Below are 57,003 nucleotides of genomic sequence, written 5' to 3'. Positions count from 1 at the left end.
ACGCCGGTCCCGGAGGTTCGACACGCGGGACTTGGAGGTTCGACACGCGCGGGGGTTAGGAGGGGTTGGTGGCGTGGGTCAGGGTTTCCCAGGCGACGAACAGGCGGTCGGTGGCGGCGGGGCGTTGGCGTTCGGTCAGGGTTTGGGTGTTCGTCATGGCGATGCCCAGGCGGGTGTTGAGGGCGTTGAAGGCCACTTCGGTCGTCGGGCCCAGGGCCTGTGTGCGGGTGCCGCCGCACAGCCAGGTCGGCATCGGTTCGAGCTGGTACCGGGAGTGCAGGCCGTAGGCGTGACGCAGGCGTTCACGGACCTCCGGCCACAGGTCCTGGCCCTGGTGGTGGGTGGTCTCGGCGATGTGCGCGGCGGCGGCCAGGCCGAAGCCGGTGTGCGCGAAGTCGCGGCACGTCTCCTGCGACAGCCCGTTCACGAACGTGGTCTGCCCGTGCCAGTACGAGACGATCTCGTCACGCGTGTCGATGCCACTGCCCGGCGGCGTGCGCGGCAGCGCTCCGTCGGTGGTCAGGTAGACGTACGCGGGCATCCGGGTCCGGAAGATCGACACGGCCTTGTCGTACACCGCCCGGTCCTCCAGGAACACCGAGATCCCGAGCGTCGCCTCCATCATGGACAGTTCCCAGTTGCCGTTCGTCGACGCACGCCCGTTGACGATCTCCGGCAGGTAGACCTCGCGCAGCATGGTCGCGAACCGGCCCGAGTTCGGCCAGTTCCCGTGCACGTGCTTGATGATCTCCGCCGCACGCGGCCACGACGAGCCCGCCCACGCGGTCTGCAACGGCGCGTTGCTGTTGGTGTGGTCACGGATCGTCGCCGACCACGCGTCCATGATCTCGATCGCCTTCGCCGCGTAACGGCCGTCCCGCGTCACGTACCACGCCAACGCCGTCGTGTACGCGGCCAACGCGTCCTCACGCTCGTCCGTGCACCCGTAGTTGGGGTTGGAGTACGACCCGCACTCCACCACCGCCCGCGGTTTCGGCACGCGTGACAGCGAGGCGAACGGGTGCGCCACCATCTGGTCGAACGCACCCCGCCACGGCTGCGCGCCCGCGTTCACCTTGGCCCGGACGAAGTCCAGTTGTCCCTTGCTCACCAACACCCCGGGGTGGGTGAACGTGGCGGGCGCCGCCGGGGACTGCGCGGGCGCCACCACCAAGCCGACCGCCACCAACGCGGCGGTGAAGAGCGATTTGCCGACCATGACCCCGAGCTTGTGTGGTCTGGACCACATTCGTCAACACCGTTCACGGTGGTGAAACGACCGCGTCGTCCGGTTCCGGCCGGGAGCGCGACCGGCCGTATCGCGAACGGCCGGAAAGCGAACGGCCGGAAAGCGGCAGCAACAACGCCGGCACGAGCACCACGACCGCCACCGCGACCACGCCGCCGAACACCCAAGCCCCGTACACGGCGAACGAGAACACCTCGCTGCCCAGCCCCGCCACCGACGTCACGGTCGCCCGCGCGTCACCGGTGATCCGCGACTGCAACCGCGCCTCCGCGCTCACCCACACCAGCCTGTACACCCCGTAGTACACCGCCAGACCCGCCAGCCCGAACGGGTGCGCGACCACGCCCAGCACCCCCAACAACACCGCCGCACCACCCAGCAGGACGCCCGACGGCAGCCGCGTCCCACCCAACGCCGCACCCGCCGCACCGGCCAACGGGATCGCCAACGTCGCCAGCGGCGCCAACGCCACCGGCACGCCCCAGCCCGCCGCGACCAGCGGGAAGTACTCCTCGAACGCGTCCAGTGCCGCCAACACCGCCACCACCAGCACGGCGAGCCGCACGTCCACCGCGCGCACGGTCTCCGCCAGCCCGGACCGCAACACGGCCAGGTAGCCCGACGGTTCCGGTCGCGGCGTCTCCGGCAGCCGGGTCGCCACCAGCGCCGCGCCGAGGCACGTCGCCACGCTCACCCACCCGACGAGCGCGAACCCGCCCGCCGAGAACAGCACCACGGCCAGCAGCGCGGCCGGGATCTGCGCCAGCAGCCCGACCGCCGTGACGCGGCCGAGCACCCGCCCGAAGTGCGCCGAAGCACCGACCGCCGCCAACCCGTCGTGCAGCAGCGCTTCCAGCGCGCCGGACGACATCGCCCCGCCCACGCCCCACAGCACGAAACCGACGGCGAATCCGGTGAACCCGGGCAGCGCGGTCCACAACGCGTACCCGGCCGCCTGGCACACGCCGGCGCCGACGACCGACCACTTCCGCGAGAACCGGTCCGCGAACGCGCCGAACGGGACCTCCGCCACGACCGCGACCGTCGACCAGATCGCGAACAGCGCGGAGACCTCGGCGTCCGACAACCCGGTGGACACGAACAGCAGCGCGTACAGCGGGTAGATCGGCACGGTGTCGGCCAGCACCGCCCAACCCACCGTCAGGCGGGCCAGCGGCCGAGCCGGGGGCGGTACGGGGCGTCAACCGAAGCGCATGGTTGGACGTTAACCCGCTCCCGGCTCGGCCGTCGCGCCGTTTTCTACCCGGCCACCGGCGACGATTCCGGAGCCGGCTCACCGGACTTCCGCCGCCGCGACCGCACGGCCGGCACGGCGTCGACCGCCAGGAACACCAGCAGGCTCAGCCCGAGCAGCGGGATGAACCAGCCGACGGCGGCGGCCACCACCAGCACGGCCACGAGCTGCGCCCGCGGCACCTTCCGCCACTGCCCGCGCGGCACCGGCCGGCCGAAGCCGGCGGTCGGCCGGCGCAGCCACCAGATCCGGTAGCCGAGGACCACCAACGCCACCAGGCCGAGCCCGACGGCCAGCAGCAGGAGCTGGTTGGGCCAGCCGAACAGCACGCCCATGTGCAGGTCGATGCCCCACCGGGTCAGCTTCGCCGCCACCGGGTAGTCGGCGAACCTCACCTGGTCCACCACCTGCCCGCCGGAGATCGCGACCGCGTCCACCTGCGTCGGCCAGGCGCGGTTGATCTCGGTGACGTTCCAGGCCATGCCCGCCATCGGCGGCACGGTGATCTCGATGAGCCCGGCGTCGATGCCCGCCGAACGGGCGTGGGTCAGCACCGAGTCGACCTCACCCGGCATCACCGGGATGGGGTTGGACATGTCGTGCCCGGCGTGGTCGCCGCCGCCTTCCAGCGCCGGCGTGGTCCAGTCGAGCGCCTGGCGGACGGCGGCGACGTTCTCACCGGCGTAGGCCGACCACGTCAACCCGGTCGCGGACAGGAACAGCGCGCCCACCAGCACGGAGAGGCCGACGGTCGCGTGCTTGCGCGTGGTCGGCTTCGTGCGCTGGGTCCGACGGCGGCTGAACCACAGGAACAAGCCGCCCAGCGCCACGACCCACAGCCAGGACGCGGCCAGCTCGCTGTAGAGCCGACCGGGCTCGCCGAGCAGCAGGTTGCGGTGGATCTGGTCGATGGTGGTGCGCAACGGCAGCACGCCGCTGGTGCCGTAGGTCATCAGCTCGCCGACCACGGCGCCGTCGGCGGGGTTCACGAACACGGTCGGCCGCGCGTCCCCGTCGGAGGCGAACAGCACGCGGGTCGTCGCGCCGGGCTCGGGCGCGGGGCGGATGGCGACCAGCTCGTCGTCCGGCCGCGTGGCCACGGCCGCCTTCACCTGCTGCGACAACGGCACGGACGACGACGACTCGGGCACGCGGAGCTGGTCGGAGTAGAGCCACGACTCCAGCTGCGGTGTCGCGGCGTACAGCACACCGGTGAGGGCGGCGATCAGCACGAACGGGCCGACGAGCACGCCCGCGTAGAAGTGGAAGCGCAGCACGAGGCCGCGCCAGGACTCGGTCATGGCGGGAACTCCTGGGTATCGGGGAATGCCACCGGTCCCGCGAGGCGGGACGGTGGTGGGGAGGTGCGGATACCTAGGAGCGGGGCGGGCCGCGACGGGGCACCGTGCGGCGGCGCAGCACCTCGGACAGGGGCTGCTGCGGGTGCGCGGCGATCGGGATGCGCAGCGGCGCGAACGCGGGCGGCGCGCCCAGCCTGCGCGGCAGCACGGCCGCGATGGCGGCGGCCAGCCGGAACACGGCCTGCTCGAAGCCCGCCAGTGCCGCGACGACGATCCCGGTGGCGACGAGGTGGGCCAGCAGCATCGACGGCGACGGGAGCACCTCGCGCGGGTGCCGCGAGAGCACGGCCAGGAACACGTGCGCCGCCACCTGCACCACGCCGACCAGGCCGAGGAGTTCGGTGAACCCGAGTTGCCGGTCGGTCAGCGGCACGCACGTCCACGCGATGGCCAGGGCGAACACCAGCACGTGCGGCAGGGACGGCAGGTGGCCGCCGCTCGCGTGGGCGAGCACGGCCAGCAGCCCGGTGGACAGCCCGACCGCGCCGCAGCGCACCACGCGCGCGGCGCCTCGGGTCGGGGCCGGTGCCACGCTTCCGCAGCGTAGTGGCCTCGTCCAGGGCGGAAGAAGAACTGATGTCCGGCACGACGACGGGCTCGCCGGACTCCGTTGTCCGGACGACCCCTATTCGTCGTCATCCGCACCGGTCGTGTGGAATGTTCCCCATTCGGGTGGAATATCGCCGGTCAGTTGTAGGGCATTCCGCCGAACGGGCTGGTGGAGAGATCCGCGGCGGTCGTGAAGACGGCGACCAGCAGGGCGGCGATGAGCACTCGGGCGATTCGCATGCGTTCTCCAGTCGACGGGGACGGGGAATTCCGGCGATTACCGTGGCAGCAGTCGGAGGGACGCGGAGCGGAATCGGTGTGAACAAACGGCTAACCAGTTGACAATCAGGTTAATAGCCACGCAATGTAACATCTTGTTAACCTGTCGTTAGCGCCGTATTCTCACGGTGTGCGTGCCGTCACCCTGCGTCTCGCCGGCCGCGAGCGCGAACTCGGCCGCCTCTCGGCGCTGGTGGACGACCTGGCCCAGGGGCGGGGCACCGCGCTGCTCGTCGAGGGCGAGGCGGGCATCGGCAAGACGGCGCTGGTCCGCGCGGCGTGCGAGGTCGCGGCGGCCCGCGGCTTCCGGGTGTGCCGGGGCGCGGGCGACGAGCTCGGCCGCGCGCTGCCGCTGTTACCCCTGCTGGACGCGCTCGCCGTGGCCCGGTCGGAGAGCGCCGCGGTCACCGCCGAACGCCTGCTGGCACGCGTGGACGACCTGTGCGCGATCGGCCCCGTGGTGCTGGTGCTGGACGACTTGCAGTGGGCGGACGAGGCGAGCATCGCGGTGTGGCGGCGGCTGGCGGGCCTCGTGCCGCAACTGCCGCTGCTGCTGATCGGCGTGCTGCGGCCGTTGCCGCGCCGCGACGACGTGGCCGCGCTGCGCAAGGGCGTGACCCGGCTGCCGCTGCCGCGCCTCGCGCCGGCCGACGTGGTGGAGGTGACCGGCCGACTGGTCGGCGGCACGCCCGACGAGGCGTTGGCGCGGCTGGCCGAGGACGCCGGCGGCAACCCGCTCTACCTGGTCGAACTGGTCGAGGCGCTGGTGCGCGGGTCCGCGATCCAGGTCGACGCCACGGGCACGGCCCGGCTGGTGGACGCAGGCGTGCCGCCGTCGCTGTCGGCCGCCATCGCGGACCGGATCGGGTTCCTCGGCGCGGACGTGCGGCGGGTGCTCGTGGCCGCCGCGCTGCTCGGCGTCGACTTCCCGGTCGCCGACCTGGCCGCCGTGCTCGGCGTGCGCGTGGTGGAGTTGCTGCCCGCGTTGCAGGAGGCGACCGTGGCGGGCGTGCTGGTGGACGGCACGGCCGGCCTGTCGTTCCGGCACCCGCTGGTGCGCACCGCGCTGTACGACGAGGTGCCCGAGGCGGCCCGGGGCGCGTGGCACACCGAGGCGGCCCGGGCGTTGGCCGACACCGGCGCGGGCGTGGACCGGGTGACCCGGCAGCTGCTCGCCGCCGACGACCGGCTGCCCGACTGGGTGGCGGACTGGCTGGTCCGGCACGGCTCGATGCTCGTCGCGCACGCGCCCGAGGCCGCCGTGGACCTGTTCAGCCGGGTCGTGGTCGCGCCGAACACCGGCGGCCGGCGCGGCGTGCTGCTGGCGCACCTGGCCGAGGCGCGGTTCCGGTTGGGCGACCACCACGGCGCGGAAGCCGTCGCGCTGGCCGGGCTGGAGCACGGGACGCTCGTCGACCTGCACTGGACGTTGGCGCAGTGCCGCAGCATGACCGGGCGTTCGGCGGAGACGTTGCTGGAGGTGGAGCGCGCGCTCGCGGCGCCGGACGTCACGCCGTCGGACCGGACGCGGCTGCTCGTGCTGGCCGCCCGCGCGCACTGGGACATCGGCCGGCTGGACGACGCCGAACGGCTCGCGCAGGCCGCGCTGGTCGGCGGCGACCGGTGGGCCACGAGTTGGGCGCTGCACGTGCGCACGATCGTCGCGATGGCACGCGGCCGGATGACCGAGGCGCTGCCGCTGTTCGACCGGGCGCTGGCGGTGGCCATGGGCGAGCCTGCGACGTCGGACCTGCGGCTGCTGCTGCAGATCAACCAGGCCGTGACGTTGGGCGAGCTGGACCGGGGCGCGGAGGCGATCGCGTCCGCGCAGGTGGTCCGGCACGCGGCCGACCAGGTCGGCAACCTCGTGCGGCTCGGGCAGGCGCAGAGCGCGCTGGGCCAGCTGTTGCTGGACGCGGGCCGGTGGGACGAGGCGCTGGTCGACGTGGACCTGCTGGCCGACGACCTGAAGCACCCGATGGTGTCGCGGTGCGACCACGGCGTGGCGGCGTTGATCCACCTGCACCGCGGTGACGCGGCGGGGGCGCGGCGGCACCTCGACGCGGCGGGCACCGGACTGGAAGGGCACGTGATCGGGCCGTTGGCGCTGGCCGTGAGCCTGTCGCTGGAGCAGGCGGGCCGGGTGGGCGAGGCGTGGTCGGTGCTGACCGGGTGGCACGGCGCGGAGGACCTGCTGCCGGACTTCGTGCGGCTGGCCGTCGAGTTGGGCGAGGACGCCTCCGCCGCGGTCGCGCACGCCGAGTCGCTGGCCGCCGAGCCGCCGACCGCGGAACCGGCCGTGCCGCACCGCCGGGCGTCCGCCGCCTACTGCCGGGCGCTGGTGTCCGCCGACCCGGTCGGGCTGCTGCACGCGGCCGAGGAGTACCGGGTGGCGGGCCGGCCGCTGTTCCGGGCCAAGGCGCTGTCGGCGGCGGCGGAGCTGTTCGCGGCGGCGGGCGACCGGACGTCGGCGCGGGCGGCGTTGAGCCACGCCGTGGACGTGCACGCGGAGCTGGGCGCGGAGTGGGACTCGACCCGGCTGCTGGCCCGGTTGCGCGAGCACGGCATCCGGCGCGGCCCGCACGCCAAGCACCGGCGGGCCACGCACGGGTGGGAGAGCCTCACGCCGATGGAGCTGAAGGTCACCGAGCTGGTCGTGTCCGGCTTGTCGAACCGGCAGATCGGGGAACGGCTGTTCCTCTCCGGCCGCACGGTGGCCACGCACGTGTCACACGTGCTCGCGAAGCTCGGGGTGCGGTCGCGCACCGACATCGCCCGCGAGGGCATCCGGCACCTGGGTGCGTCGGGCTAGTCGGTAGCGCAACGGCAGCAGGTACCACCAGAAGCTGAACCAGGCGACGATGCCCGCGGTGATCCACACGGCCGGCCACCGGCCGAGGACCACGTCGAGGATCAGCAGCAGCGCGGCGGCGAGCGCGAGCTTGAGCAGCACCAGCCCCGCCAGCAGGAGGTGGCTCGACGTGCGCACGAGCTGCGTCTTGAGCCGGCGGCGGAACACCAGGCGGTGGAACGGCGCGGGCGCGATCAGCAGCGCGGTCGAGGTCGCGCCGAGCACGAGGCTCAGCACGTAGACGTCGAGCTGGAAGGTGTTGAGGCTGCCGAACCTCGGCGTGAACGCCAACGTGAGCAGGAACGCCAGCAGCAGCTGGACACCGGTCTGCGCGACCCGCATCTCCTGGAGGATCTCCCCGTAGTTCCGGTCGATCCGCTGGAAGTGGGTCTCGTCTCCTGAGGGCACCTGCGCACCATCGCCTCCTCCCAGCCGGTTCGGGCCGAACGGTACCGGCGGGACCTGCGTGCGCCCGAGCCGTTTCCCCGTCGCGTCGGCGGTGCGGTCAGCCGTCACCTCGCGACCGGGCCCGCTCCTCCAGCAGTTCCGGCCGTCGGTCCGCGTCGAGCTCTCCGCCCGCCGCCGAGGCGTTCAGCACCGGGTTGTAGGACCCCAGCAGCGGGTCGATGCCGCTGACCGCCTCGCCGGTCGGCCGCCAGTACTTGTGGTAGTCGTCGACGATGGTGGACGTCGGTTGGCCACTGACGTACTCGGCCGCGTCGACGCCGAGGTGGGCGAGCAGGACCGGGGTGCCGAGCGGGGAAGCCAGTCCCACCACGTCGAGCAGGAACGTCTCCGGCGGCACGTTCGCCCCGCCCAGGTAGGCGAGCGTGTGGCCCATCAGGGCGCCCCAGCCCAGCGCGGTCGACACGGCTTCGAGCCCCGCTTTCGGGATGGCGCCCGCCGGACCTGCCAGCAGCGCCGCGTCGCTCGCGACGCTGAGGCCGGTGCTCGCGTCGCCGCTGACGTCGGCCAGCGCGCTGATCGTGTTCGCGTTGTCCTGGACGAGGTGCAGGGCGTGCTCGCCGAGGCCTCGTGCCGCGGCCAACTGCTCGATGATCTGCCGGTGGTCGATCGGCCCCGGCGCCTTGATCCGCTCGGCGGAGGCGGTGATCTCCGCGGCGATGGCGGATGCCAGGTCGGCGACGATCTGCTCCTGGATGCGGCGTCCGATGACCGGGGGCAGCGCGGCGGCCATGCCGAAGTTGACGAGGTTGAGGTGGACGGCGTCGCGGATGTAGTTCTTGACCCCCTCGACCTCCAGCGCGAACCGCCCGGCCCGCCCGGCGAGCTCGTTCATGTCCTGCTCGACCGCGCCGAGCGCGGCGAACACCTCGCCCAGCTTGCCCAGCAACGCCTGACCCGCCGGGTCCGGCCAAGCGCCGGCGAGCCCGCTCACGTTGGTGGACCTGAGCGCGTGGACGGCCGCGGCGGCGTCCCGCCAGCCGAAGAACAGGTCGACCGCCGCGGTCTCGTCGGTCTCCGGCCAGCCGGTGATCGCCTTGACCGCCGGCCACAGGCCCAGGGCGCTGGTCGGTTCCCCGATGGGCATGCAGAGTCCTCCCGATCAGCGCGGGAAACCCGCGGCGGCGCGCTGGTCGGCGGCCACGTAGTCGGCCACACCGTCCTGACCCGCCTTGACGACCGCGGGCACGGCGGCCAACGCGCGGTCGGCGCCCTGCTTCACGGGCTCCGGCACGTAGACCGAGCGGAACGCGTCGGCCAGCGGACCGGCGCCGATGCCCGCCTCGCCCGCGTCGATCGTGGCGCGGTGGCCGCGCCAGGCGTCGGTGGCGAGCTTGCCCTCGACGTCGATCCCGTTCAGCTCGAAGAGGGCGGCCTCGGGCGAGAGCTCGACGCCGCTCATCGGGCGCCCCGTTCGGCGGCGCGGTCGAGGGAGGTCAGGAAGGGGTCGAAGTCGAGGTCGGCCGTCTTCGGGGTGGCGTCGGCCGGCAGGAACCGGCGCACCAGCGTGAAGACCTCGGCTTGGGCGCGTGCCACCGCGCGGTGGATGGTGGCGGTGATGGTCGTCGCCAGGGCGGCGGAGTCGGCGGTCCGGTAGATCCGCGGGTCCAGGCCCAGCTCGATCACCTCGCCGCGACCGCCGACGACGGCGGTGACGAGGCCGTCGTCGGACTCGGCGGTCGCCCGGACCTCGGCCAGCTCGCGCTGGATCGTCTTCACCTCGTCGGCGAGGCGTTCGTGGTCGACCGGGTTCATTCGGCCCTCGTTCCCGTGCGGCTGCTGGGGCGTTCGAACGGAGTGTGGGTCAGGTCCCGGGCCCGTCGGGGCGCGCTGACAGGTTCCGGCCACCCGTGCGACCGGCGATGGTTGCCGCCGTGGTCGTCCGCCGCCTCCTCGGTAGCATCGAAGCCGTGACGGAGTGGGCCCGGGCCGCGATCGCGTCGCTGGAGGCCTCCCGTGCGGACGAGGAGCCGACGCCGTTGCGGCGCTTCCCCTTGCCTGGGGACGGTTCGGTCGAGCTGTTCGTCAAGGACGAGTCGCTGCGCCCCACCGGCAGCCTGAAGCACGGGTTCGCGCGTGCCCTGCTGCTGGACGCCCTGCGGCGCGGCCTGGTCGCCGAGGGCACTCCGCTGGTCGAGGCCACCAGCGGCAACCTGGCCGTGGCCACGGCGTACTTCGCGCGGATGCTCGGCCTGCCGTTCACCACCGTGGTGCCGAGGCGGACCGGCAGGGCCAAGCTCGACCGCATCGAGGCGCACGGTGGGCGTTGGCTGCCGTTCGACCCGCCGTTGGCGGTCTACGAACGGGCCGCGCGGTTGGCCGAGGAGACCGGCGGCCACCACCTCGACCACCTGGCCGCCCTGGGCGGCGCGGTGGACCGCGACGACGGGTGGAACCTGGCCGCCGAGGTGCTGCGCGACCTGGACCGGCTCGGCCGCCCCGCGCCCGCGTGGGTCGTGACGGGCGTGGGCACGGGTGCGACGTCGCGCGCGATCGGCCGCCACCTGCGCCGGCACGGCCACCCGACCAGGCTGGCCGTGGTGGACCCGGAGAACTCCGCGTACTTCCCCGGCTGGACCACCGACTGCGCCGACTACGCGACCGGCCTGCCGTCGAGGATCGAGGGGATCGGGCGGCCGCGGGTCGAGCCGCCGTTCGACGGCGAGGTGGTGGACCTGGTGATCCCGGTGCGGGACGCGGTCAGCGTGGCCGCGACCCGCCACCTCCGCGCGGTGGCCGGGTTGGTCGCGGGTCCGTCGGCGGGCGCGTGCCTGGTCGGCGCGTTCCACCTGGTGGCGGGGATGCGGGCGCGCGGTGGGAGCGGCGCGGTGGTGATGGTGCTGGGTGATTCCGGCCTGCCGTACGCCGACACGTACTACGACGACGGCTGGGTGGCCGCCCGGGGCTGGGACCTGACCGGGCCGACGGCCGCGCTGACCCGGTTCACCGAGGACGGCACGTGGCCGTGACCGGTCAGGGCGTGGTCCGGCGGTAGTGCCGCCGCACGCGCGCCAACCGGGCCTCGGCCCGTTCCTGCTGGTCCATGCCGGCCTGCACGCGCTCCCGCAGCCGGTCCGCGACGACCTCGCCCAGCGGCGCGTCGGGGTGCTTGCGGAACCACGCGGGCCGACGGTCGCGCGCGACCTGCTCGGCGTGGTCGGCCGACGCCTCGTCGGCCCGCCCGAGCACCGCGCGCAGCGCCTGGTCGGCGTGGTGCCGGTCGGCGCGGTGGGCGAGCCGCTTGCTGAGGGGGATGTTCCTGCGGGAGCTCTTGTCGTTCTCGCCGTAGGTGTTGCGGCGGTCCTTGGCGTAGCTCAGCCGCTTCTTCTCCTGCGGGCTCTTCCGCACCACCGCCACCTCTCCGTCGATCACGTCCGCCGGACGGTACCGGGGTGGCACGCCGGTGGCCGAGCGGTTTTTCCGGCCGCACGGTCATCCGACGGGGCGCTTCGAGGGCGGCGCCGCGAGAGGTTGACATCGGCGGTGGGGCGCGGATACTTAAGTAGGTGCTTAACCAAGTGTTCCACGCGCTCGCCGATCCGAGCCGGCGGTCCATGGTCGAGCGGTTGACCCTGGGCTCCGCGTCGGTCAGCGAGCTGGCGAAGCCGTTGGAGATGTCCCTCCCTGCGGTGGTCCAGCACCTGCAAGTGCTGGAGGCCAGCGGCCTGGTGCGGACCGAGAAGGTCGGGCGGGTGCGGACCTGCCACGTCGTGCCGTCCGCGTTGCGCCAGGCCGAGCAGTGGATCACCGAGCGCCGCACGACCTGGGAGAGCCGGCTCGACCGGCTCGACGACTACCTGAAGGAGCAGTCATGACCGTGGAGCACGCGACGTTCACGCTGGAGCGCGACTACGACGCGCCGCCCGCCGCGGTCTTCGCCGCCTGGGCGACCCCCGAGGCGAAGTCGCGGTGGTTCGTCGGCCCGGACGAGTGGGTGGCCAAGCCGCTGGAGCAGGACTTCCGCGTCGGCGGCGAGGAGCGCGTCAGCGGCGGGCAGCCGGGCGGCAAGGTCTTCCACTACGCGGCCCGCTACCAGGACATCGTGCCCGACGAGCGGATCGTCACGACCTACGAGATGCACATGGAGGACACGCGCATCTCGGTGTCCGTCGCCACGGTGGAGTTCACCCCCTCGGGCGGCGGCACGCGGCTCGTCTACACCGAGTCGGGCGCGTTCCTCGACGGCCACGACAGGGTCGAGTACCGCGAGCGCGGCACCACCGAGCTGCTGGACAACCTCGGCAGGGCGCTAGCAGGCGGCGGCGCGGTCGAGTAGCAGCCTGCGCTCCCGTTCGTTGCGGGTCATCCCGGCCGCCCGCTCGAACTCCTCCCGCGCCTCGGCGTGCCTGCCCAGCTTGGCCAGCAGGTCGCCGCGCACGCTCGGCAGCAGGTGGTAGCCCTTCAGCGCGGGCTCGTCGACCAGCTCGTCCACCAGTTCCAGCCCGACCGCCGGGCCGAACGCCATCCCGATCGCCACCGCGTGGTTCAGCTCCACGATCGGTGACGGCGCGACCAGCGACAACCGCTCGTAGAGGCCGGCGATGCGGGTCCAGTCGGTGTCCTCCGGCACGCGGGCACGCGCGTGGCACGCGGCGATCGCCGCCTGCAACGCGTACGGCCCGCCCGCGCCGCCCAGCGACTCGGCCTTCGCCAGCGCGTCCAGCCCGCGGCGGATCAGCAGCTGGTCCCAGCGGGCCCGGTTCTGCTCCAGCAGCAGCACGGGCTCGCCGTCGGGACCGACGCGGGCCTTGGCCCGGGACGCCTGGACCTCCAGCAACGCCACCAGGCCGTGCACCTCGGGCTCGCGCGGCATCAGGCCGGCCAGCACCCGGCCCAGCCGCAACGCGTCCGCGCACAGCGCCGGGCGCATCCAGTCGTCGCCCGCGGTGGCCGAGTAGCCCTCGTTGAAGATCAGGTAGATCACGCCGAGCACGGACGCGAGCCGGGCGTCCCGCTCGTCCTCCGCCGGCACCTCGAACGGGACGCCGGCCTTGGCCAGCGCCTTCTTCGCCCGCACGATCCGCTGCGCCACGGTGGCCTCGGGCACCAGGAACGCGCGGGCGATCTCGTCGGTGGTCAGGCCGCCGAGCATGCGCAGGGTCAACGCCACCTGCGCCTCGGTGGACAGCACCGGGTGGCACGCGGTGAACACCAGCCGCAGCAGGTCGTCGTCGATCCCACCGACTCCGGCGGCGGCGTCCGGGACGTGGTCGGCCCCGGTGTCCCGCCCGATCTGCTCGAGCTTGCGCCGGTAGTTCTGGTTGCGCCGGATCAGGTCGACGGCCCGGTTCTTCGCCGCGGTCATCAGCCACGCGCCGGGGTTGCGCGGCACGCCGTGCTCCGGCCACTGCTCCAGGGCGCTGACCAGCGCGTCCTGCGCCAGTTCCTCGGCGAGGCCGACATCGCGCACCATCCGCGCCAACCCCGCGATCAGGCGGGCGGACTCGATCCGCCACACCGCCTCGACCGCTCGACGCGCATCGGTAGCCGTCACGACCTGGAATCAGATCAGCTACCGATGCGCGTCGGCAAGCGGCGTGCCCGGTCAGCCCCGGTCAGCCCCGGGCGGCGCGGGCCTCCTGCTCGGCGCGCAGCTCGCGCTCGCGGTCCTTCAGCTCCTGCGAGGCGTTGACGAAGTCGTCCTCGGTGAAGACCTGCCGGATCTCGATCTGGGACTCGTCGCCGGTGGGGTTCGGCACCCGCTTGACCCATTCGACCGCCTCTTCCAGCGACTTGAGCTCCAGCAGCCAGAAACCGGCGATCAGCTCCTTGGTCTCGGCGAACGGGCCGTCGACCACGGTGCGCTTGTCACCGGAGAAGTAGACCCGCGCGCCCTTGGAGCTGGGGTGCAGCCCCTCGCCCGCCAGCAGCACGCCCGCCTTGACGAGCTCCTCGTTGAACGCGCCCATCGCGTTCAGCTCCGCCTCGGTGGGCTGGGCGCCGGCCTCGGTGTTCTCGTTCGCCTTCACGATCACCATGAAACGCATTTCGATCTCCCTGTCGGTTCGCCTGGCCGGTCCATCCTGGCCTCTGCAGACGCGACGAACGAGCGGGGGCGTGGATCGACATCGGGGACCAAGTTTTTTCCAAGATTTTTTCGCGGGCCGCTGACCAGTGGTTTTCACGTGATGGGCGAGCCTCCGGTCACGCCGACGACCTCGCCGGTGATGTAGCTCGACTCGGCGGAGGCCAGGAAGACGTACAGCGGGGCGAGCTCGGCGGGCTGGCCAGCGCGGCCCATGGGCGACTGCTCGCCGAAGCTCTCCACCTTCTCCGGCGGCATGGTGGCCGGGATGAGCGGCGTCCACACCGGACCGGGCGCGACCGAGTTCGCCCGGATCTTCCGGTCCACCAGGTTCTGCGCCAGGCCCTTGGTGAAGTTCACGATCGCCGCCTTGCTGGTGGCGTAGTCGAGGAGCTGGAAGGAGGGCTGGAACCCCTGGATGGACGACGTGGTGATGATCGAGGAACCCTCGGGCATGTGCGGCACGGCCGCCCGGCACAGCCAGAACATCGCGTACACGTTCGTCTTCATGACGCGGTCGAACTGCTCGGTGGTGATGTCGAGCAGGCCGCCGTCCTGCGCCATCTGGTAGGCGGCGTTGCTGACCAGGACGTCGATCCGGCCGAACTCCTCGACCGCGCGCGCCACGACGGCCGCGCAGTGCGACTCCTCCGTCAGGTCGCCGGGCACGGTGACCGCCTTGCGCCCGGCCTCCTCGATGAGCCGCGCGGTGTCGCGGGCGTCCTTCTCCTCGGAGGGCAGGTAGGAGATGAGCACGTCGGCGCCCTCGCGCGCGAACGCCAGTGCGACGGCGCGGCCGATGCCGGAGTCGCCGCCGGTGATGACGGCCTTCTTGTCGGTGAGCCGTCCCGTGCCGCGGTAGGTCGCCTCGCCGTGGTCCGGGGTGGGGTGGACGTCGTCGGTCAACCCCGGGTACTTGATCGGGTTCTCGGCCATGCCCCCAGGGTGCCCAGGCGGGTGCGCTCTGAACACGCCTGAGGGCGCGCCTCCGGGTGGAGGCGCGCCCTCGTGGTGCGTGCGGGGGTCAGCGGCGCAGGGCGCGCTGGACCGTGAAGGCGCCCGGGCCGAGGACGGCCAGCAGCAGGAACACCCAGCTGTAGACGGCGGCCAGCTCGCCCATGTTGTGCATCGGCAGCAGGGCCTCCGGCTGGTGGACGGTGAAGTAGGCGTAGGCCATGACGCCGGACAGCACGAACGCCGCCGGGCGCGCGGCCAGGCCGACCAGCACCAGGACGGCGCCGACCAGTTCGATCACGCTGCCGTACCAGCCCGGCCACGAGCCGAACGGGACGGCGGTGCCCTGGCCGTCGACGCCACCGAGGAACCCGAGGCCCTGCAGGCCGTGCAGGCCGAACAGGAACGACACGACGACGCGGAAGGCGGCGAGCACCAGGTCGTTGCGCCTGGTGGTGGCGGTGGTGGTCTGGGCGGCGGCGCGGCGGGTGTCGGTCGTCGTGGTCATGTCGGGCTCCCCATCTCGTGGTCTTACTCACGCGACGAACGGGGACCCCTCCGGATCGACACGTCCGCCGAACTTTTTTCCGGGAAGTCGAGACGGAGGGTGAAACGGCTGGTCGGGGCCGGTAGGCGTTGGCCGCGGCGGAAGAAGCGGACCCGGCGCGGGTCGGCCGCCTCGGCGCGCACGGCCGCCAGGTCGGCCTCGCCGGGCAGCCGGGCGACCGACGGGCCGGGCCGGTGGTCGAGCGGCGGTGGCGGTGGGTGGTCGTCGTCGGGCAGGGCAGGGCGGTCGACGCGGCACGCGATCAGGCCCGGCGTGTCGGGGACGTCCAGCGGGAACACCGGCGCGGGCCAGACGTAGTCGAGGTCGTCCGGGACGTCGGGGAACAGCGGGCGGTAGTGGTCGGGGTCCTTGCGCAGGAGCGCGGACCGGTGGCTGCGGTGCAGGTCGTCGTCGCCGAGCCAGGGCGGGAGCAGCCCCTCGGCCAGGCACCACGACCACGTCGGCTCCCGGCCGCCGGTGTAGTCGAGGAACGCGGCCCGCAGGCCGTCGCGGTGGCCGCGCCGTCGCCACTCGTCGCACACGGCCACGCCGTAGGCGACCAGCGCGGGGGTGAAGCCGCGCCACATCAGCACCGCGGGGTGCCGCTTCCAGCCGTACTCGGGCCAGACCAGGGCGCGCAGGATCTGGGCGGTCTCCACGCGCTGCTTGCCGAGCCGCCGCGAGTCGAGCACGGCGGCGCTGCGGGCGAAGGTCGCGCACGGCAGGAACGTCTGCACACCGGCCGGCTACCCCGCGTGCGGCCGGTCAAGCGCGCCGGTCGCCAGGACTGGCAAAAGACCGGTGGGCTGTTAGCCTGCGGCGGTGGAGTTCAAGCGCGCCCGGCGGCCGGAGCAGGTGGAGCAGCGGCGGCGCGCGATCCTCGACACGGCGTGCGCGATGCTGCGGGAGCGGTCCGTCGCCGACATCAGCCTGCGCGAGCTGAGCGACCGGGTCGGGCTCGCGAAGTCGAACGTGCTGCGGTACTTCGACAGCCGGGAGGCGATCTTCCTCGAGGTGCTCGACCAGGAGTGGGGCGCCTGGCTGGACGAGGTCGAGGCGGCGGTGGCGCCCGCCGTCGACGCGGAGGAGGTGGCGACGGCGATCGCGACGACGTTGCTGCGCCGCCGGTTGTTGTGCGAGCTGGTCAGCGGCATGGGCGGGGTGCTGGAGCGCAACATCCCGGTGGACTTCGCGCGCGTGTTCAAGCGGCGGGCGCACGCGCACACGACCCGGTTGGCGGAGATCGTGCGGGCGAGGGTGCCGGTGCTGGACGAGGCGGCGGCGCGGCACTTCGCCCGCGCGGTGCTGGTCATGACGGCCGGCCTGTGGCCGCACGCCAACCCGACGGACGCGGTGGCGCAGGTGATGCGGGAGCTGGGCGGGCCGCCGGCGGGCGAGCTGGTGCGGGAGGGCCTGACGGAGGGCCTGGTGAACCAACTGGTCGGCCTGGTGGCCCGGTCCTGACCCGCGGAGGCCTTAAGGTTCGACGTCGTGAAGGCACTGGTGGTTCGCGGTGGTTGGGACGGGCACTCGCCGGTGGAGGCGACCGACTCGTTCCTGCCGTTCCTGCGCTCGTCGGGGTTCGCGGTGGACGTGTCGGACTCGCTGGAGGTCTACGACGACCGCCTCGGCGGGTACGACCTGATCGTCCAGTGCTGGAGCGACGGCGTGCTGACCGACGACCAGTTCACGTGCCTCGAAGCGGCGGTGCGGGGTGGGACGGGGCTGGCCGGGTGGCACGGCGGCCTGGTCGACGCGTTCCGCCACTCGCGCGGCTACCTGAGGTTGGTCGGCGGCCAGTTCGTCGCGCACCCGGGTGATTTCGTGGACCACCGGGTGGAGATCACCTCGACCCACCCGATCGTGGCCGGGCTGGAGGGGTTCGACCTGCGGACCGAGCAGTACTGGGTGCTGACCGACGGCCTCAACGACGTGCACGCGACCACGACCTTCGCCGCCGCCGAGCCCTGGCACGCGCCGCTCACCGTGCCCGCCGTGTGGACCCGCCGCTGGGGCGCCGGCCGCGTCTTCGCCTGCACGATCGGCCACCACCCCGCCGACCTGGACCTGCCCCCGGTCCGCACCCTGGTCGAACGGGGCCTCCTCTGGGCCACCCGCCCCTGACCGCCGCGAGAGTCCTACGTCCACGCCGCGAGAGTCCTACGTTCAGAAGCGGTGAATTCAACCCTCGCGTGTCGAACCTTCAGGACCCGCGTGTCGAACGCTCAGGTCCCGCGTGTCGAACCTTCAGGACCCGCGAGTTCAACGCCCGGGACCCGCGTGTCACCCGCCCGAGTCGGCCAGCGCGGCGGGCTCCGAGTCGGCCAGGTTCTCCGGCAGCCTGAGCCCCTCGTGCAGCGGCACGAGCTCGGACTGCAGCACGAGCGCCGCACCGCCGATCGCGGACGCCGTGGCGGCCGAACGGGACAGCCTCACGTCGACGCCGTGCGCCGCGCGCGAGAAGAACGTGCGGTCCAGCTCATCGCGCACCACGGGCAGGTAGACCGACCCGGCGATGGCGAAGCTCGGCCCCGTCAGCACCAGGACCTCCAGGTCCATGACGTTCGCCAACGTCCGCGCCGCCACCGCGATGTACCGCGCCGACCGCTCCAGGATCGCCAACGCCGACGGGTCGCCGCGCCGCGCCGCCCGGCTCACCGCCGCGAAGTCCGACGACACCGACCGCGACCGCCCGGTCAGCCCCGCCGCCCCGGCCAGCTCCGCGTCCGCCCGCGCCGCCGCCACCACCGCCGCCGGCCCCGCCAGCACCTCCACGCACCCACGCGCGCCGCACCAGCACTGCGGCCCGTCCGCGTCCACGCAGATGTGGCCGATCTCCCCGGCGTTGCCGCTGCTGCCGCGGTAGGCGATGCCGTTGATGATCAGGCCCGCGCCGATGCCCGTGCCCATGTACAACGCCGCCGAGATCGCCGTCCCGCCGATCGCGCCCGACCAGTGCTCGCCCAGCGCCGCCGCCGTGGCGTCGTTGTCCAGCACCACCGGCAGGCTCGTCTCCCGCTCCAGCTCCCGCGCGAGCGGGAAGTCCTCCCACTTGCGCATCGACGGCGGGGTCAGGCCCATGCCGGTGTCCGAGCTGAGCGGTCCGGGGGAGACGAGGCCCAGGCCGAGCACGCGGTTGTGGTCGACGCCGACGCCGTCGATCAGGCCCTTCACCTCGGCCGCCATCCGCGCCACCACGGTCCGCGGTTCCGCCGCGCCCGCGCCCGCCCTCGAAATGCGCGCCACGACCGAGCCGCCGAGATTGGTCAGCACGTACGTGATGCCCGCGTGGTCCAAGTGGACGCCGACGGCGTAGCGGGAGGAGTGGTTGAGCTGAAGCAGGACCCGTCGCTTGCCGCCGGTCGACTCGGCCCGCCCGGTCTCCACGACCAGGCCCTCGTCGATGAGCTTGCGGACGACCGTCGAGATCGTGGCGCCGGTGAAACCGGTGGCGTTGATCAGGCCGACGCGGCTGATCGTGCCCGCCGCGCGGATCACGTCGAGCACGGCGGACTTGCTGCTCGCGTGGTGCGTCGCCCGCGCCGGTCCGCTCACGTGGTCTCCCGCGTCGTCTTAGTTCGTTCGTTGGCCGAAGAGTAGCAACTTGACCGGTAGATGACGCGGAGGTGTTGACTTCGTTTCTTCGATGACTTAACAATCTGCCTCAACGCGGGACCGCGGCCGGTCTCGGGCCACGAGAGGAATCGACGATGTCCCTGAAGGCAAGGCGCTTCTCACGGGCGCGCATGGCGGCGGCCGGGCTGGCCGCGATCGCCACGCTGGCGACCGCGTGTGGTGGATCGAGCGCGGGCGGTGACGCGAACAAGGACACGCTGATCGTGTACACCGGCCAGTCCGGTGACTGGCAGCTGAACTTCAACCCCTTCTCGCCCACCCAGATCGAGGGCCCCGGCACGATCTTCGAACCGCTGTTCTTCTTCAACAACATCCGCGACGTCGAGCCGCGCCCCCGCCTGGGCAAGAGCTTCGAGTGGAACGCCGACGGCACCCAGCTCGACATCGAGCTGCGCGACGACGCGAAGTGGACCGACGGGCAGAAGTTCACGGCCAAGGACGTCGTCTTCACCCTCGACATGGTCTCCAAGAACCCGACCATGAACAGCACGGGCTACAAGGGCGTGGCGACCGCGGTCGACGACACGCACGTGTCGATCAAGTTCGCCGAGCCGTCCTACATGGAGGGCCCGCAGGTCCTCGGCAAGATCTTCATGGTCCCCGAGCACAAGTGGAAGGACATCGCGACCCCGTCGACCGATGTCATCAAGGAGCCCGTCGGCACCGGCCCGTTCATGCTGGACGAGTTCAAGGCCCAGGCGTTCACGCTCAAGTCGAACCCCGGCTACCACTCCGGTGAGCCCGCCCTGAAGAAGGTCCGCTACCTGGCGCTGTCGGGCAACCAGTCCGGCGAGGCCGCGCTGAAGGCCGGCCAGATCGACTGGCAGACCGGCCCCGTCCCGGACATCGCCGACGTCGAGAAGAACTACCCGGGCTACAAGGCCATCACCATCCCGATGAACCAGGTCGCGCTCTTCACCTGCTCCAACGCCGCCCTGGGCTGCCAGGGCCCGCAGACCGACGTGGCCGTGCGCAAGGCGATCTACTACGCCCTCAACCGCACCCAGATCAACTCGCTCGCGTTCGAGAACACCGCCAGCGAGGTGTCCCCCGGCGCCGCGCTCCTGGAGCGCGACAAGGACCAGATCTCCTCGAAGCTGAAGGAGAAGACCGCGCCGATGCAGCCGGACGAGGCCAAGGCCACGCAGCTGCTGGAGGCCGCCGGCTACACCAAGGGCGGCGACGGCGTCTACGCCAAGGACGGCAAGCCGCTGACCATGACCCTCAAGGTCGTCGCCGGCTGGACCGACTACATCACCGCGGTCGACACGATGTCCCAGCAGCTGCAGAAGGTCGGCATCAAGGTGACCGCGCAGCAGCTGTCCTGGAACGAGTGGTCCGATGCGCGTGGCCGCGGCAACTTCGAGCTGCTGATCGACTCGCTGCACCAGGGCCCGGCGCCCGACCCGTTCTACAACGCGTCCTACTTCTTCAGCACCGCGACCACGGCCAAGGTCGGTGAGACGGCCAACCCGAACTTCTCGCGGTTCTCCGACCCGCAGGTCGACGCCGCGCTCGCCGGGCTCAAGGGCGTCGACCCGGCCGACGACGCCGCCCGCCAGCCCTACCTGGACACCATCCAGACCAGGATCGAGGAGTCGATCCCGTACATCCCGGTCCTGACCGGCGGCACCACCAGCGAGTACAACGCCAAGAAGTTCACCGGCTGGCCGACCAAGGACGACCTCTACGCGTTCCCGGCGGTCTGGGCGCGCCCCGAGGCGTCCGAGATCTACCTGAAGCTCAAGCCGGCCGGCCAGTGAACGACTGATCGAGGCGAATAGGCGGACCGATGAGGTACTACGCCCGAAAGTTCGCGTTCTACCTGGTCGCCCTCTGGGCGGCGCTGACGCTGAACTTCTTCATCCCGAGGCTCATGCCGGGCAACCCGGTGGACATCCTCATGGCGAAGCTCGCTCAACGCGGCGGAACCGTGGACCCGTCGGCCCGCCGGGCGTACGAGCTGCTGCTCGGCACGAACAGCGGCGAGTCGCTCCTCAACCAGTACATCTCGTACCTGGGCAACATGTTCCGCGGTGATCTCGGCATCTCGGTGAGCAGCTTCCCGACACCGGTGTCCGAGATCATCGCGGGCGCCCTGCCCTGGACCTTGATGCTCGTCGGCATCGCGACGTTCCTGTCGTTCGCCCTCGGCATCGTCCTGGGCACGTTCGTCGGCTGGCGGCGCGGCACCTGGCTGGACAGCCTGGTGCCCGCCACCACCGTGCTCGCCGCCGTGCCGTACTTCTGGCTGGCCCTGATCCTGGTCGCGGTGCTGTCCTCGGCGTGGGGCTGGTTCCCGCTCCAGGGCGGCTACGACGTCATCCTCTCGCCGGGCTGGAACGCCGACTTCATCGGCTCGGCGATCTACTACGGCACGCTGCCCGCGTTGACCATCGTGATCTCCTCGGTCGGCGGCTGGCTGCTCGGCATGCGCAACATGATGGTGTCGGCCACCGCCGAGGACTACGTCCTCACCGCCAAGGCCAAGGGCCTGCGCGACTCCCGGATCATGATCAAGTACGCGGCCCGCAACGCGGTGCTGCCGTCGGTCGCCGGTTTCGCGATCTCCCTAGGTTTCGTGGTGGCCGGCTCGATCATCACCGAGCAGGTGTTCTCCTACCCGGGCATCGGGTCGAAGCTCCTGCAAGCGGTGCAGAACAACGACTACGCCCTCATGCAGGGCATCTTCCTGGTCATCACGGTCGCCGTGCTCGGCGCGAACCTCGTGGTCGACCTGCTCTACGCCGTCATCGACCCGCGCACCCGCGTCAGCGGCTGAGAAGGGGAACGGACACCGTGACGAACCTCAGTGCTGTCACCGTCGAGGCCCCGCGCGGGCGGGCCGGGTGGCGGTCCATGCTGCCGCGCTGGTCGCCCAAGCTCGGCGTCGGCCTCGTGCTGATCGGCCTGATCACGTTCATCGGCGTGATCGGCCCGCTCCTGGTCGGCGACCCGAGCACGATCCGGGACCTGGGCCTGGCCGCGCCGGGCGGCGAGTTCTGGCTCGGCACCACGCAGACCGGCCAGGACATCGTGGCGCAGCTCGCCCACGCCACCAGGGGCTCGCTCTACATCGGCCTGCTCGTCGGCGTGATGGCGACCGCCCTGTCGGCGCTGTTCGGCATCGTCGGGGCCTACATCGGCGGGTACGTCGACGAGGCCTTCTCCCTGTTCTCCAACGTGATGCTGGTGATCCCCGGCCTGCCGCTGGTGATCGTCATCTCCGCGTTCGTGCCCGCCGACCAGCGCGGCTCGTGGACGATCGCGGTGGTGCTCGCGATCACCGGCTGGGCCGCGTCGGCACGGGTGCTGCGCGCCCAGACGCTGTCGCTGCGCAACCGGGACTACGTGGCCGCGGCCAGGGTCTCGGGCGAGAAGCCGTGGCGCGTCATCACCGTCGAGATCCTGCCCAACCTGCTGCCGCTGCTGGCCTCGCAGTTCGTGTTCTCGGTGATCTACGCGATCCTGAGCGAGGCGGGCCTGTCGTTCCTCGGCCTGGGCGCGTCCAACTCGTCCACGCTCGGCACGATGCTCTACTACGCCCAGAACGGCTTCGCGCTGCAACGCGACGCGTGGTGGTGGTTCGTGCCGCCGGGCCTGATCATCGCCCTGTTCGGCTGCGGCCTCGCGCTGATCAACTTCAGCATCGACGAGATCATCAACCCCAAGCTGCGCGACATCCCCCGCCGCACCAAGGTCGAAGCCTCCCGCACGCCCGAACCCGTCGAACGCACGGACGACGACGTGGTGCTCACCGTCAACGACCTCTCCGTCGTCTACCAGGTGGAGAAGCCGGTGCACGCGGTCAAGGACGTGTCGATCACGCTGCGGCGCGGCGAGATCCTCGGCCTGGCCGGTGAGTCCGGCTGCGGCAAGACCACGCTGGCCTACGCGATCAACCGGCTGCACCGGCCGCCGGCCGAGGTCACCTCCGGCTCGGTCACGTTCCACGACCGCGAGGGCGACGACGTCGACGTGCGGGCGCTCACCCCGGGCGAGCTGCGGGCGTTCCGCTGGTCCAAGCTGTCGATGGTGTTCCAGGGCGCGATGAACGCCCTGAACCCCGTGATCACGGTCCGCGCGCAGCTCGACGACGTGCTCACCACGCACCGCCCGGAGATGACCAAGGAGCAGCGCAGGGCCAAGTGCGAGGAAGTGCTCAAGCTGGTCGGCGTCGACGTGCGGCGGCTGAGCTCGTTCCCGCACGAGCTGTCCGGCGGCATGCGGCAGCGCGTGATGATCGCCATGGCACTGCTGCTCGACCCGCAGGTCATGATCATGGACGAGCCGACCACCGCGCTGGACGTCGTCGTGCAGCGCGGCATCCTGCGCGAGATCCTGCGGCTGCGCGACGAGATCGGCTTCGCCGTCCTGTTCATCACCCACGACCTCCCGCTGCTGCTCGAACTCGCCGACCGCATCGCCGTGATGAAGGACGGCGAGGTCGTCGAGTACGCCACCGCGCAGGACATGTTCGAGCAGCCCGCGCACCCCTACACCCGCCAGCTGCTCGACTCGTTCCCCAGCCTGACCGGCGAACGCGGCTCGTTCGTCCGCTCCGGCGAGCAGATGACGCCGGTCGACCGGTCCGGCGAGCCCACCCCGTCCGGAGGCGTCCGATGACCACGTTGGAAGCGCGCGAGCTGGTCAAGGACTTCCACGTCCGGGTCGGCCTGCGGCGGGTGCGGCTGCGCGCGGTGGACAACGTCTCGTTCACCCTCACGCCCGGCCGCACGGTCGCGCTGGTCGGCGAGTCCGGCTCGGGCAAGTCGACCATCGCCCGGATGATCGCCCGCCTGGAGAAGCCCAGCGACGGCGCCATCACGCTCACCGGGCCGGACGGCGCGAAGGTGCCCGAACGCGCGTACCGTGACAACGTGCAGATGGTGTTCCAGGACCCGTTCGCGTCGCTGAACCCGTTCCACACCATCGAGCACCACCTGGCGCGGCCGTTGAAGCTGCACGGCCGGCCGCACGGCTGGGACGACGTCGTGCAGCTGCTGGAGCGCGTGTCCCTGCCCGGCCGCGACATCGCCGGACGACGGCCGCACGAGCTCTCCGGCGGCCAGCGGCAGCGGGTGGCGATCGCGCGGGCGCTGGCGCCGGGCGCGAAGGTGGTGGTGGCCGACGAACCGGTGTCCATGCTGGACGTCTCCATCCGGCTCGGCGTGCTGAACCTCATGGCGCGGTTGCAGCGCGAGGAGAACCTGGCCGTCCTCTACATCACGCACGACCTCGCCACCGCGCGGCACTTCTCCGACGACATCCTCGTGCTCTACAAGGGGCGCGTCGTCGAACGGGGGCCGGCCGACGACGTGATCCGCAACCCGCAGCACCCGTACACCAAGATCCTGGCCTCCGCCGCGCCGAACCCCGAGGCGCGCGGCCGTGCCGTCGAGATCGACCCGGCGGACGTGGAGCGGGCCGGCGCCGCCGCGGCGTACGACCACAACACCGGGGCGTGGGAGGAAGTCGCCACATGACCCTCACCTGGTCCACCGGTGCGATCAGGCTGCTGCTCGCGCACGGGGACGACCGCCCGGTGAGCCTGCTCTCGCTGCGCCCCGACGGGCCGGTCGAGGGCATCGGGGTGCCGCTGGTCGAGGTCCAGGCCATCGGGCACGGCCGGTTCCCCGGCAGCCACCGCTACGCCGACACCACGATCGGCGCACGCCTGCGCTACCGCTCGCACGCCGCGTCGGTGGACGAGCTGCGGGTCGTGCAGCACGACCCGGAGAGCGGGCTGGTCGTCACGTCGGTGTTCCAGGGCGTGGCCGGCGTGCCCGCGGTCCGCACGTGGACCGAGGTGGCGGTCGAGGGCGAGCCGGTCCACCTCCAGGCCGTGACGTCGCTGTCCACCGGGGCGTTCCTGGTGGACTCCGGCCGTTCGGTGGACGAGGTGGACCTCGTGCACGCCGACTCCGACTGGGTCGCCGAGTCGCGCTGGCACCGCACGCCGCTGCGCGAGGCGGGCCTGGTGGCGATGGACCCGACCGTGCACCACCACGCGTCGCGCAGCCGGTTCGCGCTGACGTCGCGCAGCTCGTGGTCCACGGGCGAGCACCTGCCGACCGGCGTGCTGGTGGCGCGGGACGACAGCTGGGCGCTCGCGTGGCAGATCGAGCACAACGGCGCGTGGCACTTCGAGGTGGGTGAGACCGTCGCCGGCGCGTACCTGGCGCTGCTGGGGCCCAGCGACGGCGAGCACCAGTGGGGTCGCGTGGTGTCCGAGGGCGACGGCTTCACCACCGTGCCCGTGTCGGTGGCGATCGCCGCCGGTGGCGTGGACGAGGCGTTCGGCGCGTTGACGCGGCAGCGGCGGGCGACGTTGCGCAACCGGCGCGCGCCCGAGCTGCCGGTGATCTTCAACGACTACATGAACACCCTCATGGGCGACCCGACCACGGAGAAGCTGCTGCCGCTGGTCGACGCGGCGGCCTCGGTCGGCGCGGACTACTTCTGCGTCGACGCCGGCTGGTACGACGAGGACGGCAAGTGGTGGGACAGCGTCGGCGAGTGGAGGCCGTCGCGGACCAGGTTCCCCCGCGGTTTCGGCGAGGTCGCCGACCACATCCGGGCGCGCGGGATGGTGCCCGGCATCTGGCTGGAGCCCGAGGTCGTGGGCGTGCGCTCGGCGCTGGCCCGGTCGTTGCCGGACGAGGCGTTCTTCCAGCGCCAGGGCGCGCGGGTGGGGGAGCACGGCCGGTTCCACCTGGACTTCCGGCACCCCGCGGCGGTCCGGCACGTGGACGAGGTCGTCGACCGGCTGGTCGGCGAGTTCGGCGTCGGGTACCTCAAGCTGGACTACAACATCATGCCCGGCGCGGGCACCGACGTCGGCGGTTCGGCGCCCGGCGACGGCCTGCTCGGGCACAACCGGGCGCACCTGGCGTGGTTGGACGCGCTGCTGGCCCGGCACCCGGGCCTGCTGGTGGAGAACTGCGCGTCCGGCGCGATGCGGATGGACTACGCGATGATGTCGCGCCTGCACATCCAGTCCACCTCGGACCAGCAGAACCCGTTGCTGTACCCGCCGATCGCCGCCGCCGCGCCCGCGTCGGTGCTGCCGGAGCAGGCCGGGAACTGGGCTTACGCGCAGCCGGGGATGACGCCGGCGGAGGCCGCGTTCACCCTGGCCACCGGGGTGCTGGGTCGCCTGTACCTGGCCGGCCGGGTCGACCTCATGGACGCGTCGCAACGGGAACTGGTCGCCGAGGCGGTCACTGTCCACAAAGGACTGCGGTCGGAGATCGCCACGTCGGTCCCGTTCTGGCCGCTGGGCCTGACCGGCCGCTCCGGACCGTGGGTGGCGCAGGGGCTGCGCGCGGCGGCGAACAGCTACCTGACCGTGTGGCGGCTGCCCGACGCCCCGCCGGCCGTGGACCTGCCCGTGCCGCACCTGCGCGGACAGGACGTCACGGTGTCCCCGGTGTTCCCGGTGACGTCACCGGAGTGGGCCTTCGGGTGGGACGCGGCGCGAGGGGTGCTGCGTGCCACCCACGGCGGCGCCACGCCGTCGGCGGTCGTCGTGCGGCTGGGTGCCTGAGGACGTCAGGGCAGCCTGGGCTCGACCAGTTCGGCGACCCGCATCGCCAACGGGCACGGGTCCTCGGCCGGGCTGCCCGAGTTCAGCACCACGTCGACCCGGGAGGACGCCGTGACGCCGATGAAGATCCCGCAGCTGCCGGTCGCGCCCACGGCCTGCTTGGCCTGGTGGCGGCCGATCACCAGGTCCTGCACCACGTTGCCGTTGGACTGGACCTGGTCCAGCCCGGACGTGGTCCGGATGCCGACGCCGAGCAGGGCTTGGCGCGGCGAGAAGTTGCACACCCGCGCCGAACCGAGCTGCTCCACCACCGGCTCGGCGGTCTGCGCGCCGGTGACCTGCTCGGCCTCGGCCTTGGTGAGCAGGTCGCACGGGTCGGCGCCGGCCAGCGGGCCGCCCCGCGACGGCCCGACCGCGGGCGCGGTGGCCGGTTGCGACGAGCCGCCGGAGGGCGGGCCGGCCGGGCTCTCGGCGGGCCCGCCGCAGGCGACGGCCGAGAGCAGGACCGCGACGGCGGCCAGCGTGGTGCGAGGGTTCACTGGGTCGTTCCCCGGTCGGTCAGGGCGGGAGGGCGCGCCGCCGGCGTTCCGGTCGGTCCTCGCCCCGGTGACGCTCACGACCGGGACCGACGCTTCGGTGCGCCGACCGTAGCGCACGCTCTGGGAGCGCTACCAGACCTGCGTCACCCGAGCCGACGGCCGCCCACCGTGAGGCGGGCGGCCGTCGCGCGGCACGCGCCGCTAGACCGCCGTGGCCCGCACCAGCACCAACCGCTCCGGGTGCTGAACGGGAGCCTGCACGCCCGCCGTGTCCAGCACCCGGCCCGGCAGCGTCACGCCGTCCTGCCACCACGGCAGGCGCACGCCCCAGTTGTCGGCGTTGCCGTCCGGCACGTCACCGGGCGCCAGCGGGCGCACGTGGTACGCGCGGTCGGCCGACAGGCCCGGCAGCCGCACCGGTCCCGGCGGGTAGAGCCGGGACGTGGCCAGCGAGACGATCGCGAACACGGCGTCCGACCCGTCCTCCGCCACCACCCCGTGCACCTCGATCGCGGGGTCGGGGTGGTCGCCGTGCACCGACACGCCGGAGTGCAGCAACGGCCGCAGCTCCTTGTACAGCGCCACCCACGACCGCAGCCGCTCCAGGTCCGACTCCGACGCCGCCGTCAGGTCCCACTCGATGCCGAAGTGGCCGAACAGCGCCGTCCCCGCCCGGAAGTCGATCGGGTGCTGCCGGTGCGTCGTGTGCGACGTCCCCGAGCCCACGTGCGTCCCCATCAGCTCCAACGGGATCAGCGCGTTCGTCCACCGCTGCATCGACTGCCGCTCCAGGGCGTCGATGCAGTCCGACACCCACACCCGGTCCGTCCGCTGGAGGATCTCCAGGTCCACCCGCCCGCCACCGGACGAGCACGACTCGATCTCCACCCCGGGGTGGCGCCGCCGCAGCTCGTCCAGCAGCCGGTAGACGGCCGCCGTCTGGCCGTGCACCCCCGCCCGCCCGGTCGGCCGGTGCCCGGCGTCCACGAGGTCCCGGTTGTGGTCCCACTTCAGGTACGACACGGGGTACTCGGACAGCAACGCGTCCAGCCGCTCCAGGATGTGCGCGAACGCCTCCGGCCGGGCCAGGTCGAGCACCTGCTGGTGCCGTGCCGTGCCGGGCAGCCGGTCGCCCGCCGCCATCATCCAGTCCGGGTGCGCCCGCGCGAGCTCCGAGTCCGGGTTGACCATCTCCGGCTCGACCCAGATGCCGAACTGCATGCCCAACCCGGTCACGTGGTCGGTCAGCGGCCCGAGCCCGTCCGGCCAGACCTCGTCCGACACGTACCAGTCGCCGAGGCCGCGCCGGTCGTCCCGTCGCGACCCGAACCAGCCGTCGTCCAGCACGAACCGCTCGCCCCCGACCGACGCGGCGGCGTCCGCCAACGCCTTCAGCCGGTCCAGGTCGTGGTCGAAGTACACGGCCTCCCACGTGTTCACCACGACCGGCCGGGGCGAGGAGGGGTGCGACGCGCGCGAGCGCAGGTGCCGGTGGAACCGCGCCGACACCTCGTCCAACCCCCGCCCGTACGACGCGTACTGCCACGGCGACGTGTACGACTCGCCGGGCCCCAGCACGACCTCGCCGGACAGCAGCAGCTCACCCGACCCGAGCAGGGACACGGAGTGGTACGTCTTCTCGGCGAACGTCCGGTGGTTGCCCGACCAGGCCGTGTGCACGGCCCAGATCTCGCCCGAGCGGTTGCCGAACCCGGCGGTGCCCGCGGCGAGCAGGTACGCCGAGTCGTAGCCCGTCCGACCGGTCCGGTTCTCGCGCACGTGCAGGCCGTGGTTCCACGGCGTGCGCTGCGGGCTGCGCTCCCGCGTCCAGCGCCCGGTGAAGTCCAGGAGCTCGACCGCCTGCGGCGGCGCGGGCAGGGTCAGGTTCACCGCGTCCACGGCGAAGTCCGACGACCCGGTGTTGGTCAGCACGGCCCGCTGCCGCACCAGCCCGGCCGGCGTCAGCTCGACGTGGAGTTCCAGCCCGAGCCCGGCGACCTCGTCCACCGCGGCGACCACGGGACCGTCCACCGACACCACGCGGAACGCGGTCGAGAAGTCCCGCCCGCCCCGGTTGCCGACGATTCCCGGCGTGCCCAGCCAACCCGCCGACTGCTCGGGCAGCACGGCCACGTCCACCGCGCCGTCGACCGAGAAGCCGATGGGGTGCGGAGTTTGCGCAACGAGTACCGCGTCCAGTTCCGCCGGCGTGAGTTCTCCCAGGTCAGCACCCCAATAGCGGACCCGGGGAAGTGCGCTTCCGGAGAAGTCGAGCACCAGGCTCACACCCGCTGCCCGCAGGTGCGTCACGTCTGCCACTTGTGGTCTTCCTCTCTGGTGGTGAACCTCGTTGACTTACTTTAGTTGCTGGCGTAAGAATCGCCATACCTTGGATGTCACAGGGCAGAAACCCACCGCCGCCGCCGGGAAAGAGGAACGATGATTCGCACGACCTTGCACGACGGGTGGCGCCTGAGCGCGGTGGGCGGGCCGGTCCCGGCGGTCGTCGCCGATCGCCCGGTGCCCGCCGTGGTACCCGGCAGCACGCACCTCGACCTCCTCGCGGCGGGTCTGATCCCCGAGCCCTACCTGGACACCAACGAGGCCGAGCTGGCCTGGATGCACCGCGCCGACTGGCGCTACGCCCTGACCTTCGAGGCCGGGGCGGCGCGGCCCGGCGAGAAGGTCGAGCTCGCGTTCGACGGTCTCGACACCGTCACCACGGTCGAGCTCAACGGCCACGTCCTCGGCCACACGGCGAACATGTTCCGCTCGTACCGCTTCGACGTGCGCGAGCACCTCAAGGACGGCGCGAACGACCTCGTCGTCACCTTCCACTCCGCCCTGGCCTACGCCGAGCGGCAGGAGCAGGAGCTGGGCCGGCGCGACCGCGCCTACCCGCACCCGATGAACGCCCTGCGCAAGATGGCGTGCTCGTTCGGCTGGGACTGGGGTCCCGACCTGCAGACCGCGGGCATCTGGAAGCCGGTGCGGCTGGAGCGCTGGACCGAGGCGCGCCTGGCGCAGGTCCGCCCGCTCGTCACGGTGGACGCGGACGGCACGGGCCGGGTCGAGGTGCACGTCGAGGTCGACCGCGCCGGCGACGGCGACCTGACCGCGGTCGCGACCGTGGCCGGGGTCGAGCAGCGCGTCCGGGTCGAGGGCGACTCCGCCGTGGTGACCGTCGAGGTGCCGGACGTCGACCTGTGGTGGCCCGTGGGCTACGGCGACCACCCCCTCTACGACTTGGCGGTCATCCTCCAGGCCGGCGGCGAGGACGTCGACCGCGCCGACCGCCGCATCGGCTTCCGCACCATCACCGTCGACACGACGCCCGACGAGGTCGGCACGCCGTTCACGTTCGTCGTCAACGGCAAGCCGGTGTTCGCCAAGGGCGCCAACTGGATCCCGGACGACCACTTCCTCACCCGCGTCACCCGCGAGCGGCTGGCGCGGCGGGTCGACCAGGCCGTCGAGGCCAACATGAACATGCTCCGCATCTGGGGCGGCGGCATCTACGAGACCGAGGACTTCTACGACGTCTGCGACGAGCGCGGCGTGCTGGTGTGGCAGGACTTCCTGTTCGCCTGCGCCGCGTACGCCGAGGAATCGCCGCTGTGGGAGGAGGTCGAGGCCGAGGCGCGCGAGAACGTCGCCCGGCTGACCTCGCACGCGTCCCTGGCGCTGTGGAACGGCAACAACGAGAACCTCTGGGGCTTCGCCGACTGGGGCTGGGCAGAGCAGTTGCAGGGCCGCACCTGGGGCCTCGGCTTCTACACCGACCTGCTGCCGAAGATCGTCGCCGAGCTCGACCCGACCCGGCACTACTCGCCGGGCAGCCCGTACAGCCCGGGCGAGCTCCACCCGAACGAGGACACCCACGGCACCCGCCACGAGTGGGAGGTCTGGAACCGGGTCGACTACACCCACTACCGCGACCACACCCCGCGGTTCTGCTCGGAGTTCGGCTTCCAGGGCCCGCCGACCTGGGCGACGCTCACCAAGTGGGTGCACGACGAGCCGATGACGCCGACCTCGCCCGCGTTCCTGCTGCACCAGAAGGCCGAGGACGGCAACGGCAAGCTCGACCGCGGCCTCGCGCCGCACCTGCCCGCGCCGGCGGAGTTCGGGGACTGGCACTGGGCGACCCAGCTCAACCAGGCCCGCGCGGTCGCGTTCGGCGTCGAGCACTTCCGCTCGCACTGGCCCCGCACGGCGGGCGCGCTGGTGTGGCAGCTCAACGACTGCTGGCCGGTCACGTCGTGGGCCGCGATCGACGGCGAGGAGCGGCCCAAGCCGCTGTACTACGCGCTCAAGCACGCCTTCGCGCCACGCCTGCTGACCGTCCAGCCCCGTGACGGCGTGGACGTGCTCATCGCGGTCAACGACACCGACGACGTCTGGGCCGGCGACGTCGAACTGGAGCGCCGGACGTTCACGGGCGAGGTGCTCGCGGCGGCTAAACTCCCGCTCGACGTGCCGGCCAGGTCGGTGGCGCGGCTGGACCTGGCGGCCGAACTCCTCACGCCGGGCGACCCGAAGGGGGAGGTGCTGGTGGTGAGCACGGCCGACGCGCGCACCGCGCACCTGTTCCGCGAGGACCTGGAGCTGGCCTACGACCCCGCGCCGCTGACCGCCGAGGTGCGGCGGGTGGACGGCGGTTACCGGGTGGACGTCACCGCGTCCTCCTTCGCCCGCGACGTCGCCGTGCTGGCCGACCGGGTCGCCGAGGACGCCGTCGTGGACGACGCCCTGGTCACGCTGCCCGCCGGCGGCACGCACTCGTTCCTGGTCCGGACCGCGGCCGAGCTGGTCGACCCGTCCGCGCTGACCGGTCCGCTGGTGCTGCGATCGGCCAACGACCTGTGCGCGGTGCGGACGTGACGACCGGCTCGACCGGCGCCGTCGGCCTCGTCCTGGCCCGCCCCGCGCGGCTGCTGGGCGCGGAGCCGTTCTTCATGGAGTTCATCGCGGGCATCGAGGAACGACTCGCCGAGGGCGACCGGTCCGTGCTGCTGCACATCGTGGGCGCGGAGGACGCCGAGATCGCCGCCTACCGCAGGTGGGCGGCGGGCGGCCTGGTCGACGCGGTCGTGGTCGTCAACCGCACGGTGGACGACCACCGGCCGGCGGTGCTGCGCGAGATGGGCCTGCCCGCGCTGTACGTGGGCGAGCCGGACGAGCTGGCCGTGCCCGCGGTGCGCACCGACGACGCGGGCCCCGTGCGGGAGGCGTTGGCGTACCTGCTCGACCTCGGGCACCGCCGCATCGCCCGGGTCAGCGGCCCCGACACGCTGCTGCACACCAGGGCGCGCACCGCCGCGCTGCTCGAAGGCTGCGCGGAGGCGGGCATCGAGCCCGTCGTGCTGGAGGGCGACTACTCCGAGGAGTCGGGGGCGAAGCTCACCACCGCGCTGATCGACTCCGCCGAGCCGCCCACCGCGATCCTCTACGACAACGACGTGATGGCCGTCGCGGGCCTCAACGTCGCCAAGGAACTCGGTGTCGCCGTGCCCGACCGGCTCAGCCTGGTGGCGTGGGACGACTCGTCGCTGTGCCGGCTCGCGTCACCCGCCCTGACCACGATGAGCGTGGACGTGCACCAGTTCGGCGTCACGGTCGCCGAGTCGGTGCTGGAGCTGATCGAAGGCGTCGAGGTCACCGAGCGCTGGTCGCCCAAGCCCACGCTCATCGCGCGGGAGAGCACCCGATAGAAGGATCCCCATGACCCACCACGCCGCCGAGTCGCGGTACGACACCATGCCCTACCGCCGGTCCGGCCGCAGCGGGCTCAAGCTGCCCGCCGTGTCGCTCGGCCTGTGGCACAACTTCGGGCACGACAAGGACCTCGACGGCCAGCGGGCCATCCTGCGCCGCGCGTTCGACCTCGGCGTGACGCACTTCGACCTGGCCAACAACTACGGGCCGCCGCCCGGCAGCGCCGAGGAGAACTTCGGCCGGCTGTTCGCGACGGACTTCCGGCCGTACCGGGACGAGATCCTGGTGTCCACCAAGGCCGGCTACCACATGTTCGCCGGCCCGTACGGCGAGTGGGGCTCCCGCAAGTACCTGGTCGGCTCGCTGGACCGGTCACTGGCCCGGATGGGCCTCGACCACGTCGACGTCTTCTACCACCACCGGCCCGACCCGGACACCCCCATCGAGGAGACGATGGGCGCGCTGGACCACGTGGTCCGCTCGGGCAAGGCGCTGTACGCCGGCATCTCGAACTACTCGGCGGAGCAGACCGCGGAAGCGGCCCGTGTGCTGCGCGAGCTGGGCACGCCGCTGCTGATCCACCAGCCGTCGTACTCGATGCTCAACCGGTGGGTCGAGGACGGCCTGCTGGACGTGCTGGCCGAGGTCGGCGCGGGCAGCATCGCGTTCTCGCCGCTGGCGCAGGGCGTGCTGACCGACCGCTACCTCGACGGCGTGCCGGCGGGTTCGCGCGCGGCGGGCGCCTCGCCGTTCCTGTCGGCGTCCAACCTGGACGACGCGACGCTGGCGAAGGTCCGCGCGCTCAACGAGATCGCGAAGGGGCGCGGGCAGACGCTGGCGCAGCTGGCGATCGCGTGGGTGCTGCGCAACGTGACGTCCGCGCTGATCGGCGCCTCCAGCGTGAAGCAGCTGGAGGACAACGTGGCCGCGACGGCGAACCTGGCGTTCGAGGCCGACGAGCTGGCCGAGATCGAACGGCACCTCTGACGTCCGGAGCGGTGTGAGGTGAACCGCTTCAGGGCTGCTGTCAACGCCTCTTGACGAAACTTTGCTTAACCGCTTAACTAAGTCCCATGGGGCAAGCACTCGACCCGGTCGCGGTCGCCATCGACATCGGCGGCACCAAGCTCGCCGCGGCGTTGGTCGAGTCCGACGGCACCGTCCTGGCCCGCCGCGGCACGGCGACGCCCGCGGGCGACGCGGAGGCGGTCTGGGGCGGCCTCGCGGGAGTTCTCGACGAACTCCTGGTCGCCGCCGCGGACCGCGCCGTGCTCGGCGCGGGCATCGCCTCGGCCGCGCCGATGGACCTGCGCACCGGCACGATCAGCCCGGTCAACATCCCGGGCTGGCGCGACTTCCCGATCACCGCCCGCGTCGGCGAGCTGCTGCCCGGCCTGCCGGTCCGGCTCGGCGGCGACGCGCTGTGCATGGCGCTGGCCGAGTACCACCACGGCAACGGCCGCGGCAGCGAGTGCCTGCTCGGCATGGTCGTGTCCACCGGCATCGGCGGCGGGTTCGTCTTCGCCGGCAAGCCGCACTTCGGCGCCACCGGCAACGCGGGCCACGTCGGTCACTTCGTGCTCGACCCGGCCGGCCCGCTGTGCGGCTGCGGCGCGAACGGCTGCTCCGAGGCCTTCGCCAGCGGCCCGTCGATGGTGCGCTGGGCGTTGGCGCAGGGCTGGCAGCCGCTCGGCGGCACGGCGGACGGCGTCGCGCTCGCCGCGTCGGCACGGGCGGGCGACCCGACCGCGCAGGCGGCGTTCGGCCGTTCCGGCGAGGCGGTCGCCCGGGTCATCACGGTCGCCTCCGCGTTGTGCGAGGTCGACCGCGTGGTCATCGGCGGTGGTGTCGCGCAGGCCTGGGACCTGCTCGAACCCGCCATCACGCAGCCGCTCGCGGACTACGCGGGGCTGGAGTTCATGCGCCGGGTCGACGTGTGCCCGGCGACGTTGGGCGTCGACTCGGGACTGATCGGGGCCGCGGCGCTGCTCGCGGACGACCGCGTCCCGTCCGTGCCCGTGGGGATCTGAGGGACGCACCGTGCGCAAGTTGGACACCACCGTCCGGGAGTACCACTGGGGTTCGCGGACCGCGCTGGCCGAACTGCGCGGCGAGCCGTCGCCCAGCGCCGTGCCGCAGGCCGAGCTGTGGATCGGCGCGCACCCCGACGACCCGTCCCGGCTGGCCGGCTGCGACGTGCCGTTGGACGCCCACCTCGCGGCCGACCCGGCCGGCCTGCTCGGGCCGGGCAGCCTGGCCGCGTTCGGGCCGCGCCTGCCGTTCCTGCTCAAGGTGCTGGCCGTGGACGCGCCGCTGTCGTTGCAGGTGCACCCGGACCGCGAGCAGGCCGCGGTCGGGTTCGCCGAGCACGGCTACCGCGACGACCGGCCCAAGCCGGAGGTCCTGGTGGCGCTGACCGAGTTCGAGACCCTGTCCGGCTTCCGCCGCCCCGCCGAGACCGTGGCGCTGCTGGACGAGCTCGGCCTGCCGTCGCTGGCCCCGCTGCGGGCCGAGCTCTCGGCCTGCGACACGGGGGGCGCGCTGCGCTGGGCGTTGCGGACCGCGGACGCGGCGCTGGTCGCGGAGGTGGCGTCGGCGGCGGCGCGCGTGCCCGCGCTGGCGCACGTCGCGGCACTGGCCGAGGTCTACCCGACGGACGGGGGCGTGGTGGCGGCGCTACTGCTGAACGCGGTGAAGCTGCGGCCGGGGCAGGGGGTCTACGTGGGAGCGGGCGTGCTGCACGCCCACCTGCGTGGCACCGGCGTCGAGCTGATGGCGAACTCCGACAACGTGCTGCGCGCGGGCCTGACCACCAAGCCCGTCGACGTGCGGGCGGTGCTGTCGCTGGTCGACCACGAGAGCGGACCCGCCGCCGTGCTCGACGGCGAGGGTGACGGTCCACTGCGGACCTACCGGACGCCGGAACCCGAGTTCCGCCTGCACGCCGTGCGTCCCGGTGCCGTGCTGGCCGGCGACGGCCCGCAGCTCCTGTTGTGCACCAAGGGTTCCGTCGTCGTCAGCCGTGGCGGTGACGAGGTCGCGTTGCGCGGCGGTGAGTCGGCGTTCCTGCCGCACAGCACCGACGCGGCCGAGGTCTCCGGTGACGGCGAGGCGTTCTGGGCGACCACGAACCTCTGAGACGGGGAACCACGCCGGATCACGAACTCTGCGACCGCGCACCGGCCTGCGCCCGGTCGAGGGTCGGGTGACCCGCTTCCGGGTGCTTCGTGACGGTCGCACCAACAATCCGGCCCCGTGCCTCACTCGGCCTGGTGAAGTCGCCTCACCGTCGAGGTCGACCCCCTACCGATCGTTCCTACGCCGTGATTCTCTGGCCATGACTTGTCCACTCCAATCGCATTGGGAGAAGGAACAACCATGACCATCACCGTCAATTCCGGGGCGAATAAAATCGGTCGCTCCATCGTCGACGACGAATTCCTGGCGGCCGGCGCGTTCTTCGCGCACGAACTGCCCGCCGCGGGCCTCGCCGTCGATGAGGGCTCCGAGGAGAGCGTCTACAACAGAGCCGATTCGGCGGCCTCCGCGATCGTCCTGCCGGAGGTCGTGCCGCCGGAATTGCAGAAGCAGGTGGCGGAGGCCAAGAGGCGCCTGATCCAGTTGACCAGCCTCGGCTCGACCAAGATGCGCAAGTGGATCACGCAGGCGGACGACCCGGACCTGATCTTCAACGTCGACGCGTGGAAGCAGATCTACACGAAGTACCCGCTGCTCGCGTACGACGAGGTGCTCGACTCGCGCTTCCACCACAGCGGCAAGGGCGTCGAGGTGGCGCAGAGCGTGGCCTCGGCGCTGATCTCGCTGGCGGTGGGCCCCGGCGGGGCGATGATGGCGTTCAGGCAGTTCCTGGAGGGGATGCAGACCAACATCAAAGCGTCGATCGAGAACCAGAGAACGCCGATCGCCCTGTTCATCCAGTCGATCACGATCACGATCCAGGGCGGGACGGTGATTCCGCGGCTGAACGGCTTCTTCATCACCTACAGCGAGGGAAAGCGGATCATCAACACGCCGTGCGCCAGTTACGAGAGCTTCGAGATCGACAGTTCCTACCAGCGCATCGGCGGCCTCCTGGACCTCGACTCGCTGCGCGAACCGGACATCAAGAAGATGTGGGACGACCTCATGGCGCGAGCCGCTCTCGACGACATCGAGAACTCGCAGGACTTCTTCGAGGACGACGAGGGCTTCGTGCCGTCGAAGCAGTCCCAGTCGACATCGGGTGGTGGCACGCAGTGACCACTTCGGTTCCGGTCCGGCGCGACCGGGTCGGCAGTGAGCAGGCCCGGGTCTTCTCCGGCAGCGACGACCGCGGCACGGCTTTCGCCCTGCTCGTCAACCGCTCCGGGCGCGCGGACGGGGCGTACCGGCGGTTCGCGGACACCATGCTGACCTACCCGGTCGGGCTCGCCCGGTACATGGCCAAGAAGCCGCACCCGTACGACGCGAACACCTGGCAGACGGCGTTCGGCGTGCTACCCGCCCTCACCGGGACCGACGTCGAGCACCTCGGCGGTCGACTCGACGCCGCCGGGACCGCGCGGGGGATCCTCGACGCCATGGCCCCGGAGACGCGGGGCGAGATCGAGCAGGTCACGGCCTTCGCCGACCTGATCGGGCAGTTGGCCGGCCCGGCGATCAGCGCGCACCTGCGCGGCGCGGAGAAGTACTCGGTGGTCGGCCTGGCGCTCACCGTGGGCAGCGGCGACGGGGCGGAGGAGTTCGACGGGCGGCTGCACACCGTCACGTTCGAGGTCTCGGTCGGAGCCGTCAACGCCGGTCTCCTGGTGGACTACGAGGTGCGGCGCACCTCCGCGCGGTTCACCGGTGACGTGGAGGCCCTGCACGCGGTCTTCCGCAAGCCCTCGTCCGAGGAGCTGGACGTCCTGCGCGCCTCGCTCCACTACCGCGAGCTGACCGCCTGACGTGGTCGAGCACACGGGTGCGGCGTGGTTGCGCCGCACCCGTGTGCCCCTCCCTGTCGTCTTACTGGAAGTTCACGTCACTGCACAGGTAGTAGGCCTGGTCCATGTGGCTGGCCTGCCAGATCGTGAACACCACGTGGCGGCCGGTGCGGCTGCCCGCGTTCACCTGGGCCTGGTAGAGGCCCGTGGTGCCGTAGCGGCCGGTCGAGGTGACCAGCTCCAGGTCGCTCCAGCGCAGCGGCGTGGTCGCCGTGTTGACGCCCTGGCGGGTGATGTAGATGCGCAGGTAGTCCGCGCCGTGCCGGGCCTGGTCGGTGATCGTGAGGGTGAACTGGCGCGGCTTGGTGGCGGTGTTCCACGCGCCGACCGCGTCGAGCGCGCGGTACCGGCCGCTCTCGGCCAGGCCACCGCTGCACAGCTGACCGTTCGCCAGGGCGCCCTGGTGGTTGCCGCCGACACCGTTGCGGTACAGGCCGTTCCAGTTCCACATCGCGTTCGGGTCGGCCTTCCAGGCCTGCGCGCACATCGGGTCCGTCTGACCCATGTTCGGGTTCAGGTGGTCGCTGCCCCAGCGCTGGTAGCAGCCGTAGTTGCGCGACGGCGGGTCGGTGACCGAGCCGTGCGCGCTCGCGACGCCTGATGCGCCCACCAGGGTGACGACACTCGCGGCGAGGACCGCGAGGACCGAGCTGAAGACGCCGATCACCGATCGGGTACCGCGTCGGAAGGTCATGTGAGTGTGTCCTCCACGTTGAGGATGACCGAGTACAGGGCTGGGAGCGCTCCCAGATCCCAAGGTAGCGAACCGCACACCGTCTGTGAACCCCATCCGCGCACGAAGCTGTCTCGTTCCAGTCGGGCACCCGAACGGCCCAGCCACCACCCCCAACCGCGCGAGTCCTACGTTCGGACCGCGAGAGTCCTACGTCCGGAACACCCGAATTCAACGTTCAGAACACGGTCACTACCGGTAGTAGCCCTCCACCGGAACCGTCGCCTCCTCCAGCAGCGCGGGCCCCTCCTGCGGCACGGGCGCGAAGCCGCCGCCCGGCTTCAGCGCGTTCAGCTGCTCGGTCGACAACGCGAACACCACCCGCCCCAGCCCCGACCGCTCGATCGCGCCGACGCACATCCCGCACGGCTGGCAGCTGGTGAACATCGTCGTCCCGGCCGCCACCTCCGGCGCGAGCGACCGCGCCGCCCACCGCGCCAGCTTCAACTCCGGGTGCGCCGTGATGTCGTCGTCCGTCACGCTGGAGTTGCGCTCCTCCTTCAGCACCGCGCCGTCCGGCCCCACCAACAACGACCCGAACGGCGGGTTGCCCGACGCACGCGCCTCCGCCGCCAACTCGATCGCCCTGCGCAAGCTCATCGGAACTCCTTTCGCACCGTGGCCAACGCCTGCCACGCGACTTCCGGGTGGACGGTCTCCTGTGGATCCCCGACGAACGGGTCCAGCACCACGGTCGACGCTCCCGACGACCGCAACTGCGCCAGATCACCCAAGACCTGCGCCACGGTCCCCTCACCCAACCGCCGCTCCGGCCCCAACTCGTCGGACGTGATGTGCAGCAGAACACGAGGGGTCAACTCCGGCAACGGTTTCCCCTCCGCCTCCGCGATGACCTCCAACCGCGCCAACGCCTCCCGGTACCCCGCAGGCGTGAGGCGCAAGCTGTGCCACGCGTCCCCCAGCCGAACGGCCCGCCGCAGCGCCGCGTCGGAGTGCCCGCCCACCCAGATCGGGATCCGCCCGGCCCGGTAGTCCGACTCGTCCCGCCACGCCTCCCGCACCACCCGCAGCCCTTCGTCGGTCAACCGACCGCGTTCGGCGAACCGCACCCCCAGCGCCTCGTACTCCTGCCGCGCCCACCCGACGCCGACACCGAGCACGAACCGACCGCCGGACAGCTCGTTCACGTTCGCCGCCATCCGCGCCACCAGCAGCGGGTGCCGGTAGGGCAGCACCAGCACGGTGGTGCCGAGCCGGATCCGCGACGTCACGCCGGCCAGCCACGCCAGCGCGGTGAACGGCTCGTAGAACGGGGCCGGGTACTGCTCGGCCACGTCCGGCGTCACGGCCACGTGGTCGGACACCATCAACAGGTCGAAGCCGAGGCCCTCGACGGTCCGCGCCCAGTCCCGCAGCACGTCCGGCGAGGTGCCCGGCCCGAAGTTCGGGACGTTCACACCGATCTGCACGGCCCTAACGCTATGCGGAGATCCCGCGATCCTGAAGAGACTTCCCCCGGCCTGGACCGGCTCCCGCCGCAAATTCCACGGTAAAATCGGCACATGACCGGGAACCTCGATCCGACCGACTGGTCCATCCTCGCCGAGCTGCAACGCGACGGCCGGATCGCGCTCAGCGAGCTGGGCCGCCGGGTCAACCTCAGCGCGTCGGCGACCACCGAGCGCGTCCGCAGGCTGGAGTCCGCCGGCGTGATCACCGGCTACCGGGCCGAGGTCGACCTGGCCAAGGTCGGCTACGCCGTGCTCGCCGTCGTCCGCCTGAAGTACCCGGGCAACCGGCACGAGCCGCTGCACGCGCTGCTCGCCGACCGCCCGGAGATCCTGGAGTGCCTGCGCACCACCGGCGACGACTGCTACACGCTCAAGGTCGCCGCCACGTCCATGCCGCACCTGGAGCAGGTGGTCAACGACCTGACCGGCTTCGGCAGCACGACCACGAACATCGTCTACAGCCAGACCCTGCCGTACCGGGGTGTGTCGCCGACGTAACGCGGCACACCCCGGTTCCGACTACCGCCAGGCCACGGCCGGCGCGCACGTCGCCGGGTCGAGGTCGCGCGCACCCGCCACGATCACCCCGTCCGGGCGCACCCAGCACTTGGTCCGGTCCCACTCGTTGAGCCAGTCGGCGAGCAGCGTCCCCTGGGCGTCGTACGCCTGGAGAACGGCCTGCCGGTCCCACCCGTCGGGGATCTGCCAACCGGACGGGTGAGCCAGGCGGGCCACGAACGTGCCGTTGACCGGCCGCACCTCGGTCGACCTGCCGCCCTGCCGGTAGACGACCTTGGCGACGCGACTCGTCACGCGGCCGACCGCCATGTCGTACCCCGGGAGGCCCGCGTACTCGGGCTTGCCGCCGTCCCCGCCGGAGGCCGAGGCGGCCTGGTCCACGGCGAGCTCGCCGGGCAGCCACCCGACCTCCAGGCCGCCGGTCATCGCCGAGTTGTAGGGCATGGCGGGGCCGTCGACCGTGCAGCTCAGCATGTGGTGCCCGGTGTAGAGCAGGGCGAGCGTGCCGACCTCGTCGGTCAGGTACTGGTGCAGCACGGCCTCGCCCTCGACACCCGCGCTGTCCGCGCAGCCCTTCGCGATCTCGGCGATCCGCTCCGGCGACAGGCCCGGGATCACCGGCTGCCGCGGCGTCGAGGAGGGTGCCGAGGCCGAGGTGGTCGACAACTCGACGGGCGTGTCGGACGCCGCCGCGGGCTCCACGCCACCCTGCTGCCACGGCACCACGACCGCGACCAGGGCGACGACGGCCGCCGCCGCGACACCGGCCGTGAGCAGGGGCGCGAACCGGGCGGCACGGCGACCACCGGTCACCTCCTGCTCCAGGCGCGCGCGGATCCGGGCGCGACGCTGGGGCGGAACGTCCCGGTTCGGGGGGAGTGCGTGGTTCATCGGTCCTCCAGGGTGAGCGCGGGGACGGCGACGACCGGCGCGGCGCCCAGCCTGCGGGTCAGCCGGGCCTTCGCCTTGCTGACCCTGGCCCGGACGCTGACCTCGGCGATCCCGAGCACGCCGGCGGCGTCGGCGTACGACACGCCGGACCACACGCACAGCGCGAGCGCTTCGCGTTCGTTGCGGGGCAGTTCCTCGACGGCGGCCAGCAGCAACGCCATCCGCCGCTGGTCGTCGACCCGCTCGGCCACCTGGTCGGCGTGGTCGGGCACCGGGGTCTCCACCGGCGCCTTGCGGAACAGTCGCAGCCGACGCGCCACCGTGCGCCGGTCGCTGCGCACCACGTTCGTGGCCACGGCCAACAACCACGGCAGGGCGGAGTCGTGCTCCAGCCGCAGCCGGTCGCGCTTGCGCCAGGCCACCAGGAACGTGTTCTGCAGGTGGTCCTCGGCCGCCGCCCACGACGCGGTCAGCCGGAAGCAGTGGTTGTAGACCGCCTTGGCGTGCCGGTCGAACAGCACGCCGAAGGCCGGCCCGTTCCCCGCCGCGGCCTGTGACCACAGGGTGCGGTCGTCATCGGTCGTCATGTCCTGCTTGTGCCCGCCAGTCGGGGAGGTGTTGCCACTCCGCGGACCCGGGCGAACGCCGAAAGGGCCGCCGTCAGCCGGGGCGGTCTCATCGTCGAGACCCCCGGGGCGTGGGGGAGAGCGCTCTCGCCCCGCACCCCTGCCAAGCTGACGGCGGCCCCTCGAACCCGACAACGCCGCCGCCGTGCGTTGCGGGACGTCTGGGAACGTTCCCAGTTCTGACGGTAGCGTACCGCCGGCACCGACGGCAAGCGCTTTCCTGCGACCGACCAACGGGCCGTTCACGCTGCTGAACAGCGCGAACGGCCCGTCGGACGGTCAGGAGTGCGGACAGGTGTCGCGGTACTCGGAGATGGCCGCGCCCCGGGGCGCGGGGCACAGGAACTGCTCGTACCGGGTGTCGTTGTCGACGAACCGCTTGAGCCACGCGATGCTGTACTTCGCGATCGTCGTGTTCGAGCTGTTCGGCGCGTAGTGGCTCGCACCCTCCAGCTCCAGGTACGCCTTGTCCAAAGTGGAGGGCAGGCCGGTGTAGAACGGCTCGGAGTGCGACGAGACGGACGCCACCGAGTCGTTCTCCGCGCCGACGATCAACGTGGGCGTCTGCACCGTCGACCACGTCTTGGTGGTGTTCCACGCCGTCAGCGGGATCGACGCCTGCAGGCTGGGCCGGTCCTTCGTGGCCTCCAGCGCACCACCGCCACCCATCGAGTGGCCCATCACGCCGAGCCTCGAGGCGTCGATCCGACCCCGGACGGAACTGCTCGTGGTGAGGTAGTCCAGCGCGGCCAGCAGCTGGTCGCCGCGCGAGGAGGGCTGGTCGTACCGGGAGTTCGTGTCGATGATGAAGATGACGAAGCCCTGCGAGGCCAGGCGCGGTCCGAGCCAGGAGAGGCTGGACTGGCTGGCCGTGTAGCCGGGCGAGACCGCGATCGCGCCGAACGTGCCCTCGGCGGTGCTGGTCGGGTAGTAGATGGTGCCGCCGCCGAAGCCGCGCACGCTCACCGACGACACCGCGGTCTGGCTGGTGGCGAACGGCCCGCGGGTGGCCTCGATGCTCGCGGTGGTCGGTGCCGGACCGCGTTCGTAGGGGTTCTCGGCGGCCTGGGCGACCGTTCCGGACGTGGTGAGGGCAACCACCGCGGCGAAGACCAGGGCGCGGCGGGACAGGGGAGACCTCAGGGACATGGTGTGCTCTTCCCAGCGTGGCAAGGACTTGGCGGAGAGTCCTCAGTGGACCTTGCTTGGCCTGTCAGAGTCTGGCCCCTACCTACTCCAGAGTCAAGTAACTGTCTCGACACGCAGGGTGACGCGAAGGAAATTCACGAACCGGAACCGGCGACCGAAACCCCTACCTGCGAGGAAGCGCTCCCACACCCTCTTGACCACGCCCCGCGAGATCACGAGGATCGGCCGCGACAGAGCCGTCGGACGAACGGAACCGCCGATGTCCCGCAGACACCTGAGCACCGCCCTGGCCGCGGTGCTCGCCGCCGGTCTCATCACCGGAGCCGCCGCAGCCTCCCCGGACGCGTCACGCCGGCCGGTCATCGGCGAGCCGCGCACCGAGCACGGCTGCGCCCGGATCGAGGACCGCCTACCGCACCTGGCCGACTGGCCGAAGGTCGACAGCCGGGTCAAGTCGAACCCGTCCGACGAGCGGCGCGTCAAGAACATCCTCGCGGGCATGACCCTGGCCGAGAAGGTCGGCCAGATGACCCAGCCGGAGATCGGCGCCATCACCCCCGACGAGGTCCGCGAGTACGGCATCGGCTCGGTCCTCAACGGCGGCGGCTCGTGGCCGAACCGCGACAAGCACGCCGCACCCGAAGCCTGGCTCGCCCTCGCCGACGCCTATTGGGACGCGTCCAAGGCCAGCCGCACGGGCATCCCCGCCATCTGGGGCATCGACGCCGTGCACGGCAACAACAACGTCTACGGCGCCACGGTCTTCCCGCACAACATCGGCCTGGGCGCGGCGCACGACCCGTGCCTGATCCGGGACATCGGCAAGGCGACCGCCGAGCAGATCCGCGCCACCGGCCAGGACTGGGCGTTCGCGCCGACCCTGGCCGTACCCCTCGACGACCGCTGGGGCCGCACCTACGAGGGCTTCTCCGAGGACCCGCGGATCACCCGCGCGTACGGCTACGAAGCCACCCGTGGCCTGCAGGGCAACAGCCGCCACCGGGTCGGCGTGCTCGCCACCGCCAAGCACTTCATCGGCGACGGCGGCACGACCGGCGGCAAGGACCAGGGCGTCAACCCGGCCTCCGAAGCCGAGATGATCAACGTCCACGGCCAGGGCTACTACGGCGCGCTCGCCGCCGGCGCCCAGACCGTGATGGTGTCGTTCAACAGCTGGACCAACGACGACCTCGACGAGGGCAAGCTGCACGGCAGCAAGCTCGCGGTGAACGACATCCTCAAGGGCAAGATGGGCTTCGACGGCCTGGTCGTCTCCGACTGGAACGGCATCGGCCAGGTCACCGGCTGCACCAACTCGTCCTGCCCCCGGGCGATCAACGCGGGCATCGACGTCGTCATGGTGCCCAACGACTGGAAGGCGTTCATCGCCAACACGGTCAGCCAGGTCGAGAACGGTGAAATCCCCCTCTCCCGCATCGACGACGCCGTGACCCGGATCCTCCGCGTCAAGCTCCGCTCCGGCATCCTCGACGGCAACAAACCGTCCGAACGCGACCACGCCGGCTCCACCAACGCCCTCGAAGCCCGCGAACTGGCCCGCAAAGCCGTGCGCCAGTCCCAGGTCCTGCTCAAGAACGACAACCGCACCCTCCCCCTCTCCCCGCGCTCCAAGGTGCTGGTCGTCGGCAAGAGCGCCGACAGCATGCAGAACCAGACCGGCGGCTGGACCCTGACCTGGCAGGGCACCGGCAACACCAACGCCGACTTCCCCAACGGCACCACCGTCCTCGGCGGCCTGAAGGAAGCCCTCGGCGAGCAGAACGTCGTGTTCAGCGAAACCGGCGACGTCGACCCCGCCGGCTTCGACGCCGTCATCGCGGTGCTCGGCGAGACCCCGTACGCCGAGGGCGTCGGCGACATCGGCAAGCGCTCCCTGGAGGCGGCCAAGCTCTACCCGAACGACCTCGCCGTCCTCGACAAGGTCAGCGGCAAGGGCACCCCCGTCGTCACCGTCTACCTCTCCGGCCGCCCGCTCCACGTCAACAAGGAGCTCAACCGCTCCGACGCGTTCGTCGCGGCCTGGCTACCCGGCACCGAGGGCGGCGGCGTCACCGACCTGCTGATCCGCGGCAAGCACACCTTCACCGGCAAGCTCTCGTTCTCCTGGCCGCGCAGCGCCTGCCAAACCCCCCTCAACGCCGACGGCGACCCCCTCTTCAAGCCCGGCTACGGCCTGCGCTCCTGGCAAACCGGCAACGTCGGCCAGCTGGACGAGACCTCCCCGGAGTTCGGCTGCTCCGGCAACAACGGCGGCGGCACCGCCACCGAGGACCTCGAACTCCACGTCCGCACCGACATCGCCCCCTACCGCTCCTACATCGGCTCCCCGGAAAACTGGAGCGGCACCGAACTGGGCCCGGACGGCGAGGCGGCCCACAGCTCGATCACCGTCGTGCCCGCCGACGTCAACGTCCAAGGCGACGCCATGAAGACCACGTGGACCGGCACGGGCCCCGGCCAGGTCTACCTCCAGGACCCGGCGGGCGGCACCGACCTGCGCGGCTACCTCAACGCCAACGCCGCCCTGGTCTTCGACGTCATCGTCCACCAACACCCAGCGGCCCGAACCGTCCTCAGCACCCACTGCCAGTACCCGTGCTTCGCCGAGGTCAACGCCACCAACCTCTTCACCGACCTCCCCACCGGCACGAAGACCACCGTGAAGATCCCGATCTCCTGCTTCGCCGAAGGCGGCCTGGACCTGGAAAACGTCAACACACCGTTCCTCGTCTACACCGAGGGCGCATTCCAAGCCTCCTTCGCCAACGTCCGCTGGACCCCGAAAGCCGCCGCCGACCCAGACGCAAAGACCTGCGCCGAACTCACCTGACCCAAGGCGGGGGCCCGTCGCACCCACTCCCCGTCCACTGACACGAAGCCCTTCCCCGAACGGAAGGGCTTCGTGTCATCCCGCCGACTGGCTCCGCCCTACGCCCCCCTTGATACGTGTGGTAGCCCGTAGGGAGGTCGGTGGGATGACACGAAACCCGGACCGACAACGGACCCGGCACCCCCACCCACCGGCCGTCATCCTGCTGATCTGCCCGTCCGGCGAGGACGCTCATCTCTCACCTAATACCCAACCGTGAACCGACCCCTCCGATGCCGAGGCGTCTCAACCTCATCCAGCAACGCCACCGCCAGATCCTCGATCGAGATCACCTCACCGACCTGCTCATCCCGCCCAACCCGGAACACACCGGTCCGCTCACCGGGCTCCAACACCACCGGCGGGCTCAGATACGTCCAATCCGCCTCACGATCGGCCCGGCACACCGCCAACTGCTCGGCACCCGCCCTCGCGACCGGTCCCAACTCGACCGGGAAGTCCGGCGCCTCCAACACCGTGTGCCCAGCCGGCGTCACGAGGCTCCCCGCGCCGCCGACGAGCAGCAGCCGTGCCCCGGTCTCCGCCACACCGGCGAGCAACGCCCGCGTTGCCTCGACCAGCTGACCTTCCTCCCCATCGGCCGGCCGAGTAGCACCGATCACCACATCCCGGCCGGCGCCGAGCCGCACCACGTCCGCGACCACCCTCGCGTCGCCGACCTCACTGCCCGAACCGGCCCGGCGGCTGACAGCGGTGACCTCGTGACCTCGCCGCCGAGCCTCCTCGACCACCCGCCTGCCGACGCTACCGAACGCTCCGAACACGGTCATCCGCACGACTTTCCCCCTTCTCCACCGACTTCTTCTCCTCCACCGACTTCCTCTGGGCCACAACCAGCGCCCCGAGCACCACCACCGCACCTGCCACCTGCAACGCGGTCAGTCCCTGGCTCAGCACGAGCCACCCCACCGCCGTCGCGACAACGGGGCTGAGCAACCCCAGGAACGTCACCTGCGTCGCCGCCAGCACCCGGATCCCGCGGAACCACAGGGCATACGACAGCGCCCCGCCGATCACTCCCAGGTAGGCGAAGCCGCCAACGTTCGCCGCCGTCAACGCAGGTGGCAGTCCTTCGACCACCAGCGTCACCGGGAGCAGCACGACACCACCGGCCACCAGCTGCCACCCGGTCACCGCCAACAACGGCGCGGGCGTCGTCCACCGCTTGCTCAGCACCACCCCGGCCGCCATCACGACCGCACCGCCCAGCGCAGCCGCGACACCGACCCAGTCCAGCCGCGCATCGGCCCGCAACACCAGCAGCGCCACACCGACAACCCCCGCGACCCCGGCCAGCGCCACGCGGGCCGTCATCCGCTGCCCGAGCAGCACCACCGCCAACCCCGCCACCACCAGTGGCTGCACGGCCCCGACCGTCGCCGCCACCCCACCCGGCAACCGGTACGCCGCCAGGAACAGCAACGGCAGGAACACGCCGATGTTGAGCGTGCCCAGCACCAGCGAACGCCACCACCAATCACCGCGCGGCAGCCGTCGCGTGACCGCCACCAGCAGCAACCCGGCCGGCAACGCCCGCAACAACCCGGCCAGCAGCGGCCGATCAGGTGGCAGGTACTCGGTGGTGACGAAGTAGGTCGTGCCCCACACGGCGGGGGCGAGCGCGGTCACCCATTTGCTTAGCACTAAGACAAACTAACTCACCGCTAAGGTATCTCCACCGTGACTTACCTCACCGCTAAGCTAGTTCGATGGCAGACCACGTCGACCTCGTCCTCGGTCAGTGGCACGCGCAGCGCCCCGACCTCGACGTCTCGCCGATGGCGGTGATCGGCAGGCTCAGCCGCCTGGCCCGCTTGGTGGACGTCGAGCTGGGCAAGACCTTCGCCGCGCACGACCTGGACCGGGCGTCGTTCGACGTCCTCGCGACCCTGCGCCGCAGCGCGCCGCCGCACCGGTTGACCCCGACCGAGCTGATGCGCGCCTCGATGGTCACGTCCGGCGCCGTCACGCAACGCCTGGACCGCCTCGAAGCACGCGGGCTGGTCGTCCGAACCCCCAACGAGCACGACGGTCGAGGCGTGGTCGTCGCGCTCACCGACGCCGGTCGCGACCTGATCGACCGGACCCTGCCCGACCACCTCGCCACCGAGAACCGGCTGCTCAACGCGCTGTCGCACCCAGAGCGAACCGCGCTCGCCGACACCTTGAAGCACCTGCTGGAATCCCTCGGCGACAAGTAACCACGCCAAGTTTCTTCACTTACCAAACTTATGGCGCTATGGTGCGTTCTCATCGAGCAGCACTTAACCGCTTAACTACGTCGCCGCACCCGCACACCCCGCACCGCTCAACGCCGAGAGGGCCCAACCATGAGGAAACGCTCAGCCGCCAGACAGGTGATCGCCGTCTTCACCACCGCCGCCGCCCTCCTGACCTCCGGCGCGATCACCTCCACCGCCGCACCTTCCGACTCCGCCGCACCTTCCGACTCCGCCCGACCACCCAAGCCGCAATCGGTCCGGATCTCCGACCCGCACGCCACCGCCGAAACCCGTTCCCTCTTCTCCTACCTGCGCGACCAGCAGGGCAAGGGCGTGCTGTTCGGTCACCAGCAGACGACCGAGTTCGGCGTCACCTGGGACGAGCTCACCGAGACCGACGGCCTGAAGTCCGACGTCAAGGCCGGCGTCGGCGACCACCCGGCGCTGTTCGGTTGGGACACCGGCCACCTCGGCCACGGCTCCTCGCCCGGCGACCCGGCCCCGGAGGAGAACTTCCAGGCCACCGTCAAGCTGATCGAGACCGCGCACAACGAGATCGGCGGCGTGCACACCCTCGCGTCCCACATGGACAACTTCGTCACCGGCGGCAGCTTCTACGACACCAACGGCGACGTCGTCACCCGCATCCTGCCCGGCGGCGACCACCACGCGCGGTTCAACGCCTACCTCGACCGCGTCGCCCGCCTCGCGCACGAGGTCGACGACCGCGACGGCAACCCGATCCCGATGATCTACCGGCCGTTCCACGAGAACAGCGGCTCGTGGTTCTGGTGGGGCGCGGCGCACGCGTCACCGGCGAAGTACGTCGAGCTGTTCCGGTACACCGTCGAGTACCTGCGCGACGTCAAGGACGTGCACAACTTCCTGTACGCCTACTCGCCCGGCGGCGGCTTCGGCGGCGTGGACGACGTCTACATGCGCACCTACCCGGGCGACAACTACATCGACGTGTTCGGCATCGACAGCTACGACGGCAGCAACGGGTCGCCGCAGTTCCTGGACGGCATCGTCGCCGACCTCGGCATGATCGCGCGCATCGCCCAGGAGAAGGACAAGGTCTCGGCGTTCACCGAGTACGGCATCAGCGGCGCCCTGAAGCCCAACGGGCAGAACGGGAACCTGAACTGGTTCACCACGATGTTCAACGCCATCAAGGCCGACCCGTGGGCGAGCCGCAGCGCGTTCATGCTGACCTGGGTGAACTTCGGCACTGAGCAGTTCTTCCTGCCGTACCCGGCGACCGCCACCGAGCCCGAGCACGAACTGCTGCCGGATTTGAAGCGGTTGCACGCCGACCCGTTCGCGGTGTTCAGCTCCGCGCTCGACCTCTCCGACGTCTACGGGCGCAAGGTGAAGGCCGAGGCGCACAAGCCGTTCCTGCACGTCGTGTCGCCGCCCGACGGTGAGCGGATCACCACGCCCACCACCACCGTTCGCGTGCGGCTGCTCGACGCCAAGCCCGCGCTCGTCCACTACACCGTCGGGGACGACCCGACCAAGCACCCGCTCAGGCTGGACCGGCGCACCGGGTACCACACCGGCACGTGGAACATCGGCGCGGAGAACCTGACCAACAAGGTCACGCAGCTCAAGGTGACCGCGGTGACGCCGCGAGGCACGTTGTCCGCGACGAACCGCTTGATCCTCGGCGCCAAGCCGCCGCTCGCGCCCGGCGTCGTGGACGACTTCGAGGGGCACGTCGACGACATGGCGTTGGGCGCGGAGTACAGCCCGTACGGGACGAACCGGATCTCTCTCGCAGCCGACAACGGCGGCAAGGCGCTGAAGTTCGACTACGACTTCAGCTTCCAGACCTACACCGGCGTCGGCAAGCGGATCTCGGGTGATTGGTCGACCTACACCGGGTTGTCGTTCTGGCTGCGCCCCGACGGGTCGAACCACAAGCTGGTGCTGCAGCTCAACGCCGGCGGGGTGGCCTACGAGGCGTACCCGTCCATGTCCGGCACGACAGCCGGCGTCGTGACGATCCCGTTCGCCGACTGGCGCCCGGCGCCGTGGGACACGGGCAACGCGCACCGGCGGATCACGCCGGAGGACCTGAAGAACCTGTCCCAGTTCAACATCTTCATCAACCAGGCCGAGGGCAACCCGGTCGTGGCCGGCACCTTCTATCTGGACGACCTCCGCGCGAGCTGAGCCGCCGCGCGGCACCCACTGCCCGACCTCACTCACCACACCCACCGACCCCGCCCGCGTGCGCCGCCACATGCCCGGCGCGCACGCGGGCGGTTCCATTCAGCCGATTGCCATCGCCGTCCACCTTGGGTTGGCTTGGATACACGCGATCCAAGGGGGGACCGATGACACGACTCTTCGCACTCTCAAGCGCGCTCCTGCTCGCCTCCGCCGCAGCCACCGCCTCCACCACCGCAGCCGCGGCCTCCGACGTGAGCCCGCACTGCCAGGAATCCGGCTACTGCGTCTTCTCCGGCACCTCGTTCACCGGCACCCGTGCCGTTCTCCCGCTCTCCTACGGCTGCCACCCCGTCACCGACCTGGGCTTCACCACCGCCCGCTCAGCCGCCCGCGGCTTCGGCGACGGCACCGCCCTGCAGCTGTTCGCCGACTCCGCCTGCGCCACCCGCGTGGCCACCGTCTACCACGAGGTCCCCACCACCACGGCTACCTCGTACCGCCTGATGCCGATCCCGACCTGACCGGACCGGACTCTCGCGGTCAGAGGGTGGCGGTCCAGGCCTGGACCGCTCGGTGGTAGGCGGGCGCGTTGGGGGCGTAGTTGATCGAGTGGCCGTAGTCGGGCAGCACGTGGGCGTGCAGGCGGGCGGCGGGGGAGAAGAACGGGGACTCCGAGTCCCGCAGGCTGTCCGTCGACCGGCAGTCGCTGCCCAGCGGCCGGCCGCAGAAGTGGGTGTCGCCCGCGCCGACCACGACCATCACCGGCACGTCGACCAGCCGCGTGAACGGGACGACCACGTTGTGCAGCGTGATCGTGTCCACCGCCTCCGACGCCGCGAACACGTCCTTCGTCGCCTCGTCGACCCCGATCGCGTCGTCCACCCGCGGACCAGGCGCGTGGAACGACCCGTAACGCGTGCCGGGCGCGGTCGTCAGGTAACCCACGTCCAGCCCGCCCCGCCGCAGGTGCGGGTCCAGCACCGCCGGGATCATGCCCGCCAACGCCGGGACCACGGTGACGAGGTTCATCCGGTGCGTGAATCCGGTGACCAGCACTCCGTCGACGTCGCGATACGTCCCCGCCTCGATCAACGCCATCGCCGCGCCGATCGAGTGCCCGCCGACGACCACCTTCTCGAACCGCGGCCGAACGGCCCGCACCACCTGGTGCACGGCGTGCGCCTGCGTCGACGCCGTCACCAACGCGCTCAACGGCCGCGAGCTGCGCCCGGTGCCGAGCCGGTCCACGGCCAGCGTCGCGATACCGGCCCGGTTCATCGCCTGCCGGTACGACCGGGTGTCGGGCGAGTACGAGATGTCCCAGTACGAGCTGTTGTACGTGCCGCCGGGGATCAACACCTGGACGGTGGACGCGCCCGCCGGCGTGCACAGCCTGCCGTGCACGGAATGCGGCGTGCCGAGCACCGTCACCGGCACCCGCAAGTCCTCACACGCGACCGCCCCCGCACCCGACACAGCACCCGCACCCGCACCCGACACGGCACTCGCGGGTGCGGGCAGCAGACCGGCCGACGCGGCGAGCAAGGCGACCGCCGACAACCGCAAACGCGACCAACGCACGACTCGACAACCTCCTGGGTTCGACACCGCTGTCACGAGCTGCGCCGCGACCGAGCGGTCAACGGGGTACCGCCGTCATCAGCAAGCCGCTGGGATAGGCGGTGGACGTGAACTTGGTACGCACGGCCTTGCCGGGCACCGGAACGAGCCGCCACCTCGAGAGCACGGTGGCGAGGGTGATCACGATCTCCGTCTGCGCGAACACGTTGCCCAGGCACTGCCGCGCGCCCGCCGCGAACGGGATGTAGGCGCCGCGCGGAACCGCGACGGACGGGGACGACCACCGGTCGGGGTCGAACCGGTGCGGGTCGGGGAAGGACGCCGGGTCGTGGTGCAGGGCGTGCGGGCTCACGATGACCTCGGCGCCCACCGGTAACTCCACCCCGCCGAGGTCGACCGGCTCGACGGCCCGCCGCATCAGGATCCACAGCGGGTACCTCCGCAGCACCTCGTTCACCACCGCCGCCGCGTACCTCAACCGCGGCACGTCGGCGAACGTCACCGGACGCCCGCCGAGCACCTCGTCGAGCTCCGCGACCAGCCGTCGTTCCACCTCGGGGTGCCGCGCGACCTCGTGGAACGCCCACGCCAGCGCCAGCGCCGTGGTCTCGATGCCCGCGGTGAGCAGGGTCAGCACCTCGTCGTAGGTCTGCTGGTCGGTCATGCCGTCGCCGGACTCGTCCTGCGCCAGCAGCAGCATCGACAGCAGGTCGCCGTGGTCGGCCACGCCGTCGGCCCGCCTGCTCGCGATGACCTCCAGCACGATCGCGCGCATCCGCGCGATTGCCCGGTCGAACTCGCGGTTGCCCGGCAGCGGCAGCTTCTCCACGAACGACGGCGACAGGGCGCGCACCATGCCCTGCTTGATCACCACGAACACGGACCGCCGCACCTCGGCGATCGCCCGCTGCCCGAGCTCGGTGGAGAACAGCGCCTCGCCGACGACCGTGACCGCCAGTGCCTGCATGTCGTCCTCGACCACCCGCACCTCGCCGGGCGTCCACGACGTGGTCAACGCGGTCGCGGCGCGCGTCATCGTCTCCGCGTAGCGCTCGATCCGGTCGCGGTGGAAGGCGGGCTGGACCATCCGCCGCTGCCGCAGGTGGAACGCGCCGTCGGAAAGCACCAGACCATTGCCCACGTAGGGGCGGAACTTGTCGAACATCGCGCCTTTGCGGAACCGCGGACCGTCCGTGACCAGCACTTGGTGCACAAGTTGAGGAGTGGTCACGAAATACGTCGTCATCGGGCCGAGGTCGACCTTCACCACATCGCCGTGATCGCGCAGTGATGAGGTGAACTCATGTCGCCGGCGCAGCATCGCCACGGAGTGGCCGAGGAATGGCAGGCGACCGGGAGCCGTCGGGACAGCCACGTCAGCTCCTCTCCCGCCGAAAGCGACGGCCCACGATAGGACCCGTTCGGTGGAAGGTGATAGCGCCCGTTCGGGTGGGTTGGTGTCGCACTGAAGGGGGGACGAGTGCCGGTTCCACCCACCCAGTACTCTCGCCGATCCCCGAGATCATCCCGCGAGCTGTGGAGAGGTGTCCGCAATTATGGCACAGCGCGAATGGATTCCATCCGGCGTGGACATCTCCGTGCCCAGCGTGGCCCGGACCTACGACTACATGCTCGGCGGCGCGCACAACTTCGCCGTCGACCGGGCGCTCGGCGAGCAGATCGAGTCCATGATGCCCGGCCTGCGCAACGCCGCGCGCGTCAACCGGGCGTTCCTCGGCCGCGTCGTGCGGTTCATGGTGGACCAGGGCGTGCGGCAGTTCCTCGACATCGGCTCCGGCATCCCGACCGTCGGCAACGTGCACGAGGTCGCCCAGGCGGCGGCGCCCGGCTGCCGCGTCGTCTACGTCGACCGGGACCCGGTCGCCGTCGCGCACAGCGACCTGATGCTGGTCGGCAACGACGACGCGGCCGTCGTGCAGGCCGACATGCGCGAGCCCGACGCCATCCTGGGCAGCGACGCGGCCCGCGGGCTGCTCGACTTCGACCAGCCGATCGGGGTGCTCATGCTGCTGATGCTGCACTGGGTGCCGGACTCGGCCGACCCGCGCGGCCTCGTCGCCCGGTACCGCGACGCGCTCGCGCCCGGCAGCTACCTGGCGGTCACCCACGCCACCGGCGACAACCAGAGCGAGAACCTGACCGGCGCGACCGACGCGATCAAGCGGAGCAACAGCCCCGATCAGGTGAACCTGCGTTCCCGCGCCGACATCGCGGAGATGTTCGACGGATTCGAACTGGTCGAACCGGGGCTGGTCGGTTGCGGTGAATGGCGACCCGGCGGCCCTGGTGACATCGCCACCGAGCCCGACATGAACATGCTGGTCTACGCGGGTGTCGGCCGAAAGGTATGAGCCAAAAGAGGTGAATTGCCCGGCGGAAGTCACCGTGGGTGTTCGCGGTTCACACTTCCGGTTGAGTGTTGGCCGGCAGGGGGTGGGTAAACTGCCGCGAATCCTCGATATCACAACAGGGCAACGGGAATGTCGATCCCCAGTCAGAGACAAGGAGCCACGTCACCACCCGAACGTGGCCGGGAACTCCTCGCGCGGAAGTGGTCGTACCTGCTCAGCGGAGCCGTGGTGGTCGCGCTGGACAGGAACGAACTCGACCGCGAAATGCGCAACCGCCTCGACGACCTGTGCGCGGCGGTGCACGCCGAGGCCTCTCCGGGGTCGCCGTCGACGCGGTCGGCCGAGCGGATCGGCGAACAGCTCGTCGCGCTCGGGTACGTCACCGAGGACGGCTTGCGCGTGACCCTCGACGTGCTCGGGAAAGGGCTGCTGGGGCTGTCGGAGTTCCAACCCGTGGAACGTTATGCCCAGCCGGTCGTGGCCGTGCTCGGCGCGCTGTCGGCCGGGTTCCTCGCGGCGAGCAGGCGCGCGGTGTTCGAGCAGCAGGAGTCCATGCAGCTGTCGCTGCTCAAGGCCGTCCGCGACGCGCAGTGGCACCTCAAGGAGAGCGAGGCGCGGTTCGAGGAGGTCGTCACGTCGTCGGCCAGCGGGGTCCTGGTGGTCGACCCGACCGGGCGGATCGTGCGGGCCAACGCGGCGATCGGCGACATCCTCGGCTACACCGCCGAGGAGCTGACCGGCTTCGCCCTGCTCGACCTCGTGCACCCGGCGTCGGTCCGGGTGCTCGGCGAGGCGATGCTGGCGCTGCTCGACGACAAGCAGGAACGGGTCCGGCAGCCGCAGCGGTTGCTGCGCAAGGACGGCGACGTCGCGCGGATCTCGCTCACGGTGTCGCTGCTGCGCGGCGCGGACGACCAGCCGGTGCACTTCGTCGCCGTGATCGAGGACGGCACCGAGCTGATGCTGCTGCAGTCGGAGCTCAACCGGCAGGCGCTGCACGACGTGTCGACCGGGCTGCCGAACCGGCAGTACTTCACCACCCACTTGGAAAGCGCGCTGCGCCGGGCCGACCCGGTGCGCGGGATCAGCCTCTTCCACCTGGACGTCGACGCGTTCGGCATGGTGTGCAACAGCCTCGGCCGGCCGACCGGCGAACGGCTGCTCGTGCACGTGTCACAGCGCCTGAGAGCCGTGCTGGCGCGGGAGAAGGCGATGGTCGCCCGGCTCGCCGACGACGAGTTCGCGATCCTCGTCGAGAACGTGGCCACCACGCCGGACGTCGCGAGCACGGTGGCCGAGCTCAACCGCGAGCTGGCCGAGCCGGTGTACTTCGACGACCGCGGGCTGGCCGTGTCGGTCAGCGTCGGCGTGGTGCGCAGGCCGCCGCCGGACTGGGAGCCCGCGGACGTGCTGCGGGCCGCCGAGCAGGCGTTGCGGCGGGCGAAGGCGGGTGGTCGCGGCCAGTGGGCGCTGTTCGACGACGGGCAGGACGCGGTCGAGCGGCGGGCCGACGCGCTCGCCGTCGCCATGCCCGGCGCGTGGGAGCACGGCGAGGTCGGCGTGCGCTACCGGCCGGTGGTGGGCCTGGCCGACCGCGCGCTGGTCGGCGTGGCGGCGACGCTGCACTGGGACCGCGGCGACGACTCGCTCGACCACGCGGAGTGCGCCGCGCTGGCCGAGCGGACGGGCCTGGCCCTGCCGTTGGGCGAGTGGCAGCTGGCCACCGCGTGCGGGCAGGTGCGGTGGTGGGGCCAGAGCGCCGGGTTCACCGCGTCGCTGCACGTCGGGCTGACCAGGAACCAGTCGCGTGACGGCGACCTGGTCCGCCGCGTGCGCCGGGTGTTGGACGACACGGGGTTGCCCGCGTCGCGGCTCGTCATCGGGATGCCGGTGGCGGTGCTGGCGGAGTCCGAGGCGGTGGACAACCTGACCGTGCTGGCCGAGCTGGGCGTCGGCACGTCGTTGGACGACTTCGGCCTCGGGCCGGACGACCTGGCGGTGGCCGCGGAGCTGCCGATCGGGTCGGTGCGGGTGGCGCGGCGGTTGGTCGAGCGGCAGTCCCGCGGCGAGGCGGACTACCTGGCCGGGCTGGTGCCGTTGGCCCGACGGGCGGGCGCCCGGGTGCTGGTCGACGGGCTGGAGACGCGCGAGCAGGCCGACTGGTGGCGCGCGGCGGGCGTGGTCGCGGGCTCGGGCCCGTTCTTCGGCGACCCGCTGCCGGCGGGCGCGTTCCCTGACCCGATCGAGTGGTACGACTAGCTGTATGAGGCCATGACGTTGGTGACGCCGGTGTGGAGCCGTGTGGCTGGTGGTCGGTTTCCGGCGGCGGTGTGGGGGCGATGGTAGTTGTAGTGCACGTTCCAGATCGTCAGGGCGTCGGTGCGTTG

At 71.7% G+C, this 57,003-nt stretch carries 52 protein-coding genes and 1 pseudogene; 25 read left to right on the top strand and 28 right to left on the bottom strand.

The genetic code is table 11. The features are described 5' to 3' along the window. Positions 1-55: 55 nt before the first annotated feature. From LNK82_RS39395 to LNK82_RS39380, 4 genes are all read right to left on the bottom strand, one after another. Positions 56-1,219, bottom strand: coding sequence for an alginate lyase family protein (locus tag LNK82_RS39395; RefSeq protein WP_230571964.1), 1,164 nt, complete (start codon positions 1,217-1,219; stop codon positions 56-58). A 43-nt stretch (positions 1,220-1,262) separates the two neighbouring features. Continuing rightward, positions 1,263-2,396: an MFS transporter gene (locus tag LNK82_RS39390; RefSeq protein WP_230571963.1), complete on the bottom strand. Its 1,134-nt coding sequence runs from the start codon at positions 2,394-2,396 to the stop codon at positions 1,263-1,265. Between the two features lie 113 nt (positions 2,397-2,509). Next, positions 2,510-3,805 (bottom strand): PepSY-associated TM helix domain-containing protein, encoded by a 1,296-nt coding sequence (locus LNK82_RS39385; RefSeq protein WP_230571962.1) that lies wholly within the window; start codon positions 3,803-3,805, stop codon positions 2,510-2,512. Positions 3,806-3,878: 73 nt separating this feature from the next. Beyond that, entirely contained in the window at positions 3,879-4,397 is a 519-nt protein-coding gene (locus LNK82_RS39380) for a hypothetical protein (RefSeq protein ID WP_230571961.1), read from the bottom strand. 426 nt (positions 4,398-4,823) lie between these two features. Here LNK82_RS39380 and LNK82_RS39375 point away from each other — a divergent pair, with 426 nt between their 5' ends. Beyond that, positions 4,824-7,505 carry an ATP-binding protein gene (locus LNK82_RS39375; protein WP_230571960.1) on the top strand — a complete coding sequence of 894 codons (2,682 nt, stop codon included), beginning with the start codon at positions 4,824-4,826 and terminating at the stop codon, positions 7,503-7,505. On the opposite strand, the gene LNK82_RS39370 is transcribed toward LNK82_RS39375, so the two are convergent. The 4 genes from LNK82_RS39370 to LNK82_RS39355 all read right to left on the bottom strand — a co-directional run bounded on the left by LNK82_RS39370 (position 7,422) and on the right by LNK82_RS39355 (position 9,764). Next, positions 7,422-7,952, bottom strand: a complete 531-nt coding sequence (locus LNK82_RS39370) for a DUF6328 family protein (RefSeq protein WP_230571959.1) — start codon at positions 7,950-7,952, stop codon at positions 7,422-7,424. The two genes, LNK82_RS39375 and LNK82_RS39370, sit on opposite strands and share 84 nt — an antisense overlap. A gap of 97 nt (positions 7,953-8,049) precedes the next feature. Further along, the gene (locus LNK82_RS39365) at positions 8,050-9,096 is read right to left on the bottom strand and encodes a WXG100-like domain-containing protein (RefSeq protein WP_230571958.1); all 1,047 of its coding nucleotides are present in this window, start codon (positions 9,094-9,096) and stop codon (positions 8,050-8,052) included. Between the two features lie 15 nt (positions 9,097-9,111). Further along, a complete protein-coding gene (locus LNK82_RS39360) occupies positions 9,112-9,411 on the bottom strand; it encodes a hypothetical protein (RefSeq protein WP_230571957.1) in 300 nt (99 codons plus the stop codon). Further along, on the bottom strand, positions 9,408-9,764 hold the full coding sequence (locus LNK82_RS39355) for a YbaB/EbfC family nucleoid-associated protein (RefSeq protein WP_230571956.1): 357 nt from the start codon (positions 9,762-9,764) through the stop codon (positions 9,408-9,410). The genes LNK82_RS39360 and LNK82_RS39355 overlap by 4 nt, the downstream gene beginning before the upstream one ends. A 155-nt stretch (positions 9,765-9,919) precedes the next feature. Here LNK82_RS39355 and LNK82_RS39350 point away from each other — a divergent pair, with 155 nt between their 5' ends. Further along, positions 9,920-10,978, top strand: coding sequence for a PLP-dependent cysteine synthase family protein (locus tag LNK82_RS39350; RefSeq protein WP_230571955.1), 1,059 nt, complete (start codon positions 9,920-9,922; stop codon positions 10,976-10,978). A gap of 4 nt (positions 10,979-10,982) precedes the next feature. On the opposite strand, the gene LNK82_RS39345 is transcribed toward LNK82_RS39350, so the two are convergent. Continuing rightward, positions 10,983-11,381 carry a hypothetical protein gene (locus tag LNK82_RS39345; RefSeq protein WP_230571954.1) on the bottom strand — a complete coding sequence of 133 codons (399 nt, stop codon included), beginning with the start codon at positions 11,379-11,381 and terminating at the stop codon, positions 10,983-10,985. A gap of 134 nt (positions 11,382-11,515) precedes the next feature. Here LNK82_RS39345 and LNK82_RS39340 point away from each other — a divergent pair, with 134 nt between their 5' ends. After that, entirely contained in the window at positions 11,516-11,824 is a 309-nt protein-coding gene (locus tag LNK82_RS39340; protein WP_308257457.1) for an ArsR/SmtB family transcription factor, read from the top strand. Then, entirely contained in the window at positions 11,821-12,285 is a 465-nt protein-coding gene (locus tag LNK82_RS39335; protein WP_230571953.1) for an SRPBCC family protein, read from the top strand. The genes LNK82_RS39340 and LNK82_RS39335 overlap by 4 nt, the downstream gene beginning before the upstream one ends. Here the strand turns inward: LNK82_RS39335 and LNK82_RS39330 are convergent. The 5 genes from LNK82_RS39330 to LNK82_RS47295 form a co-directional block, all read right to left on the bottom strand. Further along, a complete protein-coding gene (locus tag LNK82_RS39330; protein ID WP_230571952.1) occupies positions 12,259-13,503 on the bottom strand; it encodes an RNA polymerase sigma factor in 1,245 nt (414 codons plus the stop codon). The two genes, LNK82_RS39335 and LNK82_RS39330, sit on opposite strands and share 27 nt — an antisense overlap. Before the next feature lie 61 nt (positions 13,504-13,564). After that, a complete protein-coding gene (locus tag LNK82_RS39325) occupies positions 13,565-13,996 on the bottom strand; it encodes a YciI family protein (protein WP_230571951.1) in 432 nt (143 codons plus the stop codon). 134 nt (positions 13,997-14,130) lie between these two features. Further along, complete coding sequence (locus LNK82_RS39320) at positions 14,131-14,970, bottom strand: SDR family oxidoreductase (protein WP_230571950.1); 840 nt, start codon at positions 14,968-14,970, stop codon at positions 14,131-14,133. A gap of 88 nt (positions 14,971-15,058) precedes the next feature. Next, on the bottom strand, positions 15,059-15,496 hold the full coding sequence (locus LNK82_RS39315; RefSeq protein ID WP_230571949.1) for a DoxX family protein: 438 nt from the start codon (positions 15,494-15,496) through the stop codon (positions 15,059-15,061). 23 nt (positions 15,497-15,519) lie between these two features. Further along, positions 15,520-16,272 carry an MSMEG_6728 family protein gene (locus tag LNK82_RS47295; protein WP_308257456.1) on the bottom strand — a complete coding sequence of 251 codons (753 nt, stop codon included), beginning with the start codon at positions 16,270-16,272 and terminating at the stop codon, positions 15,520-15,522. Positions 16,273-16,357: 85 nt separating this feature from the next. Between LNK82_RS47295 and LNK82_RS39305 the strand changes: the two genes are divergently transcribed. Both LNK82_RS39305 and LNK82_RS39300 read left to right on the top strand, forming a co-directional pair. Beyond that, positions 16,358-16,999, top strand: a complete 642-nt coding sequence (locus tag LNK82_RS39305; protein ID WP_230571948.1) for a TetR family transcriptional regulator — start codon at positions 16,358-16,360, stop codon at positions 16,997-16,999. Between the two features lie 27 nt (positions 17,000-17,026). Continuing rightward, the gene (locus LNK82_RS39300) at positions 17,027-17,659 is read left to right on the top strand and encodes a ThuA domain-containing protein (protein WP_230571947.1); all 633 of its coding nucleotides are present in this window, start codon (positions 17,027-17,029) and stop codon (positions 17,657-17,659) included. A 159-nt stretch (positions 17,660-17,818) separates the two neighbouring features. On the opposite strand, the gene LNK82_RS39295 is transcribed toward LNK82_RS39300, so the two are convergent. After that, positions 17,819-19,090 (bottom strand): ROK family transcriptional regulator, encoded by a 1,272-nt coding sequence (locus tag LNK82_RS39295; protein WP_230571946.1) that lies wholly within the window; start codon positions 19,088-19,090, stop codon positions 17,819-17,821. 155 nt (positions 19,091-19,245) lie between these two features. Between LNK82_RS39295 and LNK82_RS39290 the strand changes: the two genes are divergently transcribed. Genes LNK82_RS39290 through LNK82_RS39270 form a run of 5 tightly spaced genes read left to right on the top strand, consistent with a single transcriptional unit; the run spans position 19,246 to position 26,720 of the window. Then, positions 19,246-20,934 carry an ABC transporter substrate-binding protein gene (locus LNK82_RS39290; RefSeq protein WP_230571945.1) on the top strand — a complete coding sequence of 563 codons (1,689 nt, stop codon included), beginning with the start codon at positions 19,246-19,248 and terminating at the stop codon, positions 20,932-20,934. A gap of 29 nt (positions 20,935-20,963) precedes the next feature. After that, the gene (locus tag LNK82_RS39285; RefSeq protein ID WP_230571944.1) at positions 20,964-21,953 is read left to right on the top strand and encodes an ABC transporter permease; all 990 of its coding nucleotides are present in this window, start codon (positions 20,964-20,966) and stop codon (positions 21,951-21,953) included. 17 nt (positions 21,954-21,970) lie between these two features. Next, positions 21,971-23,797, top strand: coding sequence for a dipeptide/oligopeptide/nickel ABC transporter permease/ATP-binding protein (locus tag LNK82_RS39280; RefSeq protein ID WP_230571943.1), 1,827 nt, complete (start codon positions 21,971-21,973; stop codon positions 23,795-23,797). Beyond that, complete coding sequence (locus LNK82_RS39275) at positions 23,794-24,657, top strand: ABC transporter ATP-binding protein (RefSeq protein ID WP_230571942.1); 864 nt, start codon at positions 23,794-23,796, stop codon at positions 24,655-24,657. Before LNK82_RS39280 ends, LNK82_RS39275 begins: the two co-directional genes overlap by 4 nt. Then, entirely contained in the window at positions 24,654-26,720 is a 2,067-nt protein-coding gene (locus LNK82_RS39270; protein WP_230571941.1) for a glycoside hydrolase family 36 protein, read from the top strand. The genes LNK82_RS39275 and LNK82_RS39270 overlap by 4 nt, the downstream gene beginning before the upstream one ends. A gap of 5 nt (positions 26,721-26,725) precedes the next feature. On the opposite strand, the gene LNK82_RS39265 is transcribed toward LNK82_RS39270, so the two are convergent. Continuing rightward, positions 26,726-27,259, bottom strand: a complete 534-nt coding sequence (locus LNK82_RS39265) for a DUF3558 domain-containing protein (protein WP_230571940.1) — start codon at positions 27,257-27,259, stop codon at positions 26,726-26,728. 201 nt (positions 27,260-27,460) lie between these two features. Further along, entirely contained in the window at positions 27,461-29,578 is a 2,118-nt protein-coding gene (locus LNK82_RS39260) for an alpha-galactosidase (protein WP_230571939.1), read from the bottom strand. A gap of 120 nt (positions 29,579-29,698) precedes the next feature. Here LNK82_RS39260 and LNK82_RS39255 point away from each other — a divergent pair, with 120 nt between their 5' ends. The 7 genes from LNK82_RS39255 (at position 29,699) to LNK82_RS39225 (ending at position 37,923) form a co-directional block, all read left to right on the top strand. Continuing rightward, positions 29,699-32,143 (top strand): glycoside hydrolase family 2 protein, encoded by a 2,445-nt coding sequence (locus tag LNK82_RS39255; protein WP_230571938.1) that lies wholly within the window; start codon positions 29,699-29,701, stop codon positions 32,141-32,143. Next, entirely contained in the window at positions 32,140-32,973 is an 834-nt protein-coding gene (locus LNK82_RS39250) for a LacI family DNA-binding transcriptional regulator (protein ID WP_230571937.1), read from the top strand. Before LNK82_RS39255 ends, LNK82_RS39250 begins: the two co-directional genes overlap by 4 nt. 10 nt (positions 32,974-32,983) lie before the next feature. Next, positions 32,984-33,964 (top strand): L-glyceraldehyde 3-phosphate reductase, encoded by a 981-nt coding sequence (mgrA, locus tag LNK82_RS39245; RefSeq protein ID WP_230571936.1) that lies wholly within the window; start codon positions 32,984-32,986, stop codon positions 33,962-33,964. Positions 33,965-34,050: 86 nt separating this feature from the next. Continuing rightward, complete coding sequence (locus LNK82_RS39240) at positions 34,051-35,007, top strand: ROK family protein (protein WP_230571935.1); 957 nt, start codon at positions 34,051-34,053, stop codon at positions 35,005-35,007. 10 nt (positions 35,008-35,017) lie between these two features. Then, on the top strand, positions 35,018-36,115 hold the full coding sequence (gene manA / locus LNK82_RS39235) for a mannose-6-phosphate isomerase, class I (protein ID WP_230571934.1): 1,098 nt from the start codon (positions 35,018-35,020) through the stop codon (positions 36,113-36,115). A gap of 240 nt (positions 36,116-36,355) precedes the next feature. Continuing rightward, positions 36,356-37,237 (top strand): Evf family palmitoylated virulence factor, encoded by an 882-nt coding sequence (locus LNK82_RS39230; RefSeq protein WP_230571933.1) that lies wholly within the window; start codon positions 36,356-36,358, stop codon positions 37,235-37,237. After that, complete coding sequence (locus LNK82_RS39225; protein ID WP_230571932.1) at positions 37,234-37,923, top strand: hypothetical protein; 690 nt, start codon at positions 37,234-37,236, stop codon at positions 37,921-37,923. The genes LNK82_RS39230 and LNK82_RS39225 overlap by 4 nt, the downstream gene beginning before the upstream one ends. Before the next feature lie 61 nt (positions 37,924-37,984). On the opposite strand, the gene LNK82_RS39220 is transcribed toward LNK82_RS39225, so the two are convergent. The 3 genes from LNK82_RS39220 to LNK82_RS39210 all read right to left on the bottom strand — a co-directional run bounded on the left by LNK82_RS39220 (position 37,985) and on the right by LNK82_RS39210 (position 40,125). Next, the gene (locus LNK82_RS39220) at positions 37,985-38,656 is read right to left on the bottom strand and encodes a lytic polysaccharide monooxygenase auxiliary activity family 9 protein (RefSeq protein WP_230571931.1); all 672 of its coding nucleotides are present in this window, start codon (positions 38,654-38,656) and stop codon (positions 37,985-37,987) included. Positions 38,657-38,887: 231 nt separating this feature from the next. After that, positions 38,888-39,295 (bottom strand): nucleoside deaminase, encoded by a 408-nt coding sequence (locus LNK82_RS39215; RefSeq protein ID WP_230571930.1) that lies wholly within the window; start codon positions 39,293-39,295, stop codon positions 38,888-38,890. Further along, a complete protein-coding gene (locus tag LNK82_RS39210; RefSeq protein WP_230571929.1) occupies positions 39,292-40,125 on the bottom strand; it encodes an LLM class flavin-dependent oxidoreductase in 834 nt (277 codons plus the stop codon). Before LNK82_RS39210 ends, LNK82_RS39215 begins: the two co-directional genes overlap by 4 nt. Positions 40,126-40,218: 93 nt before the next feature. On the opposite strand from LNK82_RS39210, the gene LNK82_RS39205 reads away from it, so the two are divergent. Then, positions 40,219-40,665 (top strand): Lrp/AsnC family transcriptional regulator, encoded by a 447-nt coding sequence (locus LNK82_RS39205; RefSeq protein WP_230571928.1) that lies wholly within the window; start codon positions 40,219-40,221, stop codon positions 40,663-40,665. A gap of 21 nt (positions 40,666-40,686) precedes the next feature. Here the strand turns inward: LNK82_RS39205 and LNK82_RS39200 are convergent, their stop codons facing one another. From LNK82_RS39200 to bdeA, 3 genes are all read right to left on the bottom strand, one after another. Beyond that, positions 40,687-41,577 (bottom strand): hypothetical protein, encoded by an 891-nt coding sequence (locus tag LNK82_RS39200; RefSeq protein ID WP_230571927.1) that lies wholly within the window; start codon positions 41,575-41,577, stop codon positions 40,687-40,689. After that, complete coding sequence (locus LNK82_RS39195; RefSeq protein ID WP_230571926.1) at positions 41,574-42,164, bottom strand: RNA polymerase sigma factor; 591 nt, start codon at positions 42,162-42,164, stop codon at positions 41,574-41,576. The genes LNK82_RS39200 and LNK82_RS39195 overlap by 4 nt, the downstream gene beginning before the upstream one ends. A 318-nt stretch (positions 42,165-42,482) precedes the next feature. Further along, positions 42,483-43,352, bottom strand: a complete 870-nt coding sequence (bdeA, locus tag LNK82_RS39190) for a bis(hydroxyethyl) terephthalate hydrolase (RefSeq protein WP_230571925.1) — start codon at positions 43,350-43,352, stop codon at positions 42,483-42,485. Positions 43,353-43,611: 259 nt separating this feature from the next. On the opposite strand from bdeA, the gene LNK82_RS39185 reads away from it, so the two are divergent. Next, a complete protein-coding gene (locus LNK82_RS39185) occupies positions 43,612-46,203 on the top strand; it encodes a glycoside hydrolase family 3 protein (protein ID WP_230571924.1) in 2,592 nt (863 codons plus the stop codon). Between the two features lie 242 nt (positions 46,204-46,445). On the opposite strand, the gene LNK82_RS39180 is transcribed toward LNK82_RS39185, so the two are convergent. Next, complete coding sequence (locus LNK82_RS39180) at positions 46,446-47,033, bottom strand: NAD(P)-dependent oxidoreductase (protein ID WP_230571923.1); 588 nt, start codon at positions 47,031-47,033, stop codon at positions 46,446-46,448. Further along, entirely contained in the window at positions 47,008-47,892 is an 885-nt protein-coding gene (locus tag LNK82_RS39175) for an EamA family transporter (RefSeq protein ID WP_372470773.1), read from the bottom strand. The genes LNK82_RS39180 and LNK82_RS39175 overlap by 26 nt, the downstream gene beginning before the upstream one ends. Before the next feature lie 80 nt (positions 47,893-47,972). Here LNK82_RS39175 and LNK82_RS39170 point away from each other — a divergent pair, with 80 nt between their 5' ends. The 3 genes from LNK82_RS39170 to LNK82_RS39160 all read left to right on the top strand — a co-directional run bounded on the left by LNK82_RS39170 (position 47,973) and on the right by LNK82_RS39160 (position 51,184). Then, the gene (locus LNK82_RS39170; RefSeq protein WP_230571921.1) at positions 47,973-48,464 is read left to right on the top strand and encodes a MarR family winged helix-turn-helix transcriptional regulator; all 492 of its coding nucleotides are present in this window, start codon (positions 47,973-47,975) and stop codon (positions 48,462-48,464) included. Between the two features lie 129 nt (positions 48,465-48,593). Next, the gene (locus LNK82_RS39165; protein ID WP_230571920.1) at positions 48,594-50,663 is read left to right on the top strand and encodes a glycosyl hydrolase; all 2,070 of its coding nucleotides are present in this window, start codon (positions 48,594-48,596) and stop codon (positions 50,661-50,663) included. A 164-nt stretch (positions 50,664-50,827) separates the two neighbouring features. Beyond that, positions 50,828-51,184, top strand: a complete 357-nt coding sequence (locus tag LNK82_RS39160) for a hypothetical protein (RefSeq protein WP_230571919.1) — start codon at positions 50,828-50,830, stop codon at positions 51,182-51,184. A 19-nt stretch (positions 51,185-51,203) separates the two neighbouring features. Here the strand turns inward: LNK82_RS39160 and LNK82_RS39155 are convergent, their stop codons facing one another. Next, positions 51,204-52,244: an alpha/beta hydrolase gene (locus LNK82_RS39155; protein ID WP_230571918.1), complete on the bottom strand. Its 1,041-nt coding sequence runs from the start codon at positions 52,242-52,244 to the stop codon at positions 51,204-51,206. A 58-nt stretch (positions 52,245-52,302) separates the two neighbouring features. Next, positions 52,303-53,619 (bottom strand): cytochrome P450, encoded by a 1,317-nt coding sequence (locus LNK82_RS39150; RefSeq protein ID WP_230571917.1) that lies wholly within the window; start codon positions 53,617-53,619, stop codon positions 52,303-52,305. A 181-nt stretch (positions 53,620-53,800) separates the two neighbouring features. Here LNK82_RS39150 and LNK82_RS39145 point away from each other — a divergent pair, with 181 nt between their 5' ends. Next, complete coding sequence (locus LNK82_RS39145; protein WP_230571916.1) at positions 53,801-54,616, top strand: SAM-dependent methyltransferase; 816 nt, start codon at positions 53,801-53,803, stop codon at positions 54,614-54,616. 228 nt (positions 54,617-54,844) lie between these two features. Then, positions 54,845-56,875 carry a putative bifunctional diguanylate cyclase/phosphodiesterase gene (locus LNK82_RS39140; protein ID WP_230571915.1) on the top strand — a complete coding sequence of 677 codons (2,031 nt, stop codon included), beginning with the start codon at positions 54,845-54,847 and terminating at the stop codon, positions 56,873-56,875. On the opposite strand, the pseudogene LNK82_RS39135 reads toward LNK82_RS39140, so the two are convergent. After that, a pseudogene (locus LNK82_RS39135) lies at positions 56,872-57,003 on the bottom strand (IS481 family transposase); the annotation flags it as partial. The gene LNK82_RS39140 and the pseudogene LNK82_RS39135 overlap by 4 nt on opposite strands.

The sequence above is a fragment of the Saccharothrix luteola genome (assembly GCF_020859565.1).
GTDB lineage: Bacteria > Actinomycetota > Actinomycetes > Mycobacteriales > Pseudonocardiaceae > Actinosynnema > Actinosynnema luteola.
The sequence above is the reverse complement of the archived record's forward strand: the minus strand, read 5'-3'. Positions and strand labels throughout refer to the sequence as shown.

Bases quoted from the DNA above. Each gene is read 5' to 3' on its own strand.
- LNK82_RS39320 (WP_230571950.1), bottom strand. From the start codon at position 14,970: ATGGCCGAGAACCCGATCAAGTACCCGGGGTTGACCGACGACGTCCAC.
- LNK82_RS39240 (WP_230571935.1), top strand. From the start codon at position 34,051: ATGGGGCAAGCACTCGACCCGGTCGCGGTCGCCATCGACATCGGCGGC.
- mgrA (WP_230571936.1), top strand. From the start codon at position 32,984: ATGACCCACCACGCCGCCGAGTCGCGGTACGACACCATGCCCTACCGC.
- LNK82_RS39395 (WP_230571964.1), bottom strand. From the start codon at position 1,219: ATGGTCGGCAAATCGCTCTTCACCGCCGCGTTGGTGGCGGTCGGCTTG.
- LNK82_RS39180 (WP_230571923.1), bottom strand. From the start codon at position 47,033: ATGACCGTGTTCGGAGCGTTCGGTAGCGTCGGCAGGCGGGTGGTCGAG.
- LNK82_RS39170 (WP_230571921.1), top strand. From the start codon at position 47,973: ATGGCAGACCACGTCGACCTCGTCCTCGGTCAGTGGCACGCGCAGCGC.
- LNK82_RS39270 (WP_230571941.1), top strand. From the start codon at position 24,654: ATGACCCTCACCTGGTCCACCGGTGCGATCAGGCTGCTGCTCGCGCAC.
- LNK82_RS39220 (WP_230571931.1), bottom strand. From the start codon at position 38,656: ATGACCTTCCGACGCGGTACCCGATCGGTGATCGGCGTCTTCAGCTCG.
- LNK82_RS39215 (WP_230571930.1), bottom strand. From the start codon at position 39,295: ATGAGCTTGCGCAGGGCGATCGAGTTGGCGGCGGAGGCGCGTGCGTCG.
- LNK82_RS39160 (WP_230571919.1), top strand. From the start codon at position 50,828: ATGACACGACTCTTCGCACTCTCAAGCGCGCTCCTGCTCGCCTCCGCC.
- LNK82_RS39325 (WP_230571951.1), bottom strand. From the start codon at position 13,996: ATGCGTTTCATGGTGATCGTGAAGGCGAACGAGAACACCGAGGCCGGC.
- LNK82_RS39365 (WP_230571958.1), bottom strand. From the start codon at position 9,096: ATGCCCATCGGGGAACCGACCAGCGCCCTGGGCCTGTGGCCGGCGGTC.
- LNK82_RS39290 (WP_230571945.1), top strand. From the start codon at position 19,246: ATGTCCCTGAAGGCAAGGCGCTTCTCACGGGCGCGCATGGCGGCGGCC.
- LNK82_RS39205 (WP_230571928.1), top strand. From the start codon at position 40,219: ATGACCGGGAACCTCGATCCGACCGACTGGTCCATCCTCGCCGAGCTG.
- LNK82_RS39315 (WP_230571949.1), bottom strand. From the start codon at position 15,496: ATGACCACGACGACCGACACCCGCCGCGCCGCCGCCCAGACCACCACC.
- LNK82_RS39145 (WP_230571916.1), top strand. From the start codon at position 53,801: ATGGCACAGCGCGAATGGATTCCATCCGGCGTGGACATCTCCGTGCCC.
- LNK82_RS39185 (WP_230571924.1), top strand. From the start codon at position 43,612: ATGTCCCGCAGACACCTGAGCACCGCCCTGGCCGCGGTGCTCGCCGCC.
- LNK82_RS39385 (WP_230571962.1), bottom strand. From the start codon at position 3,805: ATGACCGAGTCCTGGCGCGGCCTCGTGCTGCGCTTCCACTTCTACGCG.
- LNK82_RS39335 (WP_230571953.1), top strand. From the start codon at position 11,821: ATGACCGTGGAGCACGCGACGTTCACGCTGGAGCGCGACTACGACGCG.
- LNK82_RS39230 (WP_230571933.1), top strand. From the start codon at position 36,356: ATGACCATCACCGTCAATTCCGGGGCGAATAAAATCGGTCGCTCCATC.
- LNK82_RS39165 (WP_230571920.1), top strand. From the start codon at position 48,594: ATGAGGAAACGCTCAGCCGCCAGACAGGTGATCGCCGTCTTCACCACC.
- LNK82_RS39275 (WP_230571942.1), top strand. From the start codon at position 23,794: ATGACCACGTTGGAAGCGCGCGAGCTGGTCAAGGACTTCCACGTCCGG.
- LNK82_RS39360 (WP_230571957.1), bottom strand. From the start codon at position 9,411: ATGAGCGGCGTCGAGCTCTCGCCCGAGGCCGCCCTCTTCGAGCTGAAC.
- LNK82_RS39195 (WP_230571926.1), bottom strand. From the start codon at position 42,164: ATGACGACCGATGACGACCGCACCCTGTGGTCACAGGCCGCGGCGGGG.
- LNK82_RS39200 (WP_230571927.1), bottom strand. From the start codon at position 41,577: ATGAACCACGCACTCCCCCCGAACCGGGACGTTCCGCCCCAGCGTCGC.
- LNK82_RS39355 (WP_230571956.1), bottom strand. From the start codon at position 9,764: ATGAACCCGGTCGACCACGAACGCCTCGCCGACGAGGTGAAGACGATC.
- LNK82_RS39255 (WP_230571938.1), top strand. From the start codon at position 29,699: ATGATTCGCACGACCTTGCACGACGGGTGGCGCCTGAGCGCGGTGGGC.
- bdeA (WP_230571925.1), bottom strand. From the start codon at position 43,352: ATGTCCCTGAGGTCTCCCCTGTCCCGCCGCGCCCTGGTCTTCGCCGCG.
- LNK82_RS39285 (WP_230571944.1), top strand. From the start codon at position 20,964: ATGAGGTACTACGCCCGAAAGTTCGCGTTCTACCTGGTCGCCCTCTGG.